The organism is Bacillus sp. J14TS2, from assembly GCF_018333015.1.
Classification (GTDB): domain Bacteria; phylum Bacillota; class Bacilli; order Bacillales; family Bacillaceae_C; genus Lederbergia.
Genome location: NZ_BORE01000024.1, coordinates 1 through 57,671, shown reverse-complemented (window position 1 = coordinate 57,671; position 57,671 = coordinate 1). Strand labels below are relative to the sequence as shown.

Below are 57,671 nucleotides of genomic sequence, written 5' to 3'. Positions count from 1 at the left end.
TGCCTGAAAATAAGCAAATAAAAGTGGCTGTGATTGGAACAGGCGGCTGGGGATATCAGCATGCACGGGTATTTAAAGATCGCGAAGATGTTCATTTATGTGCGATTGTTGGTCGTAATTCAGAGAAGACAAAAGTACGGGCCGAGTTATTTGCAACAAAAGCTTATACAAATATTGAAAAGATGTTAGAGATGGAACAACCCGATTTGGTTAGTATATGTCTGCCAAATCAGCAACACTTCGCTCCAACTCTTCAAGTTATTCAGGCTGGTTTTCCTTTATTAGTTGAAAAACCAATTGCCTTTGAGTTAGAAGAAGCAGAAATACTTTTGAATGAGGCGGACAAACGAAATTTATTTTTTGCCATTAACTTCAATCATCGTTATGCTAAGCCAGTTCAGTTAGCCTATGATGCTATGAAAAATGGGGAAATTGGCGATGTATCTTTTGTTTCTTGGCGATTCGGCGGAGAAGGATCAAGCAATCACCCTTATGCTAATTTGATCGAGACACAATGTCATGGTTTCGATATGCTTGAACATTTATGCGGTCCTATAAAATCTGTTATGGCGGAAATGGCAGATATAACTGGCGGTGGCTTTCAAACAATGTCATTGTCACTTAGATTTGAAAGTGGGGCGGTCGGAAATTTAATTGGAACCTATGAATCTTCATATGCTTATCCTGAAACTCACCGTGTAGAAATTAATGGGATCAAGGGAAGATCGGTTATTTATGATACTGTAAAAAAATATTCCTTTCATTCTACAGGAAGTGAATTTGGTGAAGTATGGGAAGCAGGTTATTTTAATGATCCAAACAGAGAATTTCATAAAACTTTCGATCGGCATATTGATGCTCTACTGGAAGCATTAAAATCTGGAAAGCCAGCTCCTGTACATGCTGAAGCAGGGTATCGTGCTCTTAAAATTGCTTATGCTGCAATCAAATCCTTTCATTCGGGAATGAGAATAGAAATATCAGAATAAATAGTAGGCGGTGATGAAGCGATGCTCTATAAACAGGATGGAGAGCTAATAAACGAAATAAAAAACACAAATACATATAAGGCCGAAGTGGCTATTTGGAGCTTGGGCCAATCGGGAATTATTCTCAAAGGCGAAAACGGCTTCATCTGTATAGACCCGTATCTGACCTATTCGATAGAGTTGGATAATCCAGATACTGAATTCAAAAGGTCCTTCCCACCTCCGTTATCACCAGAACAATTAGCGGGAATTGACGGAGTGCTCATTACACATTTTCATGATGATCATATGAATTTAGAGACATTACAACAAATATCCCAGATCTCTGAAAAGACTAGCTTTGTAGCACCCGCTTCCCATTCATCTTGGCTTAGCGATATCGGGATTCATAACATGATCAAGGTTGCGAATGATTCAAGCTTTGTAGCACCCGCTTCCCATTCATCTTGGCTTAGCGATATCGGGATTCATAACATGATCAAGGTTGCGAATGATTCAAGCTTCCATATTGAGAGCTTTACTATTATTCCCATTGAAGTTGCTCATACACGATATGAAAGAGATCAAAATGGAAATCCATACTATTTTGGTTATTTTATTGAAGTAAACGGTGTTAAAGTGTTTCATAGCGGCGACACGATTGCAACGAAGGAAATAATCGATAAAGTAGCTGGATTACAACCGGATATTGTGTTTGTACCTATTAATGGAACAGACTATTCAAGAACATCAAGAGGAATCATTGGAAATATGAATTATCGTGAAGCTGTGGATTTTGGTATCGAAGTGGGAGCGGATTTAATTATTCCTATGCATTATGATATGTTCCCAAATAATAGTGAAAATCCCGCTTATTTTGTAGATTATATTTTTCATCATTACCCCTCTCAAAAATTTCATATGATGGTCGCTGGAGAGCGATTCATTTACAGAAAAGAACAAAAGCGCAAGCGCCCGTTTAGCGACGTACAAACTTTCATAGTAAGGATGAACAGCTAAAAACGCGCCGTCCTGGCGCAACGCTGTTCTGACCTACATCCTGTAGGCCTGAGATAAAGGAAACACCATGAGCTTGGAAAGCGAATGGATGTTGACTCATCGTAGGAAGAAACCGAAAGTTTGCTAGTCGCTGGGCGATGGAGCTGGATGTCAAGCCGCAACGTAAACAGTTATCCACAGGCCAAGATTTTTATAGTTTCCTTAAAAATAAGAAAAGCTCCAGGCGCCCGCCGATGGCGCCTGGAGCTAGATCAAGTATTAGCCGAAATTTATACTTTCTCACCTTTAAATAAAAACATAGATATAAACATAGAAGCAAAGGAGAATACATATGGATTCTGTTTTACAAACAATAAATGAACACAAAATTATCTCAATCATTAGAGCAGATGCTGATGCGGATTTGCAACAGGTTGTTGATAGCCTTTATGCAGGAGGCATTCGCATTTTAGAAATTACGATGAATACACCAGGTGCATTGGATGCCATTAAGACTGTAAAACAGCGTTATCCAGATATATTGGTAGGTGCGGGAACGGTTTTAGATTCGGAAACAGTAAGGTTAGCGATTCTTGCGGGGGCATCATTTTTATTAGCCCCGACCCTAAATGAAGCAGCGATTATTACGGCTAATCGTTATAATGTACCGATCATTCCAGGTGTATTAACGCCAACAGAAGTGGTAAGAGCCTCTGAATTAGGGGCAAAGGTGGTAAAAATCTTCCCAGTCAGTACATTAGGTCCAACATATATAAAGGATTTAAAAGGACCACTCGCACAAATTGAGATGATTCCTGTTGGGGGAGTGACAGCTGATACGGTCATTGATTTTTTAGAAGCAGGGAGCTTTGCCTTAGGTGTAGGGTCCCCGATTGTTGATAAAAATCTAGTCAAACAGAAAAACTTTGCTGAGATCCAACGAAGAGCTGAAGAAATGGTGAAGATTGTAAGTGCTTATAAACGGTAAATTATGGGTGATGAGAAAATTGTTGAAATGAAAATTAAAGTGTGAGGGAGATTGACATATGAAAATTACAGGGTTTGAATGCTTTATCGTTCCACCAAGATGGAATTTTTTGAAAATCGAAACGGACGAAGGCATTGTTGGATGGGGAGAACCTGTTGTTGAGGGCAGGGCACACTCTGTAAAAGCGGCAGTGGAAGAATTAATGACATATTTAATTGGAAAAGATCCATTACGTATCGAAGATCATTGGAATATGCTGTACCGATCTGGTTTTTATCGCGGAGGACCGATATTAATGAGTGCGCTTGCCGGAATTGACCAGGCTTTATGGGATATAAAAGGTAAGTATCTCCATTCACCAATTTACCAGTTGATGGGCGGAGCTTGTCGCGATTCGATTCGGGTGTATTCATGGATAGGCGGTGATCGACCGTCTGATGTAGGAGAAGCAGCAAAAAAAGCTGTAGAGGTCGGATTTACTGCTGTAAAAATGAACGGAACTGAGGAGCTACAATATATTGATTCTTATAAGAAAGTAGATGAGGCAGTCGAGCGTATTGCTGCAATCAGAGAGGCTGTTGGATCTGATGTGGGGATTGGGGTTGACTTCCATGGTCGTGTACATAAGCCAATGGCAAAAGTTTTAGTGAAAGAACTCGAGCCCTATCGTCCTATGTTCATTGAAGAACCGGTTTTACCTGAAAATAACGAAGCATTAAAAGAGATCGCTAAGCACACACATATTCCAATTGCGACAGGAGAAAGAATGTTCTCAAGATGGGATTTTAAACCGATACTCGAAGAGGGATATGTCGATATCATTCAGCCAGATTTATCACATGCTGGAGGGATTACAGAAGTGAAGAAAATTGCTTCAATGGCAGAAGCCTATGATGTCGCTCTTGCACCACATTGTCCATTAGGTCCAATCGCTTTAGCGGCTTGTCTGCAAGTAGATGCAACATCCCATAATGCCTTTATCCAAGAACAAAGTCTGGGTATTCATTATAATAAAGGAAACGATATTCTTGATTATATCAAGGATCGTACTGTTTTTGATTATAAAGATGGTTATGTGAAAATTCCGGATGGTCCAGGATTAGGGATTGAAATAGATGAGGACTATGTACGGGAACGAGCAAAGCTTGGGCATGATTGGAAAAATCCTGTTTGGCGTCATAAAGATGGCAGTATTGCAGAGTGGTAGTAAGTTAACCTTGGACCAGCATTAAATTTAAAAAACACACGTGAAAAGCCAACAATGATGTTGGTTTTTTATGTGTGTTTTACTATTTTATAATAAGTGAATTTTTGGCAATACTCTATTTAGTAGTATACATCAAATATATTTATAAGTCTATATTTTTCGATATTTACTTGCTAAAATAACGAGACATTCAGTTAAGGAGGAGACAGTGTGCCATTTGCAGAAGAAAAGAAGGAATTAAACAAAAAATTAGCTATTATTAACAAGCAATATGAGGAGGTAGCAGCAAAATCTGGATATGTTGGTGATGATATTACTGAATTAGCCTTAGATGACAGTAGGAAGAGAATGCTAGAATCATTAATCAGTGCTAAGAAAGAACCTTATTTTGCTCGACTTGATTTTAAAGAAAAAGATGAAGTAAGAGTTGTTTATATTGGAAAAGCGGGTGTTTTTGATGAGAAGAACGGGAATGTTATCATTACCGACTGGCGTGCGCCGATTTCCAGTCTATTCTATGGCTTTAGTGGGAGTGAAGATGATGTATATTATCAATCACCTGATGGCATTGTTGAGGGTGAAATCAATTTAAAAAGAAATATCGTCACCTATGACCAGGAGCTGCAAAGAGTAGTAGACCGCTATATTCGCGGAGAACAGGAATCATCTGGAGGAGATGAATTTCTATTATATAAATTAGGTGATCAAAAGGATAATCGACTTCGTGACATTGTCGCCACCATTCAGGGCGAGCAAAATGAAATTATTCGTTATCCTTTAAATCAAGCTGTCATTATCCAGGGAGTAGCTGGGAGTGGAAAAACGACTGTAGCCCTTCATCGACTAGCCTATTTGTTATATGAATACCGTGAGCAATTAAACGCACATCGCATGATTATCTTTGCACCTAACACGATCTTTCTCGATTATATTTCTCAAGTACTACCTGAATTGGGCGTGGGAGATATTGTGCAAACAACCTTTCCAAAATGGGCAATGACGATTATTGATGATCCAAATTGCCAACTGGAATCTCTTAGCAAAAGAAGAAAGAACTTTTTTGAATCAGATCGTGTTGAGCGGGATAACTTGAAAGGAACATTAGTATTTCAACAGAAAATAAAAGCGCAATTATCACAATTAGAGCAAGACTGGCTTCCAGAAGAAGACTTTATTCCCTGGGAAAATAAACAAGGTGTTTCCCTAGAGAAAATAAAACATTGGGTAGCAAACGATTTTAAAGATAGCCCTGTGACAAAGAAATACGAAAGACTTAAAGCGAAATTAACACGTTGGGTTGAAATTGAGGCAAAGATGTATGAAGAGAAAAAAGAACAAGCGCAAGCACGGAAAGAGGGAAAGACGCAACTAAGAAAATACTTACGTAAATGGAAAAAAAGAAAGCCCTATGAGTTGTATGCAGAAATCTTAAAAAGAATGGGGAAAGCGGACATTTTACCACCAAAGAAAAATATAGCTCTAGATGATTTAGCTCCTTTATTGGATATTCACGATTATTGGTTTGGCATCGAGAAAGAAGATCGGTTTGATCATGTTGTCATTGACGAGGCGCAAGACTTCTCCCCCTATCAAGTTTCTGTATTAAATGCGCGCACAAAAAAAGCATCATTTACGATATTAGGAGATTTGGCACAAGGTATTCATCATGATGAAGGGATTGACGAATGGGAACGTTTTATTGAACTTTTCGATCGATCTCGTGCAAAATTCTTCCAAATGACGAAAAGCTATCGTTCCACCTATGAGATTATTGCTTTTTCCAACAAGATCCTCCGTCATCTCGCTAGCCCACCCGCATATGCAGAGCCAGTATTTCGGAGCGGGGATGATGTGCAGATTCAACAAATACAACCAGAAGATAAAGCGGAGAAAATCGTAAGCTGGGTGAATGAAATGAAACACAAGGGCATGAACACCATTGCCGTTATTTTACGAACTGAATCAGCATGTGACCAAATTTATGCCCAACTAAAAAAAGAACTTCCAGAATTAAATATGATGACAACCGAAGATCAAACATACGAAGGCGGGATCTCCTTATTACCAGTGTATGTATCAAAAGGATTAGAATTTGATTCCGTACTGATGGTCGATGTTGATGAGATAGATTATCCAAACACAGAGCAAACAACAAAATTATTATATGTCGGTTGCACAAGAGCACTTCATCATTTATCAATTATGTATAGTGGGAAACCATCTGAATTGATTTCGATTGGATAGAGAAACATTACAAAGTTAAAAGCCGATTTATTTATAAAAAAAGATGACCCTAATTTCAATCATGAAATTAGGGTCATCTTTTTATGAATATAGATATAGTGAGCAAATTTAAAGAGGAGCAGACACATCCAGTCCCCTTAAGTGTAAGCCGAAGCTATACACCGCAATTAGTTATATATTATGATATTATAGTTTGTCCTCTTCGTTAAAGTACTGGCGATGAGGAAACTTACCACCTTTGGAGAACGGAAATCAGCGGTGTTTAGTCTTGCATATTGTGTTTTCCGTATTATATTAAACAGGATTTTTTTACGAAATTAATTTATTTAAATGATTTCTGCAAGATCTTTGTTCATTTATAGTGAGAAGTATTTTTGTTATGAATAGGTGAGGACGATCGAAGATTATAGCTTAATTCGAAAAATTAAATCTGGGGATACGGATGCTTGGGAGAAATTAGTTAGTAAGTACTATGATCAAATTTTTTCATTTTGTGTACGAAGATGTTTTGGTAATCGGGTTTTAGCTGCCGATTTAACCCAAGATATCTTTCTTAAAGTCATTGAAAACATCGCTACATATAAATTTACGGGGAAGTTCTTTAACTATTTATTCACGATTACTGTAAATGTATGTAATAACTACTATAACAAAAAGAAATTTACCCAGTCGGAATTAGATGAGAATGTTATACATAGCAGTACTGAAACTATTATGGCGAATTTGGTCATGGAAGAGAGTGCAAATCAAATCCAAGCCGCACTAAACACGCTTCCTGATATTCAAAAAGAGGCACTAATTTTGAAATATTACTATGATTTAAAAGTGAAGGATATTGCCAAAATTACTGGGACAAGCGTTCCTACAACGCAATCAAGGATTCAACAAGGCCTAAAAAAACTTAGTAGATTATTGGATAGAGAGGAGTTTATGGATGGATAATGAAACGATCAAAAAAATGAAGAATTATGAAATTAAAGGCGATGATATGCAGAGACAAGCGATCATTGATTTAGGAAAGCAAAAGATCATGAAACATCAACTTGGCAAATATTCTCTGCTCGACCTCCTTCGTTCATCTATTCGATTCACCAGACTTCAAACCTGGCTGATTCAATTTGCTCTCCTGTTCTTGACGACTTTTTTAATTACGAAGGTGATAAACGATGACCCAGCCAGCTTCATTCTGCAATGCCTAACCGTGACAGTGGTCTTCTCTGTTATTTTCTTTATTAATGAATTATTTCGCAGTTTTACAACTGGCATGTGGGAATTGGAGCAAACACTCAAATATGATCTACGCCAGCATATTGTCATAAAATTGCTGATCTTTGGCTTAGCAGATTTAGTACTCATTACTTGTCTCGCTTTTATTTCTCAGGGGGTGATGGCCATTTCCTTCTGGCAGATCATCTTATATTTACTTGTACCCTTTAATTTTACTTGTATTGTGCTATTTTCTCTTTTTACGATTTGGAGAAACACGCTCTCATCTGTTGTTTTTTGGATAAGCTCAGGACTCATTCTGATGGGGATTATCCTTGTAGCTAATCTTTTCAATGTTTATGAGATTGAGATCAAGTATTGGGAAGCAGGGTTTATTTTTTCAATCATCATTTTACTTTTAATTGTCATGAATATGCTTAATGTTAAAAAATGGGAGGTGCTTTGCTCATGCTATTAGAGCTAGATAATATTACAAAAAAATATGATGATACAGTTGTCCTTGACCATGTTTCATTTCGTTTAAAACCGGGAGTGTACGGCCTTTTAGGTTCAAATGGATCCGGAAAAACGACTTTATTTAGAATTATCTGTGGTGTGATGAAACAAACTGCGGGCACAATTACATATAATCATGACAATGTACGAAGCAATCCAGATGCTTTTCGCTCAGTATTGGGCTTTTTACCACAGGATTTCAGTTATTATCCTGATTTCACCGCGATGAAGTTTATGCAGTATATCGCGGCTCTCAAAGGACTCAATAAAAACGTTGCTAAAAAAAGATGCCTTGAGCTGTTAAAATTAGTCGGATTAGAAGATGTGCGGAATAAAAAGATTAAAAAGTACTCTGGTGGAATGAAACAACGGTTGGGGATTGCTCAAGCCATGATTAATGACCCGGAAATATTAATTTTGGATGAACCGACAGTTGGGTTAGATCCAAAGGAACGGGTTCGATTTAGGAATTTAATAAGCTCTTTTTCCGAAAATAAAATTGTCATTCTTTCCACTCATATTGTTTCTGATGTTGAGTATATTGCAGACGAAATACTAGTATTGAATCAAGGAAAACTTGAAAACAGAGGTGCTTCCTCTGAACTAGTCAATACCATTCAAGGCTATGTATGGGAGTCTGTTGTTGAACCAGCTAAATTGGATGAAATGCTAGCAAAGCATATTATTAGCAACCAAAAGCATGAAACAAGAGGGACAGTATTAAGGATTATTTCAAAAGAAAAACCTACTGATAATGCCGAACAAGTGCAACCAACATTGGAAGATTTATATCTATACTATTTTAGAGAGGACGCACGGAAATGAGAACAATAGTAAAGTATGAAGTGGAAAAAATACGACAAAACAAAACGTTTATTGGCGCACTAATTGTGTCGTGTTTTGTTTTGGCAAGTATATTGCTTATTGGTTTTCATTATTCACAGGTCAACACAAAACAAGGGGAAGGTCTTGAACTCTATCATAAGATCGTTGAAAAAAGTACTGGAGAGTTTACAGATCAAAACGTAAAGGAGATCCTTGCGGATTATATCGATCGATATCAAAATGTTGATGTGAATAATAGAATTTTTGATATGTTCTCATATGAAATAGCCGCTACATTTTTTCCAAAAGGTGAAGATAACTATTTAAAATTGAATAACGCCATGGAGCAAGGCGAAAAAATGACAATTGATCAAATTAACCCTAAAACGATTAAAGATATAGGGTTTACCCAATTTGAAACGCCTTTGAAAATGGGCAGCTATGTAACATGGTATGACCTATTTAAAGTTATGGGTCAATTATTCATCCTTACTAGTATTGTAACTATTCTTGTCTGTTCTCTAGTTTTTTCTAGTGATACTTCAAGAAATATGAATCAGTTGTTATTGTCTACAAGATTTGGCAGAAACAAATTAACGATCGCGAAAATCATCGCAGCAACACTGATTTCCACTTTTGTCTTTCTCATGGTTCAAGTGGTTTTACTGGCCGCTTTCTATGTGTATAATAGTGGCTTTACTGGTTGGGATACGAGTATTCAAACAAATTTTTCATTAGAATTGTTTCGTTTTCCTGATGAAATCAATCAGCTACAAGTATTCTTGTTAGCAGAGGCTCTTCAAATTATTGGGTTGCTAGCGATTGTAGGGATTACATTATATGTTTCCTCTGCTACCCGTTCACCGTTCAGTGCTCTAACCATTGCATTAGGCTTATTCCTTTTGCCAAAAGCCATTACTCAACTAATTAAAAGGGGTATCGTATATAAACTATTAAACTTGTTTCCAATCAATCACTATCGGATTGAAGATTTTTTAACGCTAATGACCACAAAGCAAGAATTTCTCCTTCAATCCTTTGCACACAATATCGTGCTGACGATGATCGTCTTAGTGGTTATGAAAATTGGTTTCGATGTAGTCGTGTATTTACGAATGAAACGGTATCAAGTAACATGATTCATTGCTAAGTAAGATAATTAGAATTAGACTAGATTAATCAACTGCTCAACTGACTTATGCTCGGTTGAGTTTTGTGTTTTACATCCTTTTCCGCAATCGCTTTAATAAGTTTAAAATTTAGCCTTGTATTTTTTTAAGGGAAATGCTAGGCTTGTGAAAACAGGAGATGATCAGATGAATGATAAATTAACGTTTCAAACTTTAAGACCACATAAGCTAGTGGACGATGTAGTTCAGCAGTTACAACATAAAATATCTACTGGGGAGATTCGACCTGGTGAAAAAATTCCTACAGAGCCAAAATTAATGGAGCTATTTGGAGTAGGACGTTCAACTATTAGGGAAGCCATACGGGTTTTGGTGCACGCTGGACTACTTGAGAAAAAACAAGGATTTGGCACATATTTAAAAGCAAATCCAACTATTCAAGAACCTCTTTCACATCGATTGCACCGTGCGGAACTAATAGAGGTGTATGATGCAAGGAAGATGCTGGAGTTAGAAATGTCGAGATTAGCTGCTCTTCGCCGAGATGCAAAGGATTTAGAGACTATGCGTATTCATTTGGATACACGCAAATTAGCGTTGGAAAAAGATGATCGAGAACTATATACCAAGTCAGATATTGAATTTCATATGTCCATAGCCATAGCTTGTAAAAATGGCGTTATTATTGATTTATTTCGTACATTTTCTCAAGTAGTATCAGACGCTATGCACAAATTAAATAAAGAATATCGTTCACATGATCCACAATCACATCATCATGAAAAATTGTATGATTCTATTAAAGAGAAAAGTCCTGAACTTGCTGTAAAATATACGCTTCTTATTTTGGAAGGTACCATCGCTGAATTATAACAAATTTTTTATGCATAAACGTCTGATGATAAGATGTTTAATGCTGTTACTCTTATTTAGGGGTTAAAAAAGTCATTCCTTTTGAGGTGCAATTGCCTATGTTAAAAACAGAGTTTGACATACTTATTGAAGCAGGGAACAAGATTAATGAACAATCCCAATTTAAACTGTGAATTACTGATTTGTACAAATACGGATATTGGAGTGGTTCCCCATGGATAAAGTTATTAGCTTCGAGGATGTATCATGGAGAAGAAACAAGCAAGAAATTTTAGACCTAATTAATTGGAATGTAAAGAAAAATGAGCATTGGTGCATTCTAGGGCTAAATGGGTCAGGAAAAACCTCATTATTAAATATTGTCAACGGGTATAATTTTCCAACTACAGGAAAGGTTACTGTGCTGGGAAATGAATTTGGTAAGACAAGCTTACCTGATCTAAGAAGAAAAATTGGATATGTCAGTAGTTCATTAGAGAGATTTTTAAATGTTTTAGAACAAGAAACGGTAGAGGAAGTTGTTGTAAGTGGTAAATTTGCCTCATTTGGTTTATATGAACATGTTTTTGATCAAGATTGGGAGAAAGCAGATTTTTTACTTTCTACATTACGTTTAACTTATTTGAGTGGGAAAACGTATAGTATGTTGTCTCAGGGAGAAAGAAGAAGAGTACTTATTGCTCGAGCGTTAATGAGTGATCCTGAAATTCTTATACTTGATGAACCTTGTACAGGCTTAGATGTGTTCTCACGTGAAGAAGTGTTAAATTTAATGAACAAAATTGACCAAAAAAATTGTCACTTGCTTTATGTGACTCACCATATTGAAGAAATCGCTGATATTATTTCACATGTATTATTAATTCGTGATGGAAAAATAGTCGCTTCAGGACCAAAGAAAGAAGTTTTGACAGACGAATTATTATCAAAAGCATATAAAATGCCAGTGAAAATTCGTTGGGAAGAAAATCGCCCTTGGTTAACAATCCAAAAAGCTTCGAGTGTTTATCACCAATGAACTGCCAATAAAGACCTTATTTCAAGAATTCGAGAGAAATGCGAATGATAAGTGGGGGAACACTGCTAGTTCATTCTGATACATCCAAATTAGCTAGTCTTGTTCATTATTTAATAAATTTGGGTATTTGGATTATCGAGGGAAATATGAAATGAAAAGCAAGTCTAGCAAATGGAATATGCAAGACTCCAGAGTGCAAAGCTTATTAGCCGTCCGTGGAAGGGGAGCATATTCCATTGTGGCATTTTAAAGAGATATTTTGTTCTTCATTAATCTCCATTTATCTATATATTTTAACTATATCTTGCAGTGAGATGTATTTAGGTCGCTAGACTAATTTTTCAGTGATCTAGTAAAATCACTGTTTTTTTCTTATTGGAAATTACTTGATATATAGAGGTAATGATGTTTAACTGTTGTATATAATGTTTATGTGTTATATATACAATAGTGAAAAGCAAGTAATTGGGAGATATAAGGGATGAGCATTGGACAGATGTTCAGCAATTGGCTATTGAATAGGGTTATTCACGGTTTCTATAATGTGTATAATGAGGATATACAATGAAAAAGAGGTATTCGAATGCAAATTATTATATCAAACAGTTCGAAAGAGCCCATTTATGTACAAATTATGAAACAGATTCAAACGGCTATTTTGTCAGGCGAGTTAGCAGAAGGAACCGCACTTCCATCCATAAGACAGCTGGCTAAGGAGTTAAAAATCAGCGTGATCACTACCAAGAGGGCATACGAAGAACTAGAGAAATCGGGATTTATCTATTCGATTGTTGGAAAGGGATCATTTGTGGCTGAGCAAAATTTAGAGGTTATTCGCGAGAAAAAACTAACGGTGATTGAAGAGCAGTTAAGTGCGGTGATCTCAAATAGTCGTGAAATTGGCCTGTCCTATGATGAACTGCAAGAGTTGCTGAAGTTGTTGTACGAGGAGTGATGGGGATGGAAAATGTGATAGAACTCCGTGGCGTTTCTAAAGAGTTGAAGGCATTCTCTATAGATAATATCGATTTACAGATAAAACAAGGCTTTGTCACCGGATTTATCGGAGCGAATGGAGCGGGAAAGACGACAACAATGAAGCTGATGATGAACCTCTTACAAGCAGATGCTGGAGAAATAAGTGTATTTGGATTAGATTATGCCAGCCATGAAAAAGAAATTAAAGATCGGATCGGCTTTGTTTATGATAGCAATGTATTATATGGATCGCTGAATTTGAAGGATATTAGCAGAATTGTCGCACCAGCTTATAAACGCTGGGATCATAAGCAATTCAAAGCCTATATAGATCAATTTGAATTACCCTCCAATAAACCTATAAAAAAATTCTCCAAAGGAATGCAGATGAAGGCTTCTCTCGCGATTGCTCTATCTCATGATGCAGAGTTTATTATGATGGATGAGCCAACAGCAGGATTGGATCCGACTTCTCGCAGGGAGCTATTGGATATTTTTCAAGAAGTAATGGTAGATGGGAAAAGAACGATTTTCTTTTCTACACATATTACCAGTGATTTAGAACGGATTGCTGATTATATTGTCCTGATTGATCAAGGTGAAATCCTCTTTCATAAACCAATTTATGAACTGCAGGAGCAGTATGCGTTGGTGAAAGGCAGTACCGATTTGCTTGATCGGGATACGGAAGAGAGCTTTATTAAAATAGAACGTTCCTCAACTGGGTTTCAAGCCTTAACTGATAAAGTGGGGGAAGTGAAAGAATTATTTGGTGACCATGTCATGATAGAAGAAGCGTCATTAGAGGAAATTATGTTTTACATGAAAGCAATGAAGCAGCGGGATGAGTAAAAGAAATTGAATACAAACTTGGGAGAGATCTTACTTGTGAAGGTAGGCTCTCTTTTTTTTTGCTTATCAGCTTGTCTGACATTGGAATCAGTCTCGCGGATACGATTAGACTGGATTGCGCACCTTTATCGTCTGATTGCGTTACATCTCCTCCTTCTCCTCGATTTCATGGCTCTCTTCCAGTGTCCCATGGATCTTGGGCTTTCAGTTTTTCGTCATGGTCAGTGACCGCTTTTCTTGAAGACGAAGTGGCACTGGCTTCGATTTTCATTCCGTCGAGGAAGTAATTCTCGAATTCGACGAAGCCCTGGCGGTTGGAATACAGGAGCAAGCTTGCGGCGACTGAGGAAGCTCAAGCCTTGCCCAGCGGAAAGCGTGCCCCGGAACGGAAGGCAACCGGAAACCGCACACCAACTTTTACATGCTTACAAGAAGGGCTGTCACAGAAAAGCTCAGTTTTCACTGACTTTCTGGACAGCCTCTTATTTTCAAAAATTGACACTTGAAAAGAGAAAGAAAAGATGTTTTAATAATGTATATAGTGTTAATATAGTATATATACAATATTGAGTGGAGGAGAGAATTTTTGTCAGAAGAAACGGAGGCTATCCGCGGAAAAATACTTAAGGACAGACTAATCGGTCTAAGTATTTTTATAGTAGCGCAAATTATTTTTAACCTTTTAGATGGAACGGGTTGGGAACCAAATGTTCGGGATACAGATATAAACAATCGCATCTTAAACGCAAAATTATTTACAGAGTACTTTCACTTATACAGCTACCCGTTTTTTAATTTTGTTACATTTGTCTTCCTAATTGCGATTTTTTTAAACGTATTGGCAGATGTCCTCTCGATTATTTTTAAAAGGAAATCATGAACAGTGTGTGGTAAGTCAATGAAGTCAACCAAGGATTATTGAGGAGTGATATAGATGGAAAATATAGTAGAATTTAAAAATGTAACCAAATGTTTTAAAGATTTCTCCTTAGAAAATATCAATCTGCAAATAAAACAAGGATGTGTTACAGGTTTTATTGGTGCGAATGGAGCTGGAAAATCGACAACAATGAAGTTGATGATGAATCTTTTACAAGCAGATGCAGGGGAAATAAGTGTATTTGGACTGGATTATGCCCATCATGAGAAAGAGATAAAAGAACGCATGGGGTTTGTCTATGATAGTAATGTGTTCTATAAAGATTTAAACTTAAAAGATCTTCGTCACATTGTTGCACCCGCTTATAAAAATTGGCGTAACGAGCAATTTTATGACTATATTAAGAAGTTTGAGCTACCGTTAAATAAAGCAATTAAAACTTTTTCAAAGGGGATGCAGATGAAAACTTCTTTGGCTATGGCCTTATCCCATGATGCAGAGTTTATTATGATGGATGAGCCGACAGCCGGACTAGACCCGGTTTTCCGGAGAGAACTGCTAGATATCTTACAAGATATCATGGAAAATGGAAAGCGAACGCTATTTTTTTCCACACATATAACGAGCGATTTAGAACGAATTGCGGATTATATTACTTTTATTCAAAAAGGGGAAATTCTATTCAATGATTCGATGGATGATGTGCAGGATCGGTATGCTTTAGTTAAAGGAAGTGTTCATTTAATCAATCATGATATAGAAAAAAACTTTATAAAGCTAGAGCGTTCTTCTACTGAATTTCAAGCTTTAACGAATGATGTACGGAAAGTTAGGAGAATACTTGGAGATCAAGTAGAGATTGAAGAAGCTACATTAGAGGATATAATGTTTTATGCGAAAGGAGCGAATCCTCAATATGTTTAATTTGATAAAAAAAGATTTTATTATCCAAAAGTCACAATTATTTCTATTTATCCCAGTCCTTATTTTCTTTGCGATTTTTGGCAGACATATGAGCCCAGCTATCATTTTTTTCATAGCCAGTTCTTATATCCCAATGAATGGGTATATTTATGATGAGCAGGTAGAATCAAATATTTTTCTTAATTCATTACCCTATACACGAAAAGAGATTGTGACTGCAAAATATATCGGAGCGATTGTGTATATGATTTTATCGATTGGTTTAGCTAGTATTATTCTCTATTTCTTTAATTATAGCTATATGATGAGGGATTTTGCCATTGCCGCAGGGATGTTCTTTGTTTTTGCTGCCTTCGTTTTTCCGTTATTTTATATATTAAAGCCAGGTTATATCGGAACAGCGGTTTTGATTGGGGTTATACTCTCCGCAGTAATTCTACCACCAATCATTCGATTCTTAGCCGAACATCTGACAACGATCACTGATTTTCTTACAAGTCAATCGGCAGCTACACTCTATGGTAGCGGTGCGGTTATTGCGATTGTATTGTATCTACTTTCCTGGATGGTTAGTCAATTTATGTATCAACGTAAAGCATTCTAATTCTATACCTGATACTCCTATAGTTAAAGTAGTGGGAGTATCAGGTCAGAAATAGATTCCCTCAAGTTCCTTCATTATTAATGGGATCCAAGTGGTTTTGGTTACCTGTCAAAGCCTTGTTTGGACTACTCTGCATCTTCAAAAAGAGATAAATTCCGACAATGATTAGGGCTCCTCCAATCATTTCTATCATGGTCAGCATTTCATTCAAAAGTACAATGGCTAGTAATGAGGCACCAATTGGTTCTCCCAATGTACTCATGGAAATAGTAGTGGTATTGACATAATTCAACAATAAATTATAAATGATATGGGCTCCTGTAGGGAAAATGGCAAGTAAAATAAACACCACCCAATCATTAGCAGAGTAACCAGTAAGAGGTATGCTTCCAATTAGATTGACCATGATTAGGGTCATCCCTGCAAAAAAGAAGACTAAAAAGCTGTAAACCCAATGGTTGATGGACTTAACATTTCTTTGGCCAATTAATAAATAGAAAACGACAGATATGACCGAAAGTAAGGATAGTAAATTACCAAATAACGCATCTTGATTTAAGCTCAGATTTCCTCCACCGACGATGGCAACGCCAATCAAAGCTACCCCCAAAGTAAGAAGGGTACGTAACTGTATTTTTTCTTTGAAAAAAATAAACCCGCCAATTAATGCGATTGCTGGTTGTAGGGCTAAAATCAATGTAGAGCTCGCTACAGACGTATGATTTAGGGATTCAAACCATAATCCAAAATGAGCAGCTAAAAATATACCGGCAAAAATGATTGCAAACCATTCTTTTCCTTTTATCTGCTTGAGTGTTTTTCTATATTTAAGAAAAAAGGGAGATAATAATAAGCAGCCTAAAAACATCCGATACATAGCCATAATGGTTGATGGTGCATCAGATAATTTCACAAAAATGGCTGCTAAAGAAATACAAATGATGGTTATTACAAGCAATATATTTATTTTTTTTTGAGTCATAATGATCCCCCTCATCTTGAATTCATTCTTCATAATTGATATATTACATATTATATACAAGAAAGTAAATACTTTTTTATAGGTGATGAAAATGACATTAAGCAGTCACAAAATTAGTCGGGTATCGATGCGTAACCATGCATATGAATTGATTAAAAATGCCATTATATCAGGTGAATTGAAGCCTGAAATGAGAGTGAAGGACAAGGAATTATCTGAACAGCTAGGTATCAGTAGAACTCCTGTCAGAGAGGCTATGCTTAGGTTGGAGGATGAAGAGTTGATTGTTAGTAAGCCTAATAGTTACACGATGGTTGCCCCTATAAACACTGTTGAAGCTAAAGAAATTTATAGCATCGTGATTGCTCTAGAAACACTTGCATTCCAAGAGGCATTGCTTAACTACACTAGCACGCAATTGCAACAGTTAGAAAAGATCAATCATCAGTATATAAACGCAATTGAAAAAGGAAATCCGAAAAACTGTCTCAAATATGATATGGAATTTCATTCTCAGCTTGTTCGAATGTCTAACAATAAAGAACTAGAAAAGATTTTGAGCAAATTAAAAGATAAGATCGTAAGAATTGAATCCTTCTACTTTCATAAAGTCATTCCAAAACAAAAATCTATCAATGAACATACTATGATTATTGAAGAAATGAGAAATCGTTCATTTTCGAAGGCTGGAGAACTTATAAAAAATAACTGGATGAATAGTCTTAACAACCTGTTATCAGAAGAAAAATAGTTGTATATCAAGCTTACACAGTGGAAGTTGTGGGAAATAAGACATGATAAGCCATCCTAGTAACTTCTATTTTTGGCATGTAAAATATCTTTCTACATAATTATCCAAAATAATTAAGAGCCCTCCTTTAATTATTTTGGATAACCGTAGTTGTTCCATGTTTGTTTTTCATCTCAATGATCCTCTAAGGGATGTTCCACTTTAAATCAAGCCATCTCTTGTTTTTGTACTTTTCATTCCCCCCCTTTGAATATTATCTTTATTTGCATTATAATCGTAATGATTACGATTTATAAAAATCTATCCTTAATTTATTTCGATACCATTGTTCATGATCCCTTCATTGAGGGATTTCACACAATATTATTGACAATTAGTAATAAATTACATAAAGTTTCCATTAAGAAAATAAGTTTCGTTAAGGAAACTATTTCACGGAAATTTAGCGGAGAGGGGGAAAGTAATGGAAGGAATGAATTTTAAACAATGGGGTTTGCAGCTTATTGAGGAAGACGAGCATAGAAAGGTTTATCTCGATAAAAATACAAACTTCAAATATACTTTTTTTAAATTGTATCCTGGGATGGAAATGATGTTTTGTTCATTTGGCAGTAAGCTAGAGTGGGAAGGGAGAGCCTATCAGGTTACTGATTACTTTCAATTTTCTTATAGCCATCATGGGATTGTGCAAATGGAATTAAAAAAAGATCGCTATTTCTTTTGTGATCCAGGAGATATTTATGTGATCCAAAATGCTAAAAAATCGTATCATGGCAAGGTTCTTACTAATAATTATAGGGGATTTAATTTATTGATCACTCCAGAATATATACCAGATTCGATCAAAGAAACATTTGAAAATCAATTTGGGTTAAATCTGAAGCAATTATCTGCCAAATTACGCAGCATGGAGATATTCTTTAAATTGCCATCATCTGAAGAAGCCATTCATATATGTGAGGAGCTATTTGAGTCTCTTGTTTATGAAAAAATGGGCATGATCAGGTTAAAAACGGTGGAGCTCTTAATGTGGATAATGGAAGCAGACCTAAATCAACTCTATTTATATAAGTTTTTTTCAAAATGCAATATAGAGAAAACGAGAGCAATTAAAGAATATATGGAAGAACATTTAGCGGAACATATGACGATTGAACAGCTCTGCCATCAATTTGAAATAACACCAACTGTTTTCAAAAGCTGTTTCAAGGAATTATATCATCATCCACCTTATGAATATTTACTTAAAATGAGGATGGTAAAGGCTGCGGAGCTATTGGAGCTTTCTGATAAAAATATTATGACCATTGCTTTGGATACTGGCTATGAGAACTCTAGTAATTTTACTCGAGCGTTTAAAAACATATACAGGGTCACTCCCTCGCAATACCGAAAAAACAAATTTACCAAAATAGAGTATGGGACAGGCACATGAGATTTAGCTTATGTGTCTGTTTTTAGTTTCTTAAGATCTATGTCTAATATGAATATTTGTGTCTGAATAGAATTGAGAATAATTCTCGATTATTGTAAAGTCGAACAAAATATATGTGGATAATTTACATAAGAAATGTATGCACTACTAATGTAGGAGGGAGAAAATGCATGTTTAAAAAAATACTATTTTATGCAGAACACGATAAAAAGCAGATATATATTGCTATTTTTCAATGTATATTAAGCGTGGCATTCAGTATCGTTCCCTATTTTATGATCTATTTACTTATTTCGAGATTGGTCAATGATCAGGCGTTTACTGCTTCATATCTAGTGATCATTGCAAGTGTGATTACGATTGCATTACTTTTGGAAAGTATATTATATGTCAAAGGATTAGGTCATTCACATGTGTTCGCGTTTCAAGTGCTGGAAAAATTAAGAATGCGACTTCAGGAAAAGCTTGAAAAACTGCCAATCGGCTATGTGCAGGATAAGGGAAAAGGAACGATGAAAAAGGTGTATGTCGATGATATTGAAAGCATGGAAACCTTATTGGCGCATGCTGTTCCAGAAGGCATTGCCAATTTAACGATTTCTATCTTTGTCATTGTCAGCATGTTGGTAATAGATATTCGATTAGGTCTGCTTGCTTTAGTTACCATGCCCATTGCTCTATTTGCTTTTTTCTATATGTTCAAAGTGGGAAAAAGTAATATGGCAGACTATTATACTGCCGGTCAGCATATGAACAATACGATTATCGAGTACATCAATGGAATGGAAGTAGTCAAAATATTTAATCAAGAAGGACAATACTTTGGAAAATTTAAAGAGAGTATATGGAATTACAGGGATAAGACCCTTGCTTGGTATCGAGCCTGTTGGCCATCTATGTCGATATATACGATTATGTTCTCTGCTACGGCATTGGTGATGCTGCCAGTAGGTTCTTATCTGGTTCTTTCACAAAATGCGGAGCTCTCTCGACTCGTTCTTATTTTTTGTTTGGCATCAAGTTTGGGGATCCCTTTACTGCGTTTGATTTCTTTTATCCCGGCATTGATGCAGATCAATTATAAAATCGAAGGTTTAGAGGGGGTAATGGATACAGAACCTCTACAAACAGGTGAAGAAACGTTTACTGGCAAGAACTTTGATGTCACCTTTGAAGATATTTCTTTCTCCTATGAAGATGAAGCAGTCGTTAACCATCTAACTTTGACAGCAAAAGAAGGGGAGACAACAGCCTTAGTAGGCGAATCTGGCAGTGGGAAAAGTACATTGGCAAAACTGCTTGTACATTATTATGATGTCGGTCAGGGCAGTATCAGGATTGGGTGCCAGGATATACGAGGGCTGAGTTTGGAAGAGCTTGGGAAGCTGGTTTCCTATGTATCCCAGGATGTTTATTTATTCAATCAGTCCATTCTTGAAAATATTCGAATCGGTAATCCGCAGGCAACAGAGGAAGAAGTGATGAAGGCTGCTGAAAGAGCGCAATGTCTGCCTATTTTTGAAAATCTCTCCGAAGGAATACATACTATTGTCGGGACGAGAGGGGATAAGCTTTCTGGAGGAGAAAGACAAAGAATTTGTATTGCCAGAGCATTGCTGAAGGATGCACCGATTATCCTGTTGGATGAAGCAATGGCTTATATTGATGCGGAGAATGAAAAAATAATCAGCAAGGCACTTAAGGAGCTATCAAAGCAAAGGACAATGATCACCATTGCTCATCGATTAAAGAATATTATGGATTCAGAAAAAATTTATGTTCTGGAAAGAGGAAATATAGAATCTGCTGGAACGCATCATGACCTTTTAGAACAAAGCAGCATTTATCAAAAACTATGGGATTCTTCGATAAAAAGTGAAAACTGGCAGCCGAAAGGAAGTGAAACTGGGTGATTTTTCAATTAGTAAAAAGAGTACTAGATTTATCCGGAAAATATAAAAACCGCATCATGATAGCTTTTTTATTTTCTGTATTTGAATCCATATTCCAAAAGCTTCCTTTGTTATTTGCCTTTTTTGCCATTGTCGCATTAATGAATGGAGAAATGACGGCGACAGATAGTCTTCTTCTATTTTTCGCTTTATTGCTGGCTGCATCGCTGCAAATGTTGTTTCACTATATGAACGACAGACTTCAAAGTGATGCAGGCTATAAAATCTTTGCGAAGCTTCGTATTACACTAGCTGACCGATTTAGAAAGATACCCATGGGATATTATACAGAAGGGAATATTGGGAAAATTAGTTCTGTTTTAAGCACGGATATGCTGTTTGTAGAAGAAAATGTTATGGGGAAGATTGCGAATACCTTTAATTATATGCTTAGTACGCTGATTTTAACGATTTTTATCTTTATTTTAGATTATCGTTTAGGTTTGGTTGCTTTTGTAACACTTCTACTATATTACTTCTTTATTGAGAAGTTAGCTAAAGAAACGATCGCCGAAGGGGTAAAAAGACAGAATCAAAGTGAACAGCTAACTGATGAAGTGTTGGGATTTATAGAGGGACTCGCTGTGATGAAGAGCTTTAATAAGCTGGGGGAAGGGGCTGCAGGTCTACGAAATCAATTTAAAGAAAGCAAGAATAAAGCCATCGAACTGGAGGAAAAGGTTACCCGCTGGATAAGGAAAATTTACTTGTTATTAGCAGGTTCAACCTCGCTTATTTTTATTCTTGGATTAACGCTTCATCGTACCGGAGAAATGACGACAGAATACTTGATTGCCTTACTGCTTTTTGCAACTAGCTTTTTCACACCATTAAAAGCCTTATCCGGGGAAGTTGCTGTACTAGGGATTATGAATAGCTGTCTGGACAGAGTGAACGAATTATTTGAGGTGAAAGAATTGAGCGATGCGGGAACGCAAGGATTACCGCCTCTGGCAAATAAGAAGGAAGAAGTTGCATTTGAAAATGTTTCATTCGGCTATGAGGAAAAATTGGTTTTACAGGATGTTAGCTTTACTTTGTATCCAAATACCATGACGGCGTTGGTTGGTCCTTCAGGCTCTGGGAAAACCACCATTGCTAATCTAGTAGCTAGATTTTGGGATATTAATGGAGGAAATATCAAAGTTCGTGGAGTGGATATAAAGGAAATGTCCCTAGAAACATTAATGTCATCGATTAGCATGGTATTTCAAACAACGTACCTGTTTCAGGATACAATCTACAATAATATTAAATTAGGAAATCCAAATGCAACGGAAGAGGAAGTAATGGAAGCCGCTAAAAAAGCTAGGTGCTATGAATTCATTGAAGAACTTCCACAGGGTTTCGAAACAGTAATTGGAGAAGGCGGAGAAAGCTTATCTGGCGGACAGAGACAGCGAATATCCATTGCGAGATGTATATTGAAAGACGCGCCCATTGTTATTTTAGATGAAGCCACTGCCAGCATTGATGCGGATAATGAATATTATATCCAGCAGGCCATTTCTGAATTGGTCAGAGACAAAACCTTATTAGTTATTGCGCATCGTTTAAATACAATCCGGGCGGCAGATCACATTTTAGTTATTGATCACGGGGAAGTAGTGGAAGAAGGGAAGCATGATGAATTGGTGGAGCAAAAGGGACTTTATTCTATTTTGTACGGTAAAGTAAATGAGGTATCACATCGTTAACGAACAGTTAGAGGAGAGAGTAGTTATGAAGAAAAAGAAAATGAATACAAAAGATTATATTTTTGCGGGAGCATTTGCGGCAATGTATATCGTGATTTTACTTGCCGCTGTGATGATATTTGGCTTTAATCCAATTCTCTATTTAATGATACCTTTGCTTGCTGGGATTATTTTAGGACCAGTGTTTATTCTATATATTTCCAAGGTTCCGAAAAAAGGAGCGATCTTAATTCTCTCGATTTTATCCGGACTGTTTATGTCATCGTATTCTTTTATTCCTTTAGCAATTGCCGTTATCGCCGGTGTCATAGCAGAAGTGGTTTTGGCAAACAGAGGCGGGAATATTAAAGTCAAACATGTAATAGCCTATAGTATTTTTAACATCAGTCTTATAGGACCATTTACACTGCTTATTTTTGCAAGAGATCAGTTTATGCAGACATCAGCGGATTATTATGGAGAGGACTATGTAGATCGGATTTCAGCTCTGACACCAGACTGGATTCTTATCGTCTTAGTAGTTTTAGCAATTGTCGGTGGACTAATAGGGGCAATGCTTGGTCAAAAGCTGAATAAGAAACATTTTGAACAAGCTGGTATTGTCTAATATGTCGGAGGCAATAAAGACTGTTCTATACTTTAAAAAAGATGCATTTATCGATGTTTCACCAATCACAAAAATTGTCATTTTTATTATCTCTTCTGTGGTTATGATTCAGAGCGGATCGCTGGCTGGACAATGTATCATAGGAGCCATGTCCGCTTTGTTTTTATTGAATGCGAAGGCATGGGGCTGGTTTTATAAATTCACATTGGTATTTTTTGGTACGCTGTTGTTGGAGGAGTTTGCGAACATAACAGATACTGGGCAATTATTTGCTTTTCTGTTTGTGATATTCAACGTAATCAGAGTATTCTTGCCAACGATCGCGATGTACTATATTTTGGCAGAAAAGACCACAGCAAGTGAATATCTTGCCGTTTTTAAAAAGCTGCGGATTTCGGATGCTTTTGCTGTTTCGTTTGTCGTGATGCTGCGATTCATTCCAACCCTGAGAGAACATCTGCAAAATATCAGGAAAGCATTGGTTTTCAGGAATATCCGCATTGGTCCAGTGTATTTCATAAAACATCCTGTTGCCTCCATTGAAAGGCTGGTCGTACCAATGCTGATTTCTTCAGGGAAAGTAATGGAGGAACTTTCAGCTGCTGCGATGACGCGGGGGTTGGATGTAGGGCGGAAACGAACTACGATTGTAAAGTTTCAACTGCATCTTATCGATTTTTTGCTACTAATTGTAGCCGTGTTTGTCATCGTGTTTTTCAAAGGGGGAGTCTAGAATGAATGCATTAGAACTGGAGAATATTACGGTTACTTCAGCTGTCGAACCAACTCCGATTATCGACAACTTTTCATTATATGTTGAAGAGGGTGAATGTGTCGTATTATGCGGAGAAAGCGGCTGCGGGAAAACAACGATTACACGTGTCATCAATGGACTCATTCCGGAGTTTTATGATACCTTGACCTTAAGTGGAGTGATAAAACACTTTGGTGAATCGATCAAAGATCAAACTGTCAGTGAAATTGCTATGGATGTTGGGACTGTTTTCCAAAACCCCAAGTCCCAATTTTTTAATCTTGATACATCCAATGAGCTTATCTTTGGTTGTGAAAATTTGAATTTGGATCGCGATGAAATTTTAAAAAGAGTGGAACAGACGATATCCGATTTAAATCTCACTAATATAGTAAATAGAAGCATTTTTGCGTTATCTGGTGGAGAAAAACAACGAATTGCCTGTGGGTCGATTATTTCCATGCATCCTAAAATTCTGCTTCTGGATGAACCGACCGCCAATTTGGATCATGAATCGATTGAAAAGCTTAAAGCTATATTGCAAAATTTGAAAGCCTCCGGTTTTACGATCGTTTTGTCAGAACATCGGTTGTATTGGCTCAAAGATTTGGCAGATCGATTCGTGTATCTACAATCGGGGAAATACCAAGAAACCTACTCCTTTGAAGAACTTTACAGCAAAAGTGAACAAACTCTTTCCAAAATGGGATTGCGAAGTATGAATGTAACAGCTTCGTTTGAAAAATTACATACCCTTACAGAAGGAAAAAGCTGGGAATTAGCCAGGCTAAGTGGTAAAACATACGAAACAAAAGAGAGATTAGAGCTTGTTTTAGAGAACTTGTCCGTAGCTTATCACGATACTCCGGTTTTTCAACTTCCAAAGCTTACCTTCCACGGTGGCAGCATCATCGGCATTGTAGGTGAAAATGGAGCTGGCAAAACGACCTTTATTAATACCCTGTTAGGTTTTATGAGCTATCAGGGAACCATTCAAGAGAATCAAACAGTTTTAAATAAAAAATTATTGAATGAACGTGGATTTATGGTCATGCAGGATGTTAATCAACAATTGTTCTCTAATACGTTAATCAATGAAGTCCTATTAGGTACGGATGCTTCCAAACAGCAAGCACAGGATATCTTGGCAAAATTGGGGCTGGCGTCTTTAGAAACTCGTCATCCTGCCTCACTTTCAGGAGGAGAGAAACAGCGGGTGGCAGTCGCTTCTGCACTTCTTTCCAATAAACGGATTATTGTATTTGATGAGCCAACATCTGGTTTGGATCGAAAATCATTAGAACAGTTTTGTACAGAAATAAAGGCTTTATCTTCACCAGACAATCTTATTTTTATTGTTACGCACGATATAGAGGTTATTTTTCAATTGGTTGATTTTATTTTACCTTGTACGAAATTTGTAAGAACGCGGATTAGTTCATAGTAGGCATTATGTAAGTTTGTTCATTGCTTGTTGTCGTTTCCAATCAGTATGATTAGAAGATTAGAGAGATGCGCTCTAATCTTTTTTCTAATTCCTTATTTTCGCTGCTGTCAATACGATAAGAAATTTGGTTATAATCATATAAGAATATACCGACGAAAAACGGGTGATAAATGTGAACGAAGAGAAAAGCATTTTAATTATTGAAGATGATCAAGAAATTAGTAAGCTGTTGCATGTGATTTTAACAAAATCAGGAATGACTGCGATTGCGGCTTATTCTGGCACAGAAGGGCTGTTGCAGCTGAAAAACAATACTTTCGATTTAATTTTATTAGATTTGATGCTGCCAGGTGTAAGTGGGGAAGAATTTATAAAGCAGGTTAGGGAAGAGAGTTCGATCCCGATTATTGTGATTTCAGCCAAGATTGATATAGAGGACAAGGTACAAGTTTTGAAAATGGGAGCAGACGATTATATAACCAAGCCCTTTAATCAAAAAGAGGTAGAAGCTCGTGTCGAGGTACAATTACGAAAATCAGGAACTCAGCCGCGACAAACGACAGAAAGGCAATGGCGAGGTGTGAAGATCAATCCAGATAATTTTTCAGTAACGTTAGCAGACAAAGCGTTACAGCTGACAAATGCTGAGTTTGATATCTTGTACCTATTAGTAAGCCATCCTGAGCGAGCTTTTTCCAAGCGGGAGATTTATGAAAAAATTTGGAAGGGTACGTATGTAGGGGATGATAATACCATTAGTGTACATATCTCCAACCTGCGCAAAAAAATAGCCGAAATCACGCCGGATGAATATATTAAAACCGTTTGGGGAGTCGGTTTTATGCTTATTTAACATCTTTATCCCGCATGAACGAAGCCGTCCAATAAGGCTTGAAATGAATAAATCCACTTGCTGCTTTGTTTGAGAATAAACACTAAGAAAGTCGTTGAAGGCGGCGACACGCCTGCAGGACGTCGTGAATTTAGCCTTTGAACGAAATCAGTGAGGGTCCACTGATTGAAGTCACTTTATGATTTCTTTATGTTTTGCTTAAAGGATATTAAAGACACCTAAGCTAAACTAAGAATATCAAGAAAATTTAGCGAAGGAGTCGGGCAAGATGGACGCTATTATTCAAACATATCAATTGACGAAGGCATTTAAGAATGAGGAAGTAATTAAGCCGCTTGATTTCTTAGTGGAAAAAGGAGAAATCTGTGCCTTAATTGGTAAAAATGGAGCTGGTAAATCAACCATCTTCAAAATGTTAGCAGGGCAAATAATGGCAACTGCAGGGGATATTCATTTATTTGGTGCTTCAGGAAGCGGTTTGGCGGATGCTAAAAAAAGAATGGGATTTATGATTGAAACGCCGGCCTTTTTCCCGGACTTTACAGCCAGGCAAAACTTAGAATACTTTCGAATTCAGCGCGGTGTTGTGGAAAAGAAACGCATACAGGAAGTGTTGCAAATTGTCGGGTTGGCAAAGCAAAAGAAAAAACGATTTCGAGAATATTCAATGGGAATGAAACAGCGATTAGGGATTGCTCTTTCTCTGTTAAGCAATCCAGACTGCTTAGTACTTGATGAGCCAACCAATGGTTTAGATGCAGAGGGAATTAGGGAAATGCGTAGGCTGTTGCTGAAGCTCAATCAAGAAAAACAAATAACCATTTTGGTTTCCAGTCATATTTTAACAGAATTGCAGCTGCTGGCAACACGATTTGTTTTTATCAAAGACGGAGAGATTGTCGAGGATGTAAGTAAAGAAGAATTAGATGGCAAAAGCAAGAAACAAATCCAGCTTAAAGTGGACGATACGGCTAAGGTAGCACAATTATTAGAAAGAACTTATGCCGATATTGTATACAAAACCCTACCTAATCAGATCATCACGATCCAAAATTATGTTGATAAGAGCGGCGAAATTAATCGACTCTTGATTGATAATGACGTATCGGTGATAGAATCGAGGATCGAAGCTCTAAATTTAGAGGAATACTTCTTAGGATTAGTGGAGGGGGATAAGCAATGATCAACTATATCAAGAGTGAAAACTATCGATTATTACGTAAAAAAAGTCTCTATTTAACAAGTGTCATCTGTTTTCTTTTAATTGCTGCTGCGGCATTTGTTTTATATTATATGTTGCATTATACAAACGATTTTCCATACGGAACGAGTAGCTTCTTTTACACTAATGTGATTAGCAGTGGGACACAAATTGTTCTTGTAAGCTTTCTTTATAACGCCACTCTAACTGGAAAGGATACTATCATTATTAAACAAGCAGTGTCCTTTGGTATCTCTCGAAGTACGATCTTTTGGAGTAAGCTTATGTTGACCTCAGTTTATTTCCTATTGGTATGTATCATTGGAATATTCTTAGTCATTGGACTTGGAGAAACCCTTTTTGATCATGAGAGTCAAGTACTTAGTCATTTTTTTCTTGCAAGTAGCAATATGCTGCCACTAGTTATGGGAGGCTTTGTCCTCATGCATACATTGAAGATGTTGAAATTTGCTGATGTCTATACGATTATAGCTATTATTCTTCTTTTCACTTTGTCTGGTGACCTGTTTCGACTGCTTCTTCGTCCTATTCCGTGGCTAAATGAACTGTATCAATATATGCCAAGCACATTGCTTTCTGAAAACTTAACAGACTTCATGAATCAAACCACTTCCTTTGATTACCGTTGCTGGATAACTGGTATCGTGCTTGCGGTGATTGCTTTATTAATAGGAGCGAGAAGGTTCGCTAAACGAAACATCGATTGATTAGGAAGGGGTGAATAGCAATGGGCAGCTGGTTGATGATTATTATTCTTGCATCTCTGCTAGTGATTACTGTTGGGATGTTGCTGTATCTTCAATGGGATTTAAGAAGAATGACACACCAATTAGCGAATATTATTGAGAATTTCGGTACGAATGAATTGGTGCGAACAAATACGCATAGTAAGGGCGTAATCCGCTTTATTACCAAGGTCAACCAGCTGATTCATTTATTTAAGCAAGATCAGCAACAATCGCAAAAGAGGGAGAAAGAGCTGAAGCAAGAAATTACGAATATCTCACATGATTTGCGAACACCTTTAACCTCTATTAAAGGTTTCTCCGAATTATTAACCGATCCATCTTTATCAGAAGCAGAAAAAAGGGAATTTTTGGAGATTATTCAAAAAAAGATTAATAATCTTACTATGATGGTGGATGTATTTTATGAGCTTTCGCAAATCGAATCCTCAGACAAGCAATTGGATATGGAACAAGTATATTTGGACCAAGCGGTGGTGGAAACGATGCTAATGTTCTACGGAGATTTTGAAAAAAGTCAATTAAAGGTGAAGGTAGATGAGGCAGTCGTATCGCCTATTTTGGCTGATAAGAAGGCAACGAACCGAATTATTACCAATATTATTCAAAATGCGTTGCGATATGCTAAAAGCTATTTCACGATTAATTTGATTGAAGAAGAGGAATACATTCGATTACGAGCAGCAAATGATATTGAGACATTTGATCAGAGCGAACTAGAACGGATTTTTGACCGAACATATAGCATGGATAGAAGTAGAACGGGTGGACAGCATGGCTTAGGCCTGCATATTGTTCAACAGCTGATCAGTAAACAGAATGGTAAGGTCGTTGCCGAAGTATATGAAGACGAATTTAGGATTGATGTATTTTTTAAGAGATGGAATTAGCGGAGACGCTGGTAGACCTTCCCGGACAATTTATGGAGTGGATATAAAATGCTTTTTTTAAAGGAATATACTTTATTATATGCAGCCTTTTTTCTTGCTATTTTATTATCAGGTTGTGGGAGTGGCAAGGCAATTGACGAAGCTAGTCAATATATTTCAAACATTGAAGAAATCGATATCCCTGATGATGTAAAAGTCATTGGCTTAGGAGAAGCGACACATGGGAATATCGAATTACAAGAGTTAAAAAAAGATGTATTTGCAGCATTAATTGAAAATGAAAATGTCCGCGTATTTGTCTTGGAAGGTGATTTTGGAGGCGGGCAGCAAATCAACCAATTCATTTTAAATGGAGAGGGTACAGCTGAAGAAGCAGTAGAAATGCTCGATTATGGTATTTATAATACGAAGCAAATGGTTGATCTTGTTCAATGGTTGCATGATTATAATACTGCGGCGAGCGAGAATGAGAAGGTTTATTTTTATGGTAATGATATGCAGCGTTATGACTACAATAAAAAAGCAGTGCTTGACTATTATGAGGCCGTGAATATCGATGCAAATAAAAAGTATGAAGATCAACTGGAGCACGTTTCAAATGATACAATGCATGAATTAACAACAAAGCAGTTGGAGGAAATAAATCATACCATTGATAATATCATGTCAGATTTGCAAGCAAACGAGGAGACATATGTGGAACAATCTTCTCAGGATGCCTTTGCCTTCGCTTTACAGCATGCTCAAATGATGGAGCAGCGCACACAGCTATTTTTAGACGAAGGAAATTATGCGGAGCTTCGTGATCAATTTTTAGCAGATAATTTACAATGGATCGTGGAATTTGAAGAAGCACATGGGCATGACAAAGTGTTTGTTTCCGCTCATAATGGACATATTGAAAAAACATCTGCATCATTAGCCGGTTATAAATCAATGGGAAATTATGTAGACGAACTATATGGATCCGAGTATTTTGCAATTGGTACTGACTTAATGAACAGCGAATTCCAGGCCATAAACCGTGGAGCTGATGAAAGACAGACTCATACCATAAAGAATCATAATGATTTAGTGGATGCCTTTCGTGAAGTAGAGCCAAATATATTTTATGTTGGATTTGAAAAAGCTAGCGAATCAGAGAAATTAGCGGATATTATAAGTAACGAGCAAAAAATGGTGAATATCGGTGATGATTTCCGCTCTTGGCACAAGTTGCTAAAAATGTTCTACACGATTGATATGATCCCAAAAGATTCATATGATGGGCTTATTCTTATTAAAGAAGCAACACCGACTACTGTAATTGAATAAACCATTAGAGGTACTGCAAATGAGGATCGGTTTTCTCCCGCCGGACAGTAATATCCCCACCACGTAGGTAGGGGATTAACTGGATTGGTTCAGGACAAAACATTGCGAATATAGTTTTTGGGGATGGGGTAGAAAAAACCTATCGTTTGAAGTTTCACTTTATGTTTTTTATCCTATTGATAGGAGAAAGTTATCATACTTCAATAGCAATTTTTATTTATATAGATCTGTAAACATAGATTCCTTGTTTGGAGTGAGATGATGAAGAAAAAAGTGTTGCTACTGATTGTTGCAATCCTTGTTATTTGTTCAATAGGTGTTTATGCGCTTAGTCATAGGGGGGGTAGCGATCATCCAAGCAACCCAGAAGTTAACCTCGATCTCACAGTTGATGTAAAAAAGCAAAATGGTGATGATGTTTTAAGGGTTGCAGGAGAAGGGACAAACGATTCAGCCTATCCAATTAAGGAAAGTGATGATGTTTACATGACATTTAAGCTTCCAGACAATGTCAAATTGGATCAAGATAGAGTAAGGGGCAAAGAGGTACATGTTGACAACCATTCAGTTGGCATTCGTATCAGTGCTCCAGAGGGCGAGCAATTTAACTTGTCCGCTCAAATTCCAATTAAAGGTAACTGGGAAGAACTGGACGAAGAGAATATTAACTTTTATTTGGCCTATTTAGATGATGAAGGAACACTGGTTGAAAATGGCAAAATTCATTATACAATTATAGAAACAGACTAATCATTTGACATATGTCTACAGTAGGTATGTGATTGGTAAAAAGTAGTAAAGAGGAGATTTTTTATGAAAAGCGCTGCAGATCTTGAGCAATTATTACAATCCTTAGACGGACAAAAATATAGTGCTTATAAACGAATCAAAGGAATATATAAGTATGACCAATATCAGCTTGCAGTTGACCATATTCAAGTCGATCCCTTTGCACCGCCATCTAAGATGCGCATTATGATGAATAGAGAAACGGCTGGAATTCCCGACGAATGGCTTGATTCAAAAAATAAAATGATTGCTGTTGCTGATTTTTTGACGAGAACGTTCTGGAATGGAATTCAACAGTGGAACAAAGCTGGTCAAGGAACAGGAAAGAGCGGAATGATCTTGATTGACCGTTGTGGCCAAGAAATGCTGGAACGCACATCTGTTTTAATTAAAGAGGATCGCTTGGAAGTTCGCCTTGAAATCGGCTTGCCAGCTGCTGGGAGACGGATTTTAGGGAAAGCGGCAATGCGAATTTTTAAGGAAATCCTTCCACGAATTGTCAAGCAAGCTCTGTTATATTGCAATGTGAATCAAGAAGCGATGATCAATCAAGTGATCTTGATGTTGGATCAAGTGTATATCCGTGAGCAGTTAGAACGAAGGAAGCTTGTTGCTTTTGTTGCAAACGGCTCTGTTTTACCACGAGAAAGCGGCGTTTCTGATAAGCCATTAAAGGGCGGTATTCCCTTTGTAACCCCGAAAAAATTTGAAATGCGAATCGAGCTGCCAAGTGGGCGAACCATTACTGGAATGGGGATTCCTGAGGGGATCACGCTGATTGTAGGCGGCGGTTATCATGGAAAATCTACGTTGCTGCAAGCACTGGAGCTTGGTGTATACCATCATATTGCCGGCGATGGCAGAGAAATGGTCATCACCCGTCAAGACGCAGTGAAGATTCGCGCTGAAGATGGCCGAAATATTGAAAAAGTGAATATTAGTCCCTTTATCAACAATCTTCCCGGCAAAAAGAACACCCGTCAGTTTTCTACGGAAAATGCTAGTGGAAGTACCTCTCAAGCAGCTAATGTGATGGAAGCATTGGAAGCCGAAGCCTCGCTGTTGTTGATTGATGAAGATACGTCTGCTACAAATTTTATGATCCGAGATGGGCGGATGCAGAAATTGATTGCACCAGATAAAGAGCCGATCACCCCATTTATAGATAAAGTAAAACCGCTGTTTGATGAGGTCGGTGTTTCTACTATCCTGATCATTGGTGGTTCAGGAGATTATTTTGATGTAGCCGATCATATCATCATGATGGATGAATATCAGTTGAAGGATGTGACCGATGCGGCTAAGACGATTGCCAGCACCGATGGCTATAAAAGAGAAAATATATGGAATCATAGCTTTGGGGATATTTCCGCCAGAATCCCTTTAAAAACTAGTTTTTCACGAACAGGGAAAGAAAATCGCTTAAAAGCAAAAGGAAGACATACGATTTTATACGGCAGGGAACAGATCGATCTATCCGGGCTAGAACAACTAATCGACGATAGCCAAACCAACTGTATTGCGGTCATGCTGGACTTTTTCAAAAAGGAACTACTCGATGAAAAACTCACTATCTCCGAAGCTGCTGACCGGATTTATACGCATATCAAACAATTTGGACTGGATTCCATCTCACCTTATACGGGTCATCCCGGAAACCTAGCCCTACCGCGGAAACTAGAATTCTGTGCGGCTCTTAATCGCTATCGGGGATTAAGAATAAAAGCTTAATTTAATATATAAATTACCCATGATTTCCCCAACAATCTTCTTATTCAGTTGGAGAAACATGGATAATTTTAGGTCTCATTCTGCTTGCTCTAAAGAACTAAGAATATCTTTCGATTTTCGAAATAAGGGAGGATTAGAGGGACTCTTATAGAAGTTATTAATAAACCTCCCATTAATGGATCGTCGTGTTGTCAACTCATAATAATATTTAAGTAATACAATTTGGGACCGTAGTAGTGTGAAAATAGCTAATGCTTCCGATGAAGCTCTATAAATTATTTGTTTTCATATTATAAATGTAAAGCGGTTACATACATAGGCTAAGAATTATCTGAGGGATAATGACAACGAATTTGCAATTGCTCGAGCTTGATGATGAACATACTGTATTACTGGATCTACACTCCAAATCGTTTTTTGTGATCGCTTACTAAAGCTAGGTAAGTGAAAACGACGATTACAATTTCACACCGCCTAGGACCAGCACAACTTGCCGATCAAATATTAGTTTTAAGTAAGAGGAAATCGATTGAACCAGGAACGCATCAACAATTAATGGATCTCAAAGGAAAATATTATAAGATGTTCACTTCACAGGCTCATTAGTGTCGGAATTCCTTTGCGGAAGGGAATGTAGAATATAGTGGTTAGTAAACTGTGGCAATTATCTCACAAAATGCTTCTCGTCAAAAAAGGAAGAACCTTATTCTCGATTTTGGCAATTGCTTTAGGTGTGGGTTTATTGTGTTCAATGTTTCAAATGCATCTGACATTCAATAACAGTTTGCAACAACGCCTCGAAGATGAATATGGTTCTGCGGATATAAGAATTAGTTCACCTCCCCCATTTGAAGTACAAGAATGGAGTGGATTAGATAATAAAATACTTGAGAATATACCTAGTATTGACCAAATCCAATCAGTGGGTCTAGCGTTAGAAGGAAAAATGGCAAGCGGAATTTTGTATGAAAATCAAAACGATGTAATCATTGATGATACCGATTTCCATTACGTTGGAGTCGATAATGAAAAGATTACAAAGGAATATTACAAGTTTGAGCAAGATTTATCTAACTATGAAGTCGCTTTATCTAAAAGCTTAGCTGACCGCTGGAATGTAGCAATATCAGATTCTATTAAAATCAACTTAATGAGTGGGCGCAGTGTCACTTGGAGAGTAGCTGAAATTATCCAGCCGACAGTAAATAAAGGGGAGCCCGTTGAAGATTGGGTAATCTTTCATTTACCATCATTACAAGAAATATTGGGGTTATCTGAAACGATCAATCCGATTCTAGTTGGGCTTGAACCAGGGGCAAATATACGCCAAACTTCGGATTCTTTAATAAGCCAGTTACCGGAAAACGTTCGTATTGACGCACTAAATGGACTAGAAGAAGAGGGAAACCAATACACCTTTTTCCGTATATATGGGTATATACTTAGTATCATTGCTTTCATTATAAGTATTACATTGGTCTACAGCATTATGCAAACAACGTACCGAGAACGGTTACAGGAATTGGCAGTTATCCGTGCAGTAGGAGGAAGTCCAGAACAACTAATGAAAATGGTCATTTATGAATGGGCTCTCATTGGTGCTATCGGATCATTTTTAGGCCTTGTACTCGCTCAATTATATAGTCGCTTTGGCATCCATTGGGTTGCTGCGAGTTTATTCAGTATGGAACTTTTCGTTGAGAATAGCCCAAGGGGAATCATTGGTATGTTAGTTACTGCTCTTTTCTCTTGGTTTGTGATAGTACTAACTTCTCTTGGCATTGTATGGAAAGTTGGAGCTACCGATCCAGTACAGAGTTTCCGTGAATCAGCGGGTAGTGCGGATGCACATAATAGTAAAGGTATATGGTGGATTATATTTGTTGTTACAGGTTTATTATTCTGGTTGATTAACTTTACCATATCAAAAAGTACTACGAATATGAGTTTAATGAATATGAAAGTGATGTTCAGTATGTTAGGTGGACTATTACTGATCATAGCCTTATTAAGTAGAACGATTTGGCTAGGTGTTTCCATACTGAAATTCATCACTTTGTTACCAGAATGGATGACAAGTCGTTCTCTTCGTCTTTCAGTCCATAGGTTGTTGGTAGAAAGATCCCAACTGATTCCAATCATATTAATGGCCCTCATTATGACTGTTTATATTCCTGTAGCTACATTGTTTCATTTTATGGATCAATCAGATTCTATTTCTGATGCAGAACAAATGAAAGCAGATTTCTTTATAAATGCACATCAAGAAATTTCATTTGACCCTAAGATGCCGTGGTATTTAAAGCATGAAATGGAAGAAATAGAATGGGTAGAGAAAGTTCTACCATTACCAATAACTCACTTTGCTAAGATCATTGATAATGATATAAATTTAACAAGTGAAGATCAATCATTGATCGCATATGGTGTGACAGATTTGACAGCATTGGCTGAATGGGATCTAGCTTCATTTCCAGATAATGTATTAGAGGATGCAGGTATTTTGCCACAATATATTGCGGATGAACTTGGAATAAAAATAGGTGATTCCCTACAAATAGTTGTTGACGGTCAGTCTGCTTCAGTTACCATTGTTGATATTACCGAAAAGTTGGAAACAATTCCTTCCCATAGCAAATTATTAATTGATGAAAGTCATTCTATCATTCAGCCTGCTGGCTTAGACGAGATTTTTGTTAAGATTAAGGATGGCTATGATGAACAAATGAAGCAAAGACTTAATCTTCTTCAACGAGTTTATCTCGAGATGAGATGGATACAAACAGGTGAAGCTGCAAGTACATTTGAAAATACACGTCAACAAGCCCTATCTATGCTACAGGGAATTACGATCCTCATATTAGTTAGTGGCATTGGCGGTATGCTAAATGCATTTAATGCAGGTATTCATGCAAGGAAGCGTGAGTATGCCGTATTGCGTTCCATATACTCATATACTTAACACCATTTCAAATGATGAAGTTGGTGGTCTGGCAAGGAGTTGTGTTGTCTATCATTTCTCTATTGCTAGGAACAATAGCGGCATCCATCCTTCTTTTTTCTGTTTATAACAGTTCGAGAGGATTTGATGAGGTATTAAACTATATCCCATTTAAAAATATAATCGTGCTGTATGTAACCCTGTTTGTATTGTCTGTATTATCAACGATACCTACGGCAGGGAAAATTGCAAAGATGAAGGTAATGGATGTATTTAAAACAGCTGGTTAATATATTTGATTTTATTTTAAAAGTGTATGAGATAGGGAGGTTTTTAGATTGACAGAAGCATTCTTAGAAATTAGTCATCTTTCCAAAACGTTTGAGCTAGGGAAGAATCGTGTTGTGGCGTTGCATTCCGTCGATTTCCAAGTTGAAAAAGGGGAGTTTGTCGCCATCATGGGCCAAGCGGATCTGGTAAATCGACACTAATGCATATCTTAGGAGGAATGGAACGTTCTACCGAAGGGGAAATCTATTTTGAAGGTAAAAATGTCAACCACTTACTATTCAATGAACCACACTCCACTCGATTTCGCAGAGAAAAAATGGGATTTATTTTTCAATCCTTTAATTTGTTATATGGGATCACGGCATGGGATAATGTTTCCCTTCCCCTTGTCCTTGCTGGTTTGAAAAAACAAGAAATTTTGCAACGGACCAAACAATTACTAGAGTTTGTTGGCCTATATGAGCGGCGGAAACATTTTCCCAGCCAGCTTTCGGGCGGGCAACAGCAAAGAGTAGCCATTGCCCGCGCTCTAATCCATCGTCCCGCACTACTCATAGCAGATGAGCCCACAGGGAACTTAGATTCGACTACGACAGAGGAAGTGTTACAGCTTTTCAAGCAAATGAGGGAGAGTTATGGGCAAACGATTTTGTTTGTTACGCACGAACCCACTGTAGCAGCACATGCGGATCGGATTATTTATATAAAAGATGGAAGCATTGAGCAGGAATGGCGTCAGCATGCCCAGTTCGAGGATGAACAGGAACGACTCAAATGTGTACTCGATCAGCTTGCAGTAAAATGAGAGCAGGAAAAACCAATAAGAACAAGATTGATGACCAATCTCTAGCGGCAATAACTTTATATTTGTAATCGCTTACTGAAACTAGGTAAGTGAAAACGACAATTACAATCACAGCTTGCAGATCATATATTGGTTGGAAACTGATTGACCAAGGATATAAGGAGTTAATAAATCGAAAGGGAGAATGGTATAACATGTTAACTTTACAGGCTCATTGGTATCAGAATTTCTCTAAAAAAGGGAACGTAGAATACAGTGGTTAGCAACGTATGGAGTCTGGCTCTTAAATTGATTTTAGTCAACAAAGGCAGAACCCTTTCTTCAATTTTAGCAATTGCTTTAGGCGTCGGCCTGCTCTGTTCCATGTTTCAGCTACATATTATGTTCAATCAAGACATAGATCAGCGGTTAGAGAATGAATATGGATCAGCCGATATCAGGATCAGCTCACCTCCTCCGACAAGTGAAAATGAATGGAGCGGATTGGATACCGACATTCTTGAAAAAGTAAATAGCTTTGATCAAATACAATCAGTAGGAAAAGCGCTGGAAGGAAAAATGGCGGGCAGGATTCTATATGAAAATCAAAGCGCTGTCATTGATGACACAACTTTCCATTATGTCGGTGTTGACAATGAAAAAGTGACAAAGGAATATTACAAATTCAAGCAAGACTTGTCGGACTATGAAGTGGCCTTATCGGAAAGTCTGGCCGCCCAGTGGAATGTTGCCGTATCCGATTCTATCGAAATTGATTTACTTGACGGGAACAGTGTTGTTTGGAAAGTGGTTGAGGTTTTGCAACCAGCGAAAAATAAAGAAGAATCAAGTGAAAATTGGATTTTCTTTCATTTGTCATCCTTGCAAGAAGTGCTGGGGCTGCCGGAAACGATGAATCCCATTTTGATTAAAATGAAACCGAAAGCCAATATCCCCTTCATAGGGGACGATTTAATAAGAGAGTTGCCAACGGAAGTGCGTGTAGAAGCATTGAATGGAATGGAGGAAGAAGAGAAACAATACGCCTTTTTTCGCATTTATGGCTATATACTGAGCATCATTGCTTTCTTGGCAAGTGTCATATTGGTATACAGTATGATGCAAACGACGTACCAGCAGCGCTTGAAAGAATTGGCTGTTATCCGTGCGGTCGGAGGAAGTACTGAACAACTTCTGAAAATAGTCATCTATGAATGGGCTTTGATCGCTGCGCTCGGTTCATTCCTGGGCTTTATTTTGACTTGGGGATTTAGTGGCCATGGAATCATATGGGTTTCTAGATTGTTGCATCTGGATTTAGCCACTGAAGCTGATTCTGCCGGCGGTATAGGGATGGCGGTCACCGCATTTGTATCCTGGCTTGTTATATTATTGGCTTCCCTTGGTGTAGTTAGAAAGGTGATCGATACCGATCCTGTACAGAGCTTTCGAGAATCAATGGATAGTACAGATGAGGGAAGTGGTAAAGCTGTATGGTGGGTGATTTTTGCTAGTGCCGGATTATTGTTATGGCTGGTTAACTTTCTTATACCGGAGGACACTCCTAGTATTCCGCTAATCAATATGAAAGCATTATCCAGTATGCTTGGCGGCCTATTACTGTGTATTGCTTTATTAAGTCGGACGGTTTGGCTGGGAATGGCCTTTTTGAGATTCATAACTCTATTGCCGGATTGGATGGCAAGTCGTTCACTAAAGTTATCAGCCCAAAGGATAATGGTGGAAAAATCACAGCTATCAACGGTCATCTTAATGGCGCTCGTGATCATGGTGTGTGTCCCTGTTGCCACTGTGTTTCTTTCTACTGGGCGTTCCGCTTCAGTGGATAAGGCAGAAAATCTGAACGCAGATTTTTTTGTGAAGGCACAACAAGGATTCTTCGTTACTTCTGCCCCGGAAATGCCGTGGTATTTAAAGGATGAAATGGAGGAATTAGAGGGGGTGGAGAAAGTTTTACCATTGCCAGTAACGGAATTTGCAAAGATGAATGAAAACACTAATCTTGATGGTTCAATAAGCGAAGAGCAAGATTCACTAAGCTATGTTGTGACAGATCTAAGCACCTTGACTGAATGGCACTTAGCTTCATTGCCAGATGATGCATTACAGGATGCTGGTGTTTTGTCAAAAAAATTTGCAGATGAACTGGGGATCGAGAGAGGGGATACGGTCTCGATCATTATCGATGATCAGCCCACTTCGGTAGTCATTACTGATATTACTGATAAGCTGGAAGTATTACCTCAACATCGAAGCTCCTTATTTATCGATGAAAGCCACCCAGCCGTTCAACCTGCAAATTTGTGGGAAATGTATATCAAGGTGAAGGATGGTGACGAGGATCAGGTCATGCAGTCCCATAATCTTTTGCAACGGGAATACCCAGAAATGAGATGGGGCCATCTAACGGAAGCGATTAGTAGTATAGATACTTCACGTCAACAAATCCTAATGCTGCTCCTGGGTGTGACGGGCATCATTATGATCTGTGGCACGGGCGGCGTATTGAATGCAATTAATGGGGGAATCCATGCGAGAAGACGCGAATATGCTGTATTGCGCTCCATTTTCTTGACACCCTTTCAAATGATAAAAATGATAGCCTGGCAGGGAGTTATCTTGGCTATCTTATCTATCCTGATGGGTAGCGCGACTGCAACTATACTACTTTTCTCAGTCTACAACCTTGCCAGTTATTTTAGAGTCATCTTTGCGCATATTCCCTTGGGGGGAGTTGGAATTCTTTATCTTGTCATATTTATATTGACCGTGTTGGCAACATTGCCAATGGCGGGCAAAATAGCTTCGATGAAAATAATGGATGTATTCAAGACTACTGGATAAATCAGCCCACTTGTTTAAAATCCAGCATAACAGAGGGAGGTTTTTCCATGTACGGAGTCTATGATCCAAGCCAATGAACGCAGCAGATGCTGCATTTCGGGTAGGGTACGAAAGCCCCTCGCAATTCAGCTGTGATTATGCTCATATGTGTGGCCTGCGCATCTTGAAGGAAAACTAGGAATGCTATAGCTGTGTAAAAGGGAGTACACATTGCTATAATGATGCATGTGTATTATCGGAACAATTTATATAGAGGTGAATAGTGATGAAAGCTATGGATTACTCAATCGGAGCATCTGATACCCTTTATGCAATAAAAGCATTTATGCCAAAGGATGAAGAGGCGATTACAATCGGAAAATTGGGTTGTTTTCATTTTTCTAAAGGCTATTATGTATATGTGGGAAGTGCAAAACGAAATATTCAAGCAAGAGTAAATAGGCATATCCAGATGGACAAAAAGAAACGCTGGCATATAGATTATTTACGTCCTTATTTACAGATAGTAGATATCCAAACCTACCCTGGTGATGAAGGAGAATGTAAACTTTTTCAGAGGTTATTGCAAGAAAACGCTGGCAGTATGCCGATAAAAGGCTTTGGTTCATCAGATTGTCGCTGTTTTTCGCATTTATTTTATCTATTTCCTGATGCATAAGCGAAAAAAGCGGCTCATTGGACAGCCGCTTTTTCTATACTTATTTGGGTTAAAAGACACTTTATTTCATATCCTAATTTTCCAGTTTATAGGTACCATCTTGATATACCTTATATAAACCTACAGTTCCAGTTCCTCCCTCTTCCTGCATAGATTTAGAGGTTAATTTTATCGTGTAGTATGACCCTGCTTTATCTTTCTTTAGATCTCCGCCCATATCACTAAAGGCGATATCATCATTGTTATCTAAATCCAATTCATGACTTAAATATTCTATCGCTGCAGCTCCATTAGAAATATTGGTTTGATCCGTAGCAGGGGTTAAATTCACATGGTCAACCTTTTGATCATCGCCAATTACAAAATGAAGCTCGTAATCGCCTGTTATATAAACATAATCTTTCTCATTTGTGTTAGGAACAGTTAAAATCTTGTCGGCACTGCCGATTTGTTCACTTAATACTGCAGGTGAGATGCCACCAAGATTTTGTTGACGCTCTACCTGTGTTCCAAAGTAACGAATTTCTGAAATCGTTCCGTTTGGATGATAGGCGAAGGCGTAACTAGCTTGCCCCATTGAGCCATGATAATGATCAAAAGGATCGTCGTTAGTTGCAGGTTCCTCAGGTAAGCCAATCTGATTATGGACATCCTGTTTTATACTTACATTGATTTGTAGTCCATCAACAAGCTTTGGCATTTCTCCCGAGTAGGCTTGATCATAAAGCTGATTTAGGGTCTCTATTGCCTGTTGATTCGTAGAAGCAACTGCTGTCTCAGATGTTGCATGAGCCGATTCAGCGAAAGCTGGTGCAGTGAATCCTAAGACTGAACCTGTCAGTAATGAGGCAGCAATCATTTTCGTTGTTGTCTTTTTTAATGCCATTGCTTATCCCTCCTATTTAATGTATTTCCCTTATAAAAAGAAATAAAACTTGAATGATTTATATTTTCAAGAAGACAATACTGGAAACCTTTTTGAAATCAATTTAGAGAGAATGAAGTATCTATGTTAAAATTTAAGAATAATGAACGCGATTACTTTCGGAGGGATTATGTATGAATGCTAAGCAGCTGGCTGGTGAAAAGGCAGTTGAATATGTCAAAGATGGAATGCTTGTAGGCCTTGGAACGGGTTCGACAGTTTATTGGTCTATTTTAAAGCTTGGTGAGTTAGTAAAAAAAGGCCTGAATATAAAAGGAGTTCCTACTTCTATACATACTGAAAAGCTCGCAATTGAACTAGGGATTCCATTAGTCAGTTTGTCTTCGATCCAGCAATTAGATGTAACGATAGATGGCGCTGATGAAGCTAATACAAAGTTTGAGCTTATAAAGGGTGGGGGAGGAGCTTTATTACGGGAAAAGTTGGTTGCTTCTATTTCACAACGATTGATTATCGTGATAGATGAAGCGAAATATGTTCCGAATTTAGGTGAATTTCCTTTACCTGTAGAAATTGTCCAATTTGGATGGGAAGTAACGTATAATCAAATACGTTCATTAGGATGTAACCCCACATTACGAATGGAAAATGATGTCCCCTTTATCTCGGATAATGGAAATTATCTAGTGGATTGTTTTTTTGAAAATATCCAAGATGCTCAAGGCCTGAATAATAGATTAAATATGATTCCTGGTGTAGTTGAGAATGGTCTTTTTGTTAATATGGCTGATACCCTTGTGATTGGTGGAAGTGATGGAAATGTAAAGACTTTGTTTAAATAAAACGAATCAAGTGGGGACTATTTATTAATTGATTAGGCCTCACTCGATCCTATCTTTATAATGGTTTAAAAATGGGGCATCATATTATCGCTGTACATGTAACTGGCTGTTTTTTTATTTATCATGATTATCTTCTATTTCTAGTAGAAGTGCCTTGACTTCTGATTCCACTAGTCCAGTACTTTTCACTATAGTAAAGTGGTCTAAGCCTTGTCTCAGTAATTGACGGGCAATTTCTAGTGTGGCTGCTTTCTTTCCTTGCTCAAGAGCAGTATCTGCTTGCTTTTCCGCTTTCAATCTCATTTCTCGCTCTTCACTTGTTTGTTTTTCTGCATTTTTAACTTTTTTATCTGCATCCATTACTTTTTTATCTGCATCTTTAACTTTCTTATCCGCATCCATTACTTTTTTATTTGCATCTTTTACTTTTTTATCCGCATCTTCAATCATTTGCTTAGCCTTTTGAACTTGTTCCATCTTCCGTTCCATATTACGTTGACGTGATTGTTCATCTAAGATTTGCTTGAGGCGGGCTTCATACTCTAGACTATGTTCTTCTGTGCGGCTCAACTCATTCCAGTTTTGCATGGCCTCATGTAATGTTTTATCACTCATTGCAATCTCCTCCAATTCTTGATAAATATCATCATTAAATTGATTTCTTTTTTTATCCACTGCTCCAAGTAATAATAGCCAGCGCGTTAAGAGATCGTCCCAAGGATTGAGCTGTTCTTTTTTCCAAGCATTGATTAATTTTGGAATCTCAACAAAATGGCATTCTACCAAGCCTGTTAATTGTCTCTTATAATAACGTTCAAACATCTGAAATATCGTATGATAAGCGGGGAGATCATAAAAAAGTTCAAAATTCATAATATTAATTGTAATTACTGAGTTTAATTCTTCGTAGTCTTGTGCTTTTTCTAAAGGCTTTTCATAAAGTCTCGCCCAATAGTACATTGTTCTTTTAATCATATTATATTCATTCGTAAATTGAATTTCTACATTTATCAATTCTTTATCCTCTGTCTCAATTAGCAGATCGAGCCTTGCCTGTTTATCGTTTTCATATTCTCTGCTAATCTCCACATTTTTAAAGGTCAGATTTTGAATGGGCTTCCTTCCCGCCTTAAGGAGAAAACCATTTAAAAAAACACGGGTGATTTCTTTATTTTTCTCATTGGCAAATAATTGTTTAAACGCATAATCGATTTTCAAATCCATTAATTCTGGCCCTGCAATGTGACTAAGCAATCTTCTTGTTCGCATTTTTCTTTTCTTGGATTTATCATATTTTCCTGAGTTTTCACTTACTTGAAGGGAGAAAACTTTTTGTTGAGGATAATTTTGGAGATGGTTCGTTTGCGGCATAGATAGCACATCCTTTATTTTTTTGAGGTTGGAAACAAAGCGGCCTATCTAAATACAGTATATCGAACGTTTATTCTTGTTGCAAGAAGATTTTAAGTGTAACATTTGATTTCGATTTTCCTGATGACTAGTTCAGCAAGGAAAAGTGGAACCCCTTGTTTATATTGATAAAAAATATTAGATGTCTTTTATTAGCAGGTTTAGTCAGCAATTCGCTACTAGTCAGAAGTTCCCTTGTTTAAAATAGGAATGAAAAGGTATAAAATGGCTACTAGAATGTAATCCAATTACAGGAGGTCAAGCTAGATGAAAATAAAACTGGAAGATGTCCTAGAGGCCATTGAATCGGCAAGTGATGAATTTGAGTATTACTGCAACACGGAAAGCGGAGAAATCATTATGTATGGCGATTCCATGCTTACCGGCATTGATCAGAGTGATTTCCTCGAGGAATTAGAGGCAGATGATGATAATAAATACATTGAACTTCCAAGCAAATTTGAAATAAATGACTATCACATAATGGAGACATTTATATGGAGTCTTCCAGAAGGAGAAGTCCGAGATGAATTGGAGGATGCTATCCGAGGTCGGGGAGCCTTTAGACGATTTAAAGATAAAATTTATTATTTTGCTTTAGAAGAACAATGGTTTTCCTATCGGGATAGTGAATATAAACGTATGGCGGTAAGATGGTGTGAAGATCATAATATAGAATACATTTAGAAGGATTTCACGGGATTGAAGTCCAGCTGTTTTGTTGCCAATTTGTAGACTGAAATATAATGTAAAGAATATGTTGAAAATGGTTCTGCTCATCAAATTGCTGATGTACAGAACCATTTTTTATTCTGCGATATTTCCCGCTGCAATGGAGAGTCGATTCCAGCTGTTGATTTGATTAATGAGCACGATTAGATCCAGATATTCTTTTTCTGAATAATAGTTACGAACACGCACATACAAATCATCTGGAACACGCTTTTCTGAAATGAGTGTAATATGCTCGGTTAATTCTAAAGCTACTTTTTCTGCATCTGAATAGAAATTGCATTCTTCCCACGTACTAACACAATATAAACGTTGTTCAGTTTCTCCGATTTTCCTTGCATCAGCTGTGTGCATATTAAGACAAAATGCACAACCATTTATTTGTGAAGCACGAATTTTTATCAGCTCCTGTAATTTCCTCTCAATGCCGCTTTTTTTCGTATACTTTTCCATCTCTCTCATGATCTTTACCGCATCAGGTACGAGTTCAAAATAATTCATTCTTTGTGTCATACTCCATTCCTCCTAAGTTAATTTAATGTCAACACATACTTATATTTACAACAGCAGATCCATGATAGTACTTAGCTTTTGAATAAATGATTAAAGGTCATAATAATTGTAGACAATATTAATCGTTGATTATTATTGTCCTTAATATAGTCTTATCTTTCGCTTTTGTCAAATGAATGTTGATAAAATATGTTAATATACAGATACATGTAGAAAGTGAGAATCGATTTTTTCATTTTTAGAAGTAGGTGAGAGAATGAAATATAGTGTCATGGTAGAGTATGGGCTACACAGTCTTGTTTATCTAATAGATGTACCGAGAGAAGAAAGTATCGGAATAAAAAAATTAGCAGAATTTCAGGATCTGTCAGAAACATATCTTTCAAAGGTATTTGGAAAATTAGCTAAAGAAGGTATCGTTCGTTCTGTGCCTGGTGTGAATGGAGGATATCGACTTAGTAAAAAACCTGAAGATATTTCGTTCTGGGATGTAGTAAAGGCGATAGAAGGAGAAAAACCGATATTTCAGTGTAAGAATATTAGAGAAAATTTTGCTTATCGACGAGATGAGAAGTGTGCTTCCTGCAGTACCAGTCCATCGAAATGTACTATTAATAGAGTGATGCTTGAAGCAGAACAACAGATGCGTGATTATTTAAAAAGTAAAACGATTGCTTGGCTAGACTCGGAATTAAAACAAACCCTGCCAAGTGAACATATCGAAGCAACAAAAGAATTCTTTAAATAAGCTTAAGAAGTGATGCAAATAGAATATCCATTATTAAGATGAAAACGACAATGAGAAGATCTGTCCAGATACATGGCTGATCTTCTCTTTTTTATGCGCAAACCATTAAGCAAACTGTTGACTTATAGTGGACTCTAAGGGGTATGCTAGCCTTATTGAACCGGCAATGCAAATTATAATATTGGAGGAATAAACAGTGGCAAAAAATGAAGAAGTTAAAGAGGGAATTATTTTTCCAGCTGGAGAAAAGAACGAGGCGTTCGCACAATATTTTGTAGGTCAAAGTTACTTAAATACGCTAGTTGCTGAACCTGACGTCAATGTAGGAGTGGGCAATGTTACTTTTGAACCCGGATGCCGCAATAATTGGCATATTCATCACGATGGGTATCAGATTTTATTAGTTACTGGCGGTGAAGGCTGGTATCAAGAAATTGGGAAAGCCCCACAATTATTAAAAGCTGGTGATGTGATTGTGACACATGATGGCGTGAAACACTGGCATGGCGCAACGAAAGATAGTTGGTTCGAACATATTGCCATCACTGCGGGCACGCCAGAATGGTTAGAGGCTGTAACATATGAGGAATATTCAAAATTAAAAAATGAATTATAGGGAGGAAGCAAGCGTGGTTAAACAAACGGCTGGACGTGATCAATTAGGGAATTTTGCTTCTAAATTTGCCGAGTTAAATGATGATGTTTTGTTCGGGGAAATTTGGTCTAGAGAAAAAGAATTATCCGCTCGTGATCGCAGCATGATTACCTGTTCGAGCTTACTAACACAAGGAGCTTTTCCTCAATTAGAAGCGCATATGAAGATGGCCAAGCAAAATGGTGTAACAAAAGAGGAGATGGTAGAACTGATTACACATTTAGCGTTTTATACAGGATGGCCCAAAGCGTGGTCTGCCTTTACTATCGCGAAGGAAATATTTAAAGATTAACTGGCTAATGAGCGAATGAAGAAACGGTTGAAACTCATTTAAAATAAGCAAAAGGAGAGAGAGAAATGAATAGACCTTACGTATTTTGTCACATGCAAGTTTCATTGGATGGTAAGATAATAGGAAACTATATGGGGACCCCTAAAGGGAAGGAAAGTGGCAAGCTGTTTTATAATCTTGCATTTGGAGAAAACCCGCATTATCAGCATCAAGGATGGTTATCTGGACGTACAACGACAGATGATAATTTTACCAAATATCAGATGCCGAACTTAGATGAGGAAGCGCTGATCGTTCCAGAAGGAGATTTTGTAGTAGATACAGATTTACCAAAATATTATATTTCCATTGACCCTTCTGGAAAGCTTGGATGGACAAGCAATACCTTAAATTATCAGAGTACACAGGCACATGTAATTGAGGTGCTGACCGAACAGGCAAGTAATGCGTATAAAGCACTGTTAAGAAAGTTAAATATTTCTTATATTATTGCAGGTAAAGCTGCACTCGATTATGGTGCGGCCATGCAAAAATTAAAGGAATTATTTAATATAGAAACACTCATGCTTGGAGGCGGTGGTGTTCTTAATTGGTCATTTATTCAAGAGGGTTTATGTGATGAAGTGAGTATTGTGATCTCTCCAACTGCGGACGGCTCTTCGACAGCTCCGTCACTTTTTGAAGCGAAAGAGGGATTGTCAGTGGACACCCCTGTTGGATTTGCATTAAAAGCTGTTGAAGCGAAAGATGACGGTAGTGTCTGGTTAAGGTATACAGTTAACAATAATTGACAGGATTTTAAAAGAAATAGGAACATTAAAGTTTCAAAATGTTAAGCATTGGAATCTTACGAAATAAAAGAAGCTAGGACGCGCCTTGGGTTCTAGCTTCTTTTATGCTTTTCTAATGCTTTATTGTATTGGGTGATTTTTCGATCTAATTCAGTAATCCCTTCTTGCAATTTTTCCAATTCTGTAAGAGCGGTCTGTTTTTGTTTTTTTAGCATTTCTAATCTTTCAAGAATTGTTTCGTCGCCTTGATTCCACCAAGCCATATATTGCTTTAAATCTTCTAAGGACATGCCAGTTCTCTTAAGATGTAGGAAAAAATCGACCCAATCTTTATTTAGATCATCATATATACGGTTTTGATTGTTGTCTCTTTTCACTTTTAGAAGACCTATTTTTTCATAAAACCTTAAGGTATAGGGGGTTAAACCAGTTATTTTGGAAAACTCTTTAATTGTATAATGCAAAAGATCACCTCCTTGTACTTTTTTATCCTGCATTAACGGGCAGTAATACTCCCACTGATTGAAGTTGCAGTTTATTTTTTCCTATTCTGAGACCAGTATAAGGTTCACAATAACGATTCTGATCATATATTACTATATCTTATCATTGGTGGTGTACATGTATGGTTAAGGTTAGTTTGTGTATGATTGTAAAAAATGAAGAAGAGGTGTTACGCCAGTGTTTAGAGAGTGTAGCACCTATTTGTGATGAAGTTATTATTGTTGATACTGGTTCTACAGATCGTACAAAGGAAATTGCTAAGGAATTTACAGAGCAGGTCATTGATTTTAAATGGGTGGATGACTTTTCAGCGGCAAGAAATTTTGCGTTTAGTCAAGCATGTGGTGATTATATTCTTTGGCTTGATGCGGACGATATATTGACAGAGGAAAACCAACAGAAATTAAGACAAGTAATAGCAGATTTGGACGAATCGGTGGATGCTGTTTCGATGCTCTATCAAATTGCCTTTGATGAATATGATAATCCAACATTCAGTTATCGCAGGAATAGGCTAGTCAAACGCTCAAGGGATTTTCAATGGATTGGTCCTGTTCATGAATATTTAGAAGTATATGGAAATATTATTTCAGCCGATGTTGCGGTCAGACATCGAAAATCCGATAAATCAACAGATTCTGTGCCGAAAGATCGCAACCTGAAAATATATGAAAAGCGTTTAAAACAAGGAGAGGAATTTAGTCCACGTGACTTGTTTTACTATGCCAATGAACTAAAGGATCATCGTCAATTTCAAAAGGCTACCATTTATTATCGAGAGTTCCTCGCCACCAAAAAGGGGTGGGTAGAGGATGAAATTCGAGCTTGCATTAATATGGCTTCCTGTTATAGAAGCCTAGATAACCTGGAAAAAGAGATTGAGGCACTGGTCATGTCTATTATTTATGACGTTCCACGACCAGAAGTATCTTGCCGAATCGGCGATCTATACAAAGAGAAGAATATGTTTGCAAAAGCAATTATTTGGTATCGATTAGCCATAGAGGTAGATGTTAGTGATAGCCAAGGTTTTTATCAGGAGAGTTATGCTACTTGGTATCCTCACTTGCAGTTATGTGTTTGCTATTGGCAAATCGGTGACCAAGATCGGGCAATTGAACATAACAGTATGGCAAAGCAATATCGGCCAAATGATACCCAAGTCCAATATAATGAGAAGTTTTTCAAAGAGTACGCGAAGAATAAACAGTAAGCTTAGGACTTTTCATGAGTGTAGAAAAGGTCCTGCTTATTATGTGTTTCTCACTTTAGCCTATCAAAGATGATAGGCTAAGTGTATTTCAGTATCCAAAAAGGGTGTGAAAGTGATGAGAAAGGTTTTGTATATTGGGTGGATTGGCTATCGCAATTTGGGGGATGATCTTTTATGGCATACTTTCCGGGAGTTGTCTGCAAAATATCTATCGTCTGATCAGATTACCGTGGTACCTTCTTTTCCAGCCGTCAATATCCGTGATTTAGCGCCATATGATACGGTTGTTTTAGGTGGAGGTTCTTTAATTACGCCAAGCTATAGTGCTATTTTGTACAAGGCAATGAAGATGGGAAAAAAGATTATGATATGGGGAAGTGGTATCGATCGGATACCAGAAAAACAACTTTATCAGCTGCAAAATAATGAAAGAGTGAACTCTATCTTGCGCTTTCAAGGTAGAGAAAGAGAGATGCTGAGAGAAGTGTTTCAGGGTGCGGATTTTGCAGGTGTTAGAGGCCCGTTAAGCAAAAGAGTGGTTGAAACATTAACAGGGGAGCAGGGGATTTCAGTGATTGGTGATCCCGGTCTGTTGCTAGAAGTGGAAAAAACATCGACAAATGATAAGCCAACGATTGGGATTAACTGGGGAACGACCAACAATCAGTTATATGGAGGCAATGAGAAATTGCTGGAGGATCAGATTGCAACTGCCGCACAACAGTTAATAGATCAAGGGTATGATATTTTTATATATGCGGTATGGAACCAAGATTTCTCCGCCTGCCAGCGCTTAGAAAAAAAAATTACCCGTGAGAAATCTGTTGTATTTGAAAGAAGGCTGTACACAGAGCAAGAACTGATGAGCAAGCTGTCAGGATGTCAGCTAACGGTTAATTTTAAGCTTCATCCGAATATACTGTCCTTTGCTGCAGGTACGCCGGCTATTGCCTTAGGTTATCGTTTTAAAGTCTTTGATCTATATGCCTCATTAGCTTTAGAAGATTTGGTTCTTTCTACTAGCGATAAAGACGTTACCCCCAAAATAATAGAAGTAGTTTCGGGAGTGAATCGTACTCGAAAACAGATTATGGCGACCTATCATGCCAAACAGAAATTGTATCAAGCAAAGATAGAGTCTCCATTTGTTGATTCAATGTTTTGATCATATGTAAACAAAAGAAGTTTGGGATAAAAACTGAATCCCCACCTGAAGGGGCGATACGTCAAAGCAGTTGAAGTGGGAATTTCGTTTTCTATGCCTTGCCTATAATTCTTCAATAATATTCAACAATTCATGCGCTCGATTTTCATAGGTATGATGGGATAAGAGATGGCGATATCCTGCAGAAGCAATTATCTGTGCTTCTTCTAAGTGGTTTAAATAGTAGTCTGCTTTTTCTAATAGGTCCTGATGATTTTCGAAGAGTACAAGGTGTTTACCATCTGTAAAGATCTCTTCCATTTTCGGTACATAGTCACTCAGAACAAGGGAACCGCATCCTACCCCTTCAAAAAGCCGCATATTAAGACTTTTAATATGATCCGCCGTGTGATTGAGCACGATTTTGCTGTTACTGTAAGTCGTAGCTAATTGATCTAAGAAAACACGTTTATGAAAAGACATTTGGTAGTTTGTTTTGAATTGTTCTTTTAATAGGCGGATAGCCTTCTGGCGTTGTTGATAATAAAGTGAGTCTAATGTAGCAACCGAAGAAATATCTGTAGAACGATTGAGTAAAGGCTTATTACTGTTAAAGATCTCATTTGCCATGGCAAATGGAAAGAAGTGAACAGGTATAGAAAAGTGCTTGGCTAAGTGTAAGGAATGGGCCATAAGGATTAGATCTGGCTGATATTGTGTCATTAACCTCATATTAGTGACCAAGCGATTTTCGCCATGATGAATCCAAAGAATTTTTGGAATCGTAACCTGAGTGATATTTTGCACATGTATTGGTGGTCTAGCAGGGCTTTCTACAAATAGAACAGCTATATAACTAGTGAGGTCAATTTTATTAAAATCAATGACTTGTTCATATACATCTACTGTCAATCCAATTGCGCGCAGTCCATCTTCTAGATATCGACCTGGCGTGAAATTGGTTTTGCCATAGCACATAAGAATTTTATACTTTTTCACTTTGTCGATACATTCCTTTCTCAATAAAGTGAGACATCCACCAGTGTGGTTTTTCCCCTGCTGGTGGCTAGTGCATCTTTAGCATGGTGTTACCATCCGTGATCGTAAGGACGATTAGCACCTTGATAAAATTGCAGTCTCCTTATTGTATGAGTTGTTTGACAAAGTGAATGTTTATCTGTCTTTAGGTAGACGAACTGTTTGCTAAAATAGTCTCAACTTCCTTTAAGAAATCCTTTGCTCGTTGTTTGGTGGAATGGCGTTTTTGCGATAATCGCATGCCATTTTGTGCAATGGTTTGTCTTTCTTCTTCATGCTCCAAATAATAATAAGCCTTTTCCTCAAAGTTCTGTTCGTCAATGGATACAAAATGTACACCAGGAACAAAGCCTAAATCACCTAATTCTTTTGAGTAGGGAGCTAAAAGTAGTGTATTGCAAGCAGTAATTTCAAAGTATTTCATTAAAGGATACTTGAAAACAGAGTCACAGGTGAGGCTGATTTTGGCACGGTTTAATTCTTTTGCATACCGGGCACCCACATAAGTATTTTTTTCCTGTTCCTTTATATGCCGATAACCAGGATGGGGGAGATAGGTGAATTCTGGCCGTTTTGCTAGCCGTTTCTGCATCAGCACTCTTAATGGATAGTAATCTTCTAATAAAGAGCCTGTCATTAATAAATCGATATTTTTATCAAGTTGGTAATCATAATAAAGGTCTGTTTGTGCATGGTGCGGAAGCCAGTGCATCTGTGCAGAGAATTCGGGGTACCATTTCAGAAATTTATCGCGATAATAAGTAAAAATATGTTTAACCTCTTCTTTTTCAAGCATTGCCTTTCGATAAGGCTTTTGATAATGAAGGTCATGAAGACCCACTGCGAAGGGGATTTTTACGTCTTTTAATCCTTTGATAATCGGAGAACCATTTTCGAAATAATCATTGATATAGATAAAATCTGGTTTCTCCTCAAGGCTTGCCACGATTTCATTAATGTCACCAGATCTGTGTGATACATACAAATCGGTCAGCATACTAAGCTCCTGTATAAAATAGTAAGAAGCAGGAACTGTATATTGGCGATCATTACGAGTTACAAATAATATCTTTAATTTATTCATTGCCACGCTTCCTTACCTTTAAAGATAGAGCCCCTGTTCAAAGGGTTTTGTCAGTTTCTTTTGATACATTTGTTGATATTGTTGCATGCTGTTGATGATACTCTGTTTGTTGGTAGTGATTTGTTGTTCGAGAGAAAGAATTTTACCGGAGAGTTGAGTATCATCGGTTGCGATCACCATATCACTTAAATCAATTGAGGCGGCAAAGTCAAATATTTTAAAGCGATAGCCCAGTGCGATAAATGGAACTTGTGCAGCAAGGGACAAATAATTGGCATGTAATTTAAAGTTAATCGTGAAAGCAAAACGATCCATTAAATTCATTAATTCATCCTGATGATATACTTTTTCATCAAGTATAATGGCTTGCTGATTAGTTAATTTCTGGCACAGACGTTTGGTTACATCAAGATCTGCATGCCATACTAAATAAAAATAAATCTTATATCCTTTGGCAATCAATTGATTTAAGGCAGAGGTTAATCGATTCTCAAGTGTGATTTCATCATGTCCATAAATATTTTGATAAGAGGTTCCCCAATTCACACCAATCAGTTTATTTGTCTGCTCAGTAGTAGACTTTTTCTCTAATAGAAAAGCTGGATCACCACTTATTTCAACAGGAGCATCTATCCCACAATGCCGGAGTATTTGCTGTGTGAACGGACCTCTTACGCCAGTCCAAACACTTTCCTTAAAAACAGTCTGTGCTTTTTGTTTCAGTTCAGGTGATGCATGCCAGGAAATTGGGGCATCAGGTGCAATATATGATTTAGGTGCCCAATCAATACCAGACCCCCAAATCATGACTTTTTTATTTAATTGTATAGCTTTATATAAGGTTTCGATAATATAGGGCTGAATCAGTTGATCTGGTCCACTAATAATAGAGCCGCCACCAAGGACAATTAAATCATAGACATGTAAAGGAGCATTGTCGAGATAGCGTTTTTCATTATTCACAAGATCGAGTTTATAGTCTTCCCCTAGCTTGGAGAATTGTTGTTTGAATAGGTCAAACATAAGTTCATCACCTAGATTGTGATAACCTATCCAACCAATATATAATACATGTTTCAAGTGATAACCTCCTGACATTATCTATTTCTGTCCCTTAAGTTTATTTAAGCAAGCTTTTTTATATTCAAGAGCTTTATCGCTTCCTACGCCTGTTAAGATCAGATAATTAGGGTGGTGATCTCCCAATTCTAAGCATTTATTAAAGCTGTGTAAGGCTTTAGAATAATCACCCTGTTCAAATAACATACAACCTTTATAGAAATGTAAGTCGACATAATCAGGATATAGTAGGAGCGCTTTCTCAATTCCAGCTACTGCTTGTTCAAGGGTATTTGTGCGTAGCAAGATATCATATTTTAATTTGTACAGAAGGGCTGGCGGTTTTTTAGACGCTAATAAAAATTGTAACAAGGACTTGTTGACGAACTCTAAGGCCCGTTGATACTCCTCCTCACGATAATATTCACTAGCTAAATGGTATTCGATCCAAGGGCTATGGTCTTTTTTATGATATTCCTTCATTAATAAGTGTTTATTGCGATCAGCTTTATTTTTGCGTTTAGTTACTTCCGTAATATAACCATAATGGTAGATTGGTGTATCAAGATATTCGATAAAGCCGAGACTTGGAATATCTAATGTTTCATGGATTCGGTGGACAAAATGGATACCTTGATGGTTACGGAAGAGACGCGGCTGGTAATATAGGTGAGCTTGACCTTCGGATTTTTCTACTGTGTCACCACTATAATTGATAATAGGTAAGGAGAGCGCTATCGCTTTTGTTCTTTGCACTGTTTGTTGGATTTCTTCAATCTTACTATGGTCCAATTGTTCATCTGCATCTAGCCATAGAATCCAGTCTGTGGTGGCTTTTTGCAAGCTGAAATTTCTTGCATTTGCAAAATGGTCGTCCCAACTATAATAAAAAATTTGTGCTTGAAATTTTTTGGCGATATCGTTGGTTCGATCTGTTGAACCAGTATCGACTATAATAATCTCATCGATTAATGTATCAACGCTTTCCAAGCACTGGTTTAAGAATTTTTCTTCGTTTTTAACAATCATACATAAACTAATAGTGGGAATCTGTCTCATTTGATTCGCTCTCCTTCCTACAAATCTTGAGTAACCCACGGTAGACCAGGGGGAGATTGATTAACCACAGGGATAATTGGATAATGACTTACTAAATGACTTAGAATGGTTAGACATTGTTGCTTTACTTGATCTGATTGAAAGGAGTGATTTGAAAAAACGTTTTTGGTATTTAACAACTGATGTCCTAATTCTTCCACAACCATATCTATAGAGGAAGCTTCCTCTTTTAAAGTAAAAAAGGGTTCTAATAGGTTTTCTCTTGCTATAACATGGTGATGCAGCTTCTCTAATATAAGTAGGGAGCTTAGCAATTGCTTCTCTGCTTGCCGTCTTTCTTTTTCTGTAATAGAATCTTTTGTTAATTTTAGTAAACAGCATGATAGGAAATGTAAGAAGGCTTGCATATATGCTAGATATTCAGTTTCACTCTTCATGAAATCTTGGTTGATCGTCATGTCATGTTTGCACACCTTACATTTCCCCCTTAGTGGGTATTTATTTTTTTTCACGATGATGATTATGATCTTTACAGTCATGATGATTATCTTCAGGTCGGAGCGGATCATAAAAATTGTGACAATCTGCTTTTTTAGGTTTATGTTTTGACTTTTCACAGGTACATTCACAACGATCATCTAGGTCAGCTACATCTTCTAACTTGAATTGAAGAAGCATTTGCGATTTGACAATTGTACGAAGTGTTTGATTGACACTGTGATTTAGTAGTAAGTAATCGTCTAGGCAATGATCATGATTTTTCAAGAAGGCTTGCAGTTTTTCTCCTTCTGCATTCAAAATATGAGATAATCCAATCTCTTCAAGTGCGATAGATGATAATAATAATTCGATTGTCTCACAGCGAGTTAATGATACGATCGGTGTAATGTCAGGGATGGTTGGCATTGACATGTTTCTTCCTCCTAGCTTTATAACAGCGTGAACCAATCCGTAAGACCCTTTCCCTATTGCGATTCTCGGGATCAACGGACGCTGAATATCCTGATACATTTCGCTAACCATCAGCGAAATTTCATTGATGAAAGTGTTACTTTATCAACACACTAATTTAAATTTTAAACAAAGTAAAAGTAGGCTTTTCTGCATATGATTCATCTTACTCACTTTTCTTGTATTTAGTGAACGGTTTTAGGTTAAAACTTTTAAGGACATGAGCTAATGAGTTCAATGATATTCTTTAGTTTGGTTTGTAGTAATAATTCTTTCTTCAGAATAACTTCAAGCGTGGACTGGACATTGTCATTAATGGCTAGTAAGTCATCTAATTCTGAAATGATATCTGGTGAGGTTGTTAAAGTCCCTAATACATATTGAACTTTTTCTCCTTCGGCGTTAATTATATGGGCTAAGCCTAACTCTTCAAAGGCGATTGAGGCTAGCAATAGGTTAATTACATCATCTCTGTTAATTGAAATCTCAGGTGTAATATTGGGGATATTTGCTTGTGACAAGTGGATTTCCTCATTTCTTCATAGATTTGTTAGTGCGGTACTATTGTATGTAAGGGCTAGGCGGGCTGTTCCTTATTTGAGGTCTATTTAGAGGCAATTTATGTATAAAAAGAATTGCTAGGTTAATCGAAAAAATGCAATAATAAAATGCGTTTATACAGTTAGAAAGCATATAAACAGACTGGAGCAAAAAGTATGCTCCAGTCTAAAGTGTTATGCAATTTGATTAATGGACCAATAAATACCTTGCTGGTCACTACCACCTAAGTCTAAACCGATGGTTAAACCATTAGCTACATAGAATAGACCAATTTGGTCCCCGGCAGTAAGCTCGACTTCTCTTGCGAGCGTTACAGTTCCGTTACCTAATACTGCTCTTAAGGTAAGGAGTAGGGCAACGTTTACGTTCAATATAGGGAATAAGCCGGTTACCAATGTTGCAGGATCTGGCGTAATCCGTTGAACTTCAAAAGCTGGGTTTATTCCCGCACCAAGACTAATGGTAAGTGCGGCTGTTGTTTGATAGTTTATTGTTGCACTAATGGAATAACGGCCTGTTTCAGGCGCTGTGTATATTCCGTCTAATGCGGCAAAGTTAGGGCTAGGGTAAGAGCCAGGTGTTATCGTAGACCAGCTGACTATTTGTTCTGATCCAGCTACAGTCATTGTTGCTTGAGTGGCAGAAAATCCGTTTTCTGCAAAAGCAGGCCCAGTAGCACCAGTGGCTCCGGTCGGTCCGGTAGCGCCAGTCGGTCCCGTGGCTCCGGTCGGCCCAGTGGCCCCGGTCGGTCCCGTGGCTCCGGTCGGTCCGGTAGCGCCAGTCGGTCCCGTGGCTCCGGTCGGTCCGGTAGCGCCAGTCGGTCCCGTGGCTCCGGTCGGTCCAGTAGCGCCGGTCGGCCCAGTGGCTCCAGTCGGCCCAGTAGCTCCCGCAAGTCCAGTGGCACCAGTCGGTCCGGTAGCTCCCGCAAGTCCAGTGGCACCAGTCGGTCCGGTAGCGCCAGTCGGCCCAGTAGCGCCGGTTGGTCCAGTGGCTCCGATCGGCCCAGTGGCTCCGGTCAGTCCAGTGGCTCCGGTCGGCCCAGTAGCGCCAGTCGGTCCAGGATCACCAGTCGGTCCAGTAGCGCCAGTCGGTCCGGTGGCTCCCGCAAGTCCAGTGGCACCAGTCGGTCCGGTAGCGCCAGTCGGCCCAGTAGCGCCGGTTGGTCCAGTGGCTCCGGTCGGTCCAGTAGCGCCGGTGGGCCCAGTGGCACCAGTCGGTCCAGTGGCACCAGTCGGTCCAGTAGCGCCGGTCGGTCCAGTGGCTCCGGT

General features: G+C 37.7%; 57 protein-coding genes and 2 pseudogenes (2 of these 59 only partly in view). 46 read left to right on the top strand and 13 right to left on the bottom strand.

What is annotated here, in order from left to right; all coding sequences use genetic code 11:
- Nucleotides 1–7 carry the end of an alcohol dehydrogenase catalytic domain-containing protein gene (locus KI375_RS24970; RefSeq protein ID WP_212976088.1) on the top strand. It extends 1,025 nt beyond the left edge of the window, so 7 of the gene's 1,032 nt are visible here — the last part of the coding sequence; the start codon falls outside the window, past its left edge; it ends in the stop codon at nt 5–7.
- Nucleotides 1–989 carry the 3' portion of a Gfo/Idh/MocA family protein gene (locus tag KI375_RS24965; protein ID WP_212976087.1) on the top strand. 1 nt of this gene lie to the left of the window's left edge, so the window shows 989 of its 990 coding nt (coding positions 2–990); only part of the start codon is in view: it crosses the left edge, with 2 bases visible at nt 1–2; it ends in the stop codon at nt 987–989. Before KI375_RS24970 ends, KI375_RS24965 begins: the two co-directional genes overlap by 8 nt.
- 21 nt (nt 990–1,010) lie before the next feature.
- Complete coding sequence (locus tag KI375_RS24960) at nt 1,011–1,988, top strand: MBL fold metallo-hydrolase (RefSeq protein ID WP_212976086.1); 978 nt, start codon at nt 1,011–1,013, stop codon at nt 1,986–1,988.
- 331 nt (nt 1,989–2,319) lie between these two features.
- A complete protein-coding gene (locus KI375_RS24955; protein WP_212976085.1) occupies nt 2,320–2,955 on the top strand; it encodes a bifunctional 4-hydroxy-2-oxoglutarate aldolase/2-dehydro-3-deoxy-phosphogluconate aldolase in 636 nt (211 codons plus the stop codon).
- 58 nt (nt 2,956–3,013) lie between these two features.
- Nucleotides 3,014–4,162 (top strand): galactonate dehydratase, encoded by a 1,149-nt coding sequence (dgoD, locus tag KI375_RS24950; RefSeq protein WP_212976084.1) that lies wholly within the window; start codon nt 3,014–3,016, stop codon nt 4,160–4,162.
- 210 nt (nt 4,163–4,372) lie between these two features.
- Nucleotides 4,373–6,406: a HelD family protein gene (locus KI375_RS24945; RefSeq protein WP_212976083.1), complete on the top strand. Its 2,034-nt coding sequence runs from the start codon at nt 4,373–4,375 to the stop codon at nt 6,404–6,406.
- Nucleotides 6,407–6,793: 387 nt separating this feature from the next.
- Nucleotides 6,794–7,348 carry an RNA polymerase sigma factor gene (locus tag KI375_RS24940; RefSeq protein ID WP_212976082.1) on the top strand — a complete coding sequence of 185 codons (555 nt, stop codon included), beginning with the start codon at nt 6,794–6,796 and terminating at the stop codon, nt 7,346–7,348.
- Complete coding sequence (locus tag KI375_RS24935; RefSeq protein WP_212976081.1) at nt 7,341–8,090, top strand: hypothetical protein; 750 nt, start codon at nt 7,341–7,343, stop codon at nt 8,088–8,090. The genes KI375_RS24940 and KI375_RS24935 overlap by 8 nt, the downstream gene beginning before the upstream one ends.
- Nucleotides 8,081–8,953 (top strand): ABC transporter ATP-binding protein, encoded by an 873-nt coding sequence (locus tag KI375_RS24930; RefSeq protein WP_212976080.1) that lies wholly within the window; start codon nt 8,081–8,083, stop codon nt 8,951–8,953. The genes KI375_RS24935 and KI375_RS24930 overlap by 10 nt, the downstream gene beginning before the upstream one ends.
- Nucleotides 8,950–10,092, top strand: a complete 1,143-nt coding sequence (locus KI375_RS24925) for an ABC transporter permease subunit (RefSeq protein WP_212976079.1) — start codon at nt 8,950–8,952, stop codon at nt 10,090–10,092. The genes KI375_RS24930 and KI375_RS24925 overlap by 4 nt, the downstream gene beginning before the upstream one ends.
- 177 nt (nt 10,093–10,269) lie before the next feature.
- The gene (locus tag KI375_RS24920; protein WP_212976078.1) at nt 10,270–10,956 is read left to right on the top strand and encodes a FadR/GntR family transcriptional regulator; all 687 of its coding nucleotides are present in this window, start codon (nt 10,270–10,272) and stop codon (nt 10,954–10,956) included.
- A 214-nt stretch (nt 10,957–11,170) separates the two neighbouring features.
- The gene (locus KI375_RS24915) at nt 11,171–11,974 is read left to right on the top strand and encodes an ABC transporter ATP-binding protein (RefSeq protein ID WP_212976077.1); all 804 of its coding nucleotides are present in this window, start codon (nt 11,171–11,173) and stop codon (nt 11,972–11,974) included.
- A 583-nt stretch (nt 11,975–12,557) separates the two neighbouring features.
- Nucleotides 12,558–12,929: a GntR family transcriptional regulator gene (locus tag KI375_RS24910; RefSeq protein WP_212976076.1), complete on the top strand. Its 372-nt coding sequence runs from the start codon at nt 12,558–12,560 to the stop codon at nt 12,927–12,929.
- A gap of 5 nt (nt 12,930–12,934) precedes the next feature.
- The gene (locus tag KI375_RS24905; protein ID WP_212976075.1) at nt 12,935–13,804 is read left to right on the top strand and encodes an ABC transporter ATP-binding protein; all 870 of its coding nucleotides are present in this window, start codon (nt 12,935–12,937) and stop codon (nt 13,802–13,804) included.
- 586 nt (nt 13,805–14,390) lie between these two features.
- On the top strand, nt 14,391–14,684 hold the full coding sequence (locus KI375_RS24900; RefSeq protein ID WP_212976074.1) for a YfzA family protein: 294 nt from the start codon (nt 14,391–14,393) through the stop codon (nt 14,682–14,684).
- Between the two features lie 54 nt (nt 14,685–14,738).
- Entirely contained in the window at nt 14,739–15,608 is an 870-nt protein-coding gene (locus KI375_RS24895) for an ABC transporter ATP-binding protein (RefSeq protein WP_212976073.1), read from the top strand.
- Entirely contained in the window at nt 15,601–16,212 is a 612-nt protein-coding gene (locus KI375_RS24890; RefSeq protein WP_212976072.1) for an ABC-2 transporter permease, read from the top strand. The genes KI375_RS24895 and KI375_RS24890 overlap by 8 nt, the downstream gene beginning before the upstream one ends.
- A 61-nt stretch (nt 16,213–16,273) precedes the next feature.
- On the opposite strand, the gene KI375_RS24885 is transcribed toward KI375_RS24890, so the two are convergent.
- Complete coding sequence (locus KI375_RS24885) at nt 16,274–17,197, bottom strand: DMT family transporter (RefSeq protein ID WP_374706908.1); 924 nt, start codon at nt 17,195–17,197, stop codon at nt 16,274–16,276.
- Nucleotides 17,198–17,285: 88 nt separating this feature from the next.
- Between KI375_RS24885 and KI375_RS24880 the strand changes: the two genes are divergently transcribed.
- The 21 genes and pseudogenes from KI375_RS24880 to KI375_RS24785 all read left to right on the top strand — a co-directional run bounded on the left by KI375_RS24880 (nt 17,286) and on the right by KI375_RS24785 (nt 40,921).
- Nucleotides 17,286–17,945, top strand: a complete 660-nt coding sequence (locus tag KI375_RS24880) for a GntR family transcriptional regulator (protein WP_212976070.1) — start codon at nt 17,286–17,288, stop codon at nt 17,943–17,945.
- 463 nt (nt 17,946–18,408) lie between these two features.
- The gene (locus KI375_RS24875; RefSeq protein ID WP_212976069.1) at nt 18,409–19,380 is read left to right on the top strand and encodes a helix-turn-helix transcriptional regulator; all 972 of its coding nucleotides are present in this window, start codon (nt 18,409–18,411) and stop codon (nt 19,378–19,380) included.
- A gap of 170 nt (nt 19,381–19,550) precedes the next feature.
- The gene (locus KI375_RS24870; protein WP_212976068.1) at nt 19,551–21,293 is read left to right on the top strand and encodes an ABC transporter ATP-binding protein; all 1,743 of its coding nucleotides are present in this window, start codon (nt 19,551–19,553) and stop codon (nt 21,291–21,293) included.
- The gene (locus KI375_RS24865) at nt 21,290–23,029 is read left to right on the top strand and encodes an ABC transporter ATP-binding protein (RefSeq protein ID WP_244853053.1); all 1,740 of its coding nucleotides are present in this window, start codon (nt 21,290–21,292) and stop codon (nt 23,027–23,029) included. Before KI375_RS24870 ends, KI375_RS24865 begins: the two co-directional genes overlap by 4 nt.
- Before the next feature lie 25 nt (nt 23,030–23,054).
- Nucleotides 23,055–23,636 (top strand): MptD family putative ECF transporter S component, encoded by a 582-nt coding sequence (locus KI375_RS24860; RefSeq protein ID WP_212976067.1) that lies wholly within the window; start codon nt 23,055–23,057, stop codon nt 23,634–23,636.
- A gap of 1 nt (nt 23,637) precedes the next feature.
- Complete coding sequence (locus KI375_RS24855) at nt 23,638–24,369, top strand: energy-coupling factor transporter transmembrane component T (protein ID WP_212976066.1); 732 nt, start codon at nt 23,638–23,640, stop codon at nt 24,367–24,369.
- Between the two features lies 1 nt (nt 24,370).
- Complete coding sequence (locus KI375_RS24850) at nt 24,371–25,834, top strand: ABC transporter ATP-binding protein (RefSeq protein ID WP_212976065.1); 1,464 nt, start codon at nt 24,371–24,373, stop codon at nt 25,832–25,834.
- A 175-nt stretch (nt 25,835–26,009) separates the two neighbouring features.
- Nucleotides 26,010–26,690 (top strand): response regulator transcription factor, encoded by a 681-nt coding sequence (locus KI375_RS24845; RefSeq protein WP_212976064.1) that lies wholly within the window; start codon nt 26,010–26,012, stop codon nt 26,688–26,690.
- Between the two features lie 268 nt (nt 26,691–26,958).
- A complete protein-coding gene (locus KI375_RS24840; RefSeq protein WP_212976063.1) occupies nt 26,959–27,873 on the top strand; it encodes an ATP-binding cassette domain-containing protein in 915 nt (304 codons plus the stop codon).
- On the top strand, nt 27,870–28,619 hold the full coding sequence (locus KI375_RS24835; RefSeq protein ID WP_207453791.1) for an ABC transporter permease: 750 nt from the start codon (nt 27,870–27,872) through the stop codon (nt 28,617–28,619). The genes KI375_RS24840 and KI375_RS24835 overlap by 4 nt, the downstream gene beginning before the upstream one ends.
- A gap of 20 nt (nt 28,620–28,639) precedes the next feature.
- A complete protein-coding gene (locus KI375_RS24830) occupies nt 28,640–29,548 on the top strand; it encodes a sensor histidine kinase (RefSeq protein WP_212976062.1) in 909 nt (302 codons plus the stop codon).
- A gap of 48 nt (nt 29,549–29,596) precedes the next feature.
- On the top strand, nt 29,597–30,862 hold the full coding sequence (locus KI375_RS24825; RefSeq protein ID WP_212976061.1) for an erythromycin esterase family protein: 1,266 nt from the start codon (nt 29,597–29,599) through the stop codon (nt 30,860–30,862).
- 261 nt (nt 30,863–31,123) lie between these two features.
- Complete coding sequence (locus KI375_RS24820) at nt 31,124–31,612, top strand: hypothetical protein (RefSeq protein WP_212976060.1); 489 nt, start codon at nt 31,124–31,126, stop codon at nt 31,610–31,612.
- Between the two features lie 63 nt (nt 31,613–31,675).
- Entirely contained in the window at nt 31,676–33,382 is a 1,707-nt protein-coding gene (locus tag KI375_RS24815; protein ID WP_212976059.1) for an ABC-ATPase domain-containing protein, read from the top strand.
- A 643-nt stretch (nt 33,383–34,025) separates the two neighbouring features.
- Nucleotides 34,026–36,344 carry an ABC transporter permease gene (locus tag KI375_RS24810; protein ID WP_212976058.1) on the top strand — a complete coding sequence of 773 codons (2,319 nt, stop codon included), beginning with the start codon at nt 34,026–34,028 and terminating at the stop codon, nt 36,342–36,344.
- Nucleotides 36,345–36,388: 44 nt separating this feature from the next.
- Nucleotides 36,389–36,613: a hypothetical protein gene (locus KI375_RS24805; RefSeq protein WP_212976057.1), complete on the top strand. Its 225-nt coding sequence runs from the start codon at nt 36,389–36,391 to the stop codon at nt 36,611–36,613.
- 48 nt (nt 36,614–36,661) lie between these two features.
- Nucleotides 36,662–36,814 carry a hypothetical protein gene (locus KI375_RS24800; RefSeq protein ID WP_212976056.1) on the top strand — a complete coding sequence of 51 codons (153 nt, stop codon included), beginning with the start codon at nt 36,662–36,664 and terminating at the stop codon, nt 36,812–36,814.
- Between the two features lie 17 nt (nt 36,815–36,831).
- On the top strand, nt 36,832–37,419 hold the full coding sequence (locus KI375_RS24795) for an ABC transporter ATP-binding protein (protein ID WP_244853051.1): 588 nt from the start codon (nt 36,832–36,834) through the stop codon (nt 37,417–37,419).
- Between the two features lie 288 nt (nt 37,420–37,707).
- The gene (locus tag KI375_RS24790; RefSeq protein ID WP_212976054.1) at nt 37,708–40,263 is read left to right on the top strand and encodes an ABC transporter permease; all 2,556 of its coding nucleotides are present in this window, start codon (nt 37,708–37,710) and stop codon (nt 40,261–40,263) included.
- Nucleotides 40,264–40,327: 64 nt separating this feature from the next.
- Nucleotides 40,328–40,441: pseudogene (locus KI375_RS27590) on the top strand (AraC family transcriptional regulator); the annotation flags it as partial.
- Nucleotides 40,442–40,528: 87 nt separating this feature from the next.
- Nucleotides 40,529–40,921 (top strand): GIY-YIG nuclease family protein, encoded by a 393-nt coding sequence (locus tag KI375_RS24785; RefSeq protein WP_244853049.1) that lies wholly within the window; start codon nt 40,529–40,531, stop codon nt 40,919–40,921.
- A 322-nt stretch (nt 40,922–41,243) separates the two neighbouring features.
- Here the strand turns inward: KI375_RS24785 and KI375_RS24780 are convergent.
- Nucleotides 41,244–41,807 (bottom strand): annotated as a pseudogene (locus KI375_RS24780) (YjgB family protein); the annotation flags it as partial.
- Nucleotides 41,808–41,980: 173 nt separating this feature from the next.
- Here KI375_RS24780 and rpiA point away from each other — a divergent pair.
- On the top strand, nt 41,981–42,649 hold the full coding sequence (gene rpiA / locus KI375_RS24775; protein ID WP_212976053.1) for a ribose-5-phosphate isomerase RpiA: 669 nt from the start codon (nt 41,981–41,983) through the stop codon (nt 42,647–42,649).
- Between the two features lie 114 nt (nt 42,650–42,763).
- On the opposite strand, the gene KI375_RS24770 is transcribed toward rpiA, so the two are convergent.
- Complete coding sequence (locus tag KI375_RS24770) at nt 42,764–44,020, bottom strand: Rpn family recombination-promoting nuclease/putative transposase (protein WP_212976052.1); 1,257 nt, start codon at nt 44,018–44,020, stop codon at nt 42,764–42,766.
- Between the two features lie 306 nt (nt 44,021–44,326).
- On the opposite strand from KI375_RS24770, the gene KI375_RS24765 reads away from it, so the two are divergent.
- The gene (locus tag KI375_RS24765; RefSeq protein WP_212976051.1) at nt 44,327–44,746 is read left to right on the top strand and encodes a UPF0158 family protein; all 420 of its coding nucleotides are present in this window, start codon (nt 44,327–44,329) and stop codon (nt 44,744–44,746) included.
- Nucleotides 44,747–44,866: 120 nt separating this feature from the next.
- Here the strand turns inward: KI375_RS24765 and KI375_RS24760 are convergent, their stop codons facing one another.
- On the bottom strand, nt 44,867–45,304 hold the full coding sequence (locus KI375_RS24760) for a carboxymuconolactone decarboxylase family protein (protein WP_212976050.1): 438 nt from the start codon (nt 45,302–45,304) through the stop codon (nt 44,867–44,869).
- Nucleotides 45,305–45,560: 256 nt separating this feature from the next.
- Here KI375_RS24760 and KI375_RS24755 point away from each other — a divergent pair, with 256 nt between their 5' ends.
- The 4 genes from KI375_RS24755 (at nt 45,561) to KI375_RS24740 (ending at nt 47,790) form a co-directional block, all read left to right on the top strand.
- Nucleotides 45,561–46,052, top strand: coding sequence for an Rrf2 family transcriptional regulator (locus KI375_RS24755; RefSeq protein ID WP_212976049.1), 492 nt, complete (start codon nt 45,561–45,563; stop codon nt 46,050–46,052).
- Between the two features lie 196 nt (nt 46,053–46,248).
- On the top strand, nt 46,249–46,668 hold the full coding sequence (locus KI375_RS24750) for a cupin domain-containing protein (protein WP_212976048.1): 420 nt from the start codon (nt 46,249–46,251) through the stop codon (nt 46,666–46,668).
- A complete protein-coding gene (locus KI375_RS24745; protein WP_212976047.1) occupies nt 46,658–46,999 on the top strand; it encodes a carboxymuconolactone decarboxylase family protein in 342 nt (113 codons plus the stop codon). Before KI375_RS24750 ends, KI375_RS24745 begins: the two co-directional genes overlap by 11 nt.
- A 65-nt stretch (nt 47,000–47,064) precedes the next feature.
- Nucleotides 47,065–47,790 carry a RibD family protein gene (locus tag KI375_RS24740; RefSeq protein WP_212976046.1) on the top strand — a complete coding sequence of 242 codons (726 nt, stop codon included), beginning with the start codon at nt 47,065–47,067 and terminating at the stop codon, nt 47,788–47,790.
- 92 nt (nt 47,791–47,882) lie between these two features.
- Here the strand turns inward: KI375_RS24740 and KI375_RS24735 are convergent, their stop codons facing one another.
- Entirely contained in the window at nt 47,883–48,287 is a 405-nt protein-coding gene (locus tag KI375_RS24735) for a MerR family transcriptional regulator (RefSeq protein ID WP_212976045.1), read from the bottom strand.
- A 128-nt stretch (nt 48,288–48,415) separates the two neighbouring features.
- Between KI375_RS24735 and KI375_RS24730 the strand changes: the two genes are divergently transcribed.
- Nucleotides 48,416–49,507 carry a glycosyltransferase gene (locus KI375_RS24730; protein ID WP_212976044.1) on the top strand — a complete coding sequence of 364 codons (1,092 nt, stop codon included), beginning with the start codon at nt 48,416–48,418 and terminating at the stop codon, nt 49,505–49,507.
- 115 nt (nt 49,508–49,622) lie between these two features.
- Nucleotides 49,623–50,672 (top strand): polysaccharide pyruvyl transferase family protein, encoded by a 1,050-nt coding sequence (locus tag KI375_RS24725; protein WP_212976043.1) that lies wholly within the window; start codon nt 49,623–49,625, stop codon nt 50,670–50,672.
- Between the two features lie 102 nt (nt 50,673–50,774).
- Here KI375_RS24725 and KI375_RS24720 read toward each other — a convergent pair whose 3' ends face one another.
- The 8 genes from KI375_RS24720 to KI375_RS24685 all read right to left on the bottom strand — a co-directional run.
- On the bottom strand, nt 50,775–51,674 hold the full coding sequence (locus KI375_RS24720; RefSeq protein ID WP_244853046.1) for a glycosyltransferase family protein: 900 nt from the start codon (nt 51,672–51,674) through the stop codon (nt 50,775–50,777).
- A gap of 160 nt (nt 51,675–51,834) precedes the next feature.
- Nucleotides 51,835–52,773: a glycosyltransferase gene (locus KI375_RS24715; RefSeq protein WP_212976042.1), complete on the bottom strand. Its 939-nt coding sequence runs from the start codon at nt 52,771–52,773 to the stop codon at nt 51,835–51,837.
- 18 nt (nt 52,774–52,791) lie between these two features.
- Nucleotides 52,792–53,853, bottom strand: coding sequence for a polysaccharide pyruvyl transferase family protein (locus tag KI375_RS24710; RefSeq protein ID WP_212976041.1), 1,062 nt, complete (start codon nt 53,851–53,853; stop codon nt 52,792–52,794).
- 21 nt (nt 53,854–53,874) lie between these two features.
- Nucleotides 53,875–54,891, bottom strand: coding sequence for a glycosyltransferase family 2 protein (locus KI375_RS24705; RefSeq protein WP_244853044.1), 1,017 nt, complete (start codon nt 54,889–54,891; stop codon nt 53,875–53,877).
- Nucleotides 54,892–54,908: 17 nt separating this feature from the next.
- Nucleotides 54,909–55,364 (bottom strand): hypothetical protein, encoded by a 456-nt coding sequence (locus KI375_RS24700; protein ID WP_212976040.1) that lies wholly within the window; start codon nt 55,362–55,364, stop codon nt 54,909–54,911.
- 25 nt (nt 55,365–55,389) lie between these two features.
- Nucleotides 55,390–55,803 carry an alpha-helical endospore appendage domain-containing protein gene (locus KI375_RS24695; RefSeq protein WP_244853042.1) on the bottom strand — a complete coding sequence of 138 codons (414 nt, stop codon included), beginning with the start codon at nt 55,801–55,803 and terminating at the stop codon, nt 55,390–55,392.
- A gap of 251 nt (nt 55,804–56,054) precedes the next feature.
- Entirely contained in the window at nt 56,055–56,363 is a 309-nt protein-coding gene (locus tag KI375_RS24690; protein WP_212976039.1) for a 30S ribosomal protein S6, read from the bottom strand.
- A gap of 213 nt (nt 56,364–56,576) precedes the next feature.
- A partial coding sequence (locus tag KI375_RS24685; protein WP_483861605.1) for a collagen-like domain-containing protein occupies nt 56,577–57,671 on the bottom strand: 1,095 nt, incomplete at its 5' end.

Coding starts and splice junctions, on each gene's coding strand:
- KI375_RS24960 (WP_212976086.1), top strand. CDS start 1,011: ATGCTCTATAAACAGGATGGAGAGCTAATAAACGAAATAAAAAACACA.
- KI375_RS24955 (WP_212976085.1), top strand. CDS start 2,320: ATGGATTCTGTTTTACAAACAATAAATGAACACAAAATTATCTCAATC.
- dgoD (WP_212976084.1), top strand. CDS start 3,014: ATGAAAATTACAGGGTTTGAATGCTTTATCGTTCCACCAAGATGGAAT.
- KI375_RS24935 (WP_212976081.1), top strand. CDS start 7,341: ATGGATAATGAAACGATCAAAAAAATGAAGAATTATGAAATTAAAGGC.
- KI375_RS24930 (WP_212976080.1), top strand. CDS start 8,081: ATGCTATTAGAGCTAGATAATATTACAAAAAAATATGATGATACAGTT.
- KI375_RS24925 (WP_212976079.1), top strand. CDS start 8,950: ATGAGAACAATAGTAAAGTATGAAGTGGAAAAAATACGACAAAACAAA.
- KI375_RS24920 (WP_212976078.1), top strand. CDS start 10,270: ATGAATGATAAATTAACGTTTCAAACTTTAAGACCACATAAGCTAGTG.
- KI375_RS24915 (WP_212976077.1), top strand. CDS start 11,171: ATGGATAAAGTTATTAGCTTCGAGGATGTATCATGGAGAAGAAACAAG.
- KI375_RS24910 (WP_212976076.1), top strand. CDS start 12,558: ATGCAAATTATTATATCAAACAGTTCGAAAGAGCCCATTTATGTACAA.
- KI375_RS24905 (WP_212976075.1), top strand. CDS start 12,935: ATGGAAAATGTGATAGAACTCCGTGGCGTTTCTAAAGAGTTGAAGGCA.
- KI375_RS24895 (WP_212976073.1), top strand. CDS start 14,739: ATGGAAAATATAGTAGAATTTAAAAATGTAACCAAATGTTTTAAAGAT.
- KI375_RS24890 (WP_212976072.1), top strand. CDS start 15,601: ATGTTTAATTTGATAAAAAAAGATTTTATTATCCAAAAGTCACAATTA.
- KI375_RS24880 (WP_212976070.1), top strand. CDS start 17,286: ATGACATTAAGCAGTCACAAAATTAGTCGGGTATCGATGCGTAACCAT.
- KI375_RS24875 (WP_212976069.1), top strand. CDS start 18,409: ATGGAAGGAATGAATTTTAAACAATGGGGTTTGCAGCTTATTGAGGAA.
- KI375_RS24870 (WP_212976068.1), top strand. CDS start 19,551: ATGTTTAAAAAAATACTATTTTATGCAGAACACGATAAAAAGCAGATA.
- KI375_RS24860 (WP_212976067.1), top strand. CDS start 23,055: ATGAAGAAAAAGAAAATGAATACAAAAGATTATATTTTTGCGGGAGCA.
- KI375_RS24855 (WP_212976066.1), top strand. CDS start 23,638: ATGTCGGAGGCAATAAAGACTGTTCTATACTTTAAAAAAGATGCATTT.
- KI375_RS24850 (WP_212976065.1), top strand. CDS start 24,371: ATGAATGCATTAGAACTGGAGAATATTACGGTTACTTCAGCTGTCGAA.
- KI375_RS24840 (WP_212976063.1), top strand. CDS start 26,959: ATGGACGCTATTATTCAAACATATCAATTGACGAAGGCATTTAAGAAT.
- KI375_RS24835 (WP_207453791.1), top strand. CDS start 27,870: ATGATCAACTATATCAAGAGTGAAAACTATCGATTATTACGTAAAAAA.
- KI375_RS24830 (WP_212976062.1), top strand. CDS start 28,640: ATGGGCAGCTGGTTGATGATTATTATTCTTGCATCTCTGCTAGTGATT.
- KI375_RS24825 (WP_212976061.1), top strand. CDS start 29,597: ATGCTTTTTTTAAAGGAATATACTTTATTATATGCAGCCTTTTTTCTT.
- KI375_RS24820 (WP_212976060.1), top strand. CDS start 31,124: ATGAAGAAAAAAGTGTTGCTACTGATTGTTGCAATCCTTGTTATTTGT.
- KI375_RS24815 (WP_212976059.1), top strand. CDS start 31,676: ATGAAAAGCGCTGCAGATCTTGAGCAATTATTACAATCCTTAGACGGA.
- KI375_RS24795 (WP_244853051.1), top strand. CDS start 36,832: ATGGAACGTTCTACCGAAGGGGAAATCTATTTTGAAGGTAAAAATGTC.
- KI375_RS24785 (WP_244853049.1), top strand. CDS start 40,529: ATGAAAGCTATGGATTACTCAATCGGAGCATCTGATACCCTTTATGCA.
- rpiA (WP_212976053.1), top strand. CDS start 41,981: ATGAATGCTAAGCAGCTGGCTGGTGAAAAGGCAGTTGAATATGTCAAA.
- KI375_RS24770 (WP_212976052.1), bottom strand. CDS start 44,020: ATGCCGCAAACGAACCATCTCCAAAATTATCCTCAACAAAAAGTTTTC.
- KI375_RS24765 (WP_212976051.1), top strand. CDS start 44,327: ATGAAAATAAAACTGGAAGATGTCCTAGAGGCCATTGAATCGGCAAGT.
- KI375_RS24760 (WP_212976050.1), bottom strand. CDS start 45,304: ATGACACAAAGAATGAATTATTTTGAACTCGTACCTGATGCGGTAAAG.
- KI375_RS24755 (WP_212976049.1), top strand. CDS start 45,561: ATGAAATATAGTGTCATGGTAGAGTATGGGCTACACAGTCTTGTTTAT.
- KI375_RS24745 (WP_212976047.1), top strand. CDS start 46,658: ATGAATTATAGGGAGGAAGCAAGCGTGGTTAAACAAACGGCTGGACGT.
- KI375_RS24740 (WP_212976046.1), top strand. CDS start 47,065: ATGAATAGACCTTACGTATTTTGTCACATGCAAGTTTCATTGGATGGT.
- KI375_RS24735 (WP_212976045.1), bottom strand. CDS start 48,287: ATGCAGGATAAAAAAGTACAAGGAGGTGATCTTTTGCATTATACAATT.
- KI375_RS24730 (WP_212976044.1), top strand. CDS start 48,416: ATGGTTAAGGTTAGTTTGTGTATGATTGTAAAAAATGAAGAAGAGGTG.
- KI375_RS24725 (WP_212976043.1), top strand. CDS start 49,623: ATGAGAAAGGTTTTGTATATTGGGTGGATTGGCTATCGCAATTTGGGG.
- KI375_RS24715 (WP_212976042.1), bottom strand. CDS start 52,773: ATGAATAAATTAAAGATATTATTTGTAACTCGTAATGATCGCCAATAT.
- KI375_RS24705 (WP_244853044.1), bottom strand. CDS start 54,891: ATGAGACAGATTCCCACTATTAGTTTATGTATGATTGTTAAAAACGAA.
- KI375_RS24695 (WP_244853042.1), bottom strand. CDS start 55,803: ATGTCAATGCCAACCATCCCTGACATTACACCGATCGTATCATTAACT.